The organism is Pseudomonas sp. AL10 (assembly GCF_029960685.1).
GTDB lineage: Bacteria > Pseudomonadota > Gammaproteobacteria > Pseudomonadales > Pseudomonadaceae > Aquipseudomonas > Aquipseudomonas lactis.
In genome coordinates this window covers 113,164-168,531 of sequence record NZ_JASBQZ010000008.1, presented here as the reverse complement: position 1 = coordinate 168,531, position 55,368 = coordinate 113,164, and the positions used below count along the sequence as shown (strand labels likewise).

At 60.3% G+C, this 55,368-nt stretch carries 57 protein-coding genes, 5 tRNA genes and 1 pseudogene (2 of these 63 cut by a window edge); 15 read left to right on the top strand and 48 right to left on the bottom strand.

Annotated elements, in window-relative coordinates; translation table 11 throughout:
* Positions 1–330 carry the 3' portion of a hypothetical protein gene (locus QK296_RS11700; protein ID WP_282390934.1) on the top strand. It extends 123 nt beyond the left edge of the window, so only the last 330 of its 453 coding nucleotides appear in the window; its start codon lies off the left edge, out of view; its stop codon occupies positions 328–330.
* Positions 299–715 (top strand): annotated as a pseudogene (locus QK296_RS11695) (tyrosine-type recombinase/integrase); the annotation flags it as partial. The gene QK296_RS11700 and the pseudogene QK296_RS11695, both read left to right, overlap by 32 nt.
* A 79-nt stretch (positions 716–794) precedes the next feature.
* Here QK296_RS11695 and QK296_RS11690 read toward each other — a convergent pair.
* From QK296_RS11690 to thrS, 9 genes are all read right to left on the bottom strand, one after another.
* Positions 795–871: transfer RNA gene (locus QK296_RS11690), tRNA-Pro, on the bottom strand.
* A gap of 90 nt (positions 872–961) precedes the next feature.
* A complete protein-coding gene (locus QK296_RS11685; RefSeq protein WP_003174972.1) occupies positions 962–1,318 on the bottom strand; it encodes a MerR family transcriptional regulator in 357 nt (118 codons plus the stop codon).
* Positions 1,299–1,601 carry an integration host factor subunit alpha gene (gene ihfA, locus QK296_RS11680; RefSeq protein ID WP_002553164.1) on the bottom strand — a complete coding sequence of 101 codons (303 nt, stop codon included), beginning with the start codon at positions 1,599–1,601 and terminating at the stop codon, positions 1,299–1,301. Before ihfA ends, QK296_RS11685 begins: the two co-directional genes overlap by 20 nt.
* A gap of 3 nt (positions 1,602–1,604) precedes the next feature.
* The gene (gene pheT, locus QK296_RS11675; RefSeq protein ID WP_282390933.1) at positions 1,605–3,983 is read right to left on the bottom strand and encodes a phenylalanine--tRNA ligase subunit beta; all 2,379 of its coding nucleotides are present in this window, start codon (positions 3,981–3,983) and stop codon (positions 1,605–1,607) included.
* 26 nt (positions 3,984–4,009) lie between these two features.
* Positions 4,010–5,026 (bottom strand): phenylalanine--tRNA ligase subunit alpha, encoded by a 1,017-nt coding sequence (gene pheS / locus QK296_RS11670; RefSeq protein ID WP_003192486.1) that lies wholly within the window; start codon positions 5,024–5,026, stop codon positions 4,010–4,012.
* Between the two features lie 109 nt (positions 5,027–5,135).
* Complete coding sequence (rplT, locus tag QK296_RS11665) at positions 5,136–5,492, bottom strand: 50S ribosomal protein L20 (RefSeq protein WP_003192488.1); 357 nt, start codon at positions 5,490–5,492, stop codon at positions 5,136–5,138.
* Positions 5,493–5,521: 29 nt separating this feature from the next.
* Positions 5,522–5,716, bottom strand: a complete 195-nt coding sequence (rpmI, locus tag QK296_RS11660; RefSeq protein WP_002553160.1) for a 50S ribosomal protein L35 — start codon at positions 5,714–5,716, stop codon at positions 5,522–5,524.
* 59 nt (positions 5,717–5,775) lie between these two features.
* Positions 5,776–6,327, bottom strand: coding sequence for a translation initiation factor IF-3 (infC, locus tag QK296_RS11655; RefSeq protein ID WP_015884933.1), 552 nt, complete (start codon positions 6,325–6,327; stop codon positions 5,776–5,778).
* Positions 6,327–8,249, bottom strand: coding sequence for a threonine--tRNA ligase (gene thrS / locus QK296_RS11650; RefSeq protein WP_282390932.1), 1,923 nt, complete (start codon positions 8,247–8,249; stop codon positions 6,327–6,329). The genes infC and thrS overlap by 1 nt, the downstream gene beginning before the upstream one ends.
* A gap of 365 nt (positions 8,250–8,614) precedes the next feature.
* On the opposite strand from thrS, the gene QK296_RS11645 reads away from it, so the two are divergent.
* Together QK296_RS11645 and QK296_RS11640 are read left to right on the top strand one after the other, a co-directional pair.
* On the top strand, positions 8,615–8,929 hold the full coding sequence (locus tag QK296_RS11645; RefSeq protein ID WP_019820908.1) for a hypothetical protein: 315 nt from the start codon (positions 8,615–8,617) through the stop codon (positions 8,927–8,929).
* Positions 8,930–9,218: 289 nt separating this feature from the next.
* Positions 9,219–9,431, top strand: coding sequence for a cold-shock protein (locus tag QK296_RS11640; protein ID WP_003192493.1), 213 nt, complete (start codon positions 9,219–9,221; stop codon positions 9,429–9,431).
* A 68-nt stretch (positions 9,432–9,499) separates the two neighbouring features.
* Here the strand turns inward: QK296_RS11640 and QK296_RS11635 are convergent, their stop codons facing one another.
* The gene (locus QK296_RS11635; RefSeq protein ID WP_003192494.1) at positions 9,500–9,820 is read right to left on the bottom strand and encodes an I78 family peptidase inhibitor; all 321 of its coding nucleotides are present in this window, start codon (positions 9,818–9,820) and stop codon (positions 9,500–9,502) included.
* 144 nt (positions 9,821–9,964) lie between these two features.
* Positions 9,965–10,270, bottom strand: a complete 306-nt coding sequence (locus QK296_RS11630) for a hypothetical protein (RefSeq protein ID WP_003192495.1) — start codon at positions 10,268–10,270, stop codon at positions 9,965–9,967.
* A 156-nt stretch (positions 10,271–10,426) separates the two neighbouring features.
* Between QK296_RS11630 and QK296_RS11625 the strand changes: the two genes are divergently transcribed.
* A complete protein-coding gene (locus tag QK296_RS11625; protein WP_003192496.1) occupies positions 10,427–10,633 on the top strand; it encodes a hypothetical protein in 207 nt (68 codons plus the stop codon).
* Positions 10,634–10,666: 33 nt separating this feature from the next.
* On the opposite strand, the gene QK296_RS11620 is transcribed toward QK296_RS11625, so the two are convergent.
* From QK296_RS11620 to QK296_RS11590, 7 genes are read right to left on the bottom strand one after another with little or no spacing between them, the layout of a single operon-like run.
* On the bottom strand, positions 10,667–11,695 hold the full coding sequence (locus tag QK296_RS11620; protein ID WP_032896207.1) for a nucleoside hydrolase: 1,029 nt from the start codon (positions 11,693–11,695) through the stop codon (positions 10,667–10,669).
* A gap of 30 nt (positions 11,696–11,725) precedes the next feature.
* On the bottom strand, positions 11,726–12,130 hold the full coding sequence (gene rbsD / locus QK296_RS11615; protein WP_003192498.1) for a D-ribose pyranase: 405 nt from the start codon (positions 12,128–12,130) through the stop codon (positions 11,726–11,728).
* Entirely contained in the window at positions 12,127–13,044 is a 918-nt protein-coding gene (rbsK, locus tag QK296_RS11610) for a ribokinase (protein ID WP_282390930.1), read from the bottom strand. The genes rbsD and rbsK overlap by 4 nt, the downstream gene beginning before the upstream one ends.
* Before the next feature lie 23 nt (positions 13,045–13,067).
* Entirely contained in the window at positions 13,068–14,090 is a 1,023-nt protein-coding gene (locus QK296_RS11605) for a LacI family DNA-binding transcriptional regulator (protein WP_003192500.1), read from the bottom strand.
* Between the two features lie 3 nt (positions 14,091–14,093).
* Positions 14,094–15,071: an ABC transporter permease gene (locus tag QK296_RS11600; protein WP_057711695.1), complete on the bottom strand. Its 978-nt coding sequence runs from the start codon at positions 15,069–15,071 to the stop codon at positions 14,094–14,096.
* On the bottom strand, positions 15,068–16,621 hold the full coding sequence (locus QK296_RS11595; protein ID WP_003192503.1) for a sugar ABC transporter ATP-binding protein: 1,554 nt from the start codon (positions 16,619–16,621) through the stop codon (positions 15,068–15,070). Before QK296_RS11595 ends, QK296_RS11600 begins: the two co-directional genes overlap by 4 nt.
* A gap of 57 nt (positions 16,622–16,678) precedes the next feature.
* A complete protein-coding gene (locus tag QK296_RS11590) occupies positions 16,679–17,638 on the bottom strand; it encodes a sugar ABC transporter substrate-binding protein (protein ID WP_003192504.1) in 960 nt (319 codons plus the stop codon).
* A 566-nt stretch (positions 17,639–18,204) separates the two neighbouring features.
* Between QK296_RS11590 and QK296_RS11585 the strand changes: the two genes are divergently transcribed.
* From QK296_RS11585 to QK296_RS11575, 3 genes are all read left to right on the top strand, one after another.
* On the top strand, positions 18,205–19,293 hold the full coding sequence (locus QK296_RS11585; RefSeq protein ID WP_003192505.1) for an asparaginase: 1,089 nt from the start codon (positions 18,205–18,207) through the stop codon (positions 19,291–19,293).
* Positions 19,294–19,536: 243 nt separating this feature from the next.
* A complete protein-coding gene (locus tag QK296_RS11580) occupies positions 19,537–19,788 on the top strand; it encodes a DUF1654 domain-containing protein (RefSeq protein ID WP_003192507.1) in 252 nt (83 codons plus the stop codon).
* A gap of 4 nt (positions 19,789–19,792) precedes the next feature.
* On the top strand, positions 19,793–20,482 hold the full coding sequence (locus tag QK296_RS11575; RefSeq protein WP_003192508.1) for an endonuclease I family protein: 690 nt from the start codon (positions 19,793–19,795) through the stop codon (positions 20,480–20,482).
* A gap of 31 nt (positions 20,483–20,513) precedes the next feature.
* On the opposite strand, the gene QK296_RS11570 is transcribed toward QK296_RS11575, so the two are convergent.
* On the bottom strand, positions 20,514–20,894 hold the full coding sequence (locus QK296_RS11570) for an SPOR domain-containing protein (RefSeq protein ID WP_212614513.1): 381 nt from the start codon (positions 20,892–20,894) through the stop codon (positions 20,514–20,516).
* A 249-nt stretch (positions 20,895–21,143) separates the two neighbouring features.
* Here QK296_RS11570 and csrA point away from each other — a divergent pair, with 249 nt between their 5' ends.
* The 3 genes from csrA (at position 21,144) to QK296_RS11555 (ending at position 22,204) form a co-directional block, all read left to right on the top strand.
* Entirely contained in the window at positions 21,144–21,338 is a 195-nt protein-coding gene (gene csrA, locus QK296_RS11565) for a carbon storage regulator CsrA (RefSeq protein WP_003192511.1), read from the top strand.
* A 210-nt stretch (positions 21,339–21,548) separates the two neighbouring features.
* Positions 21,549–21,809 carry a hypothetical protein gene (locus tag QK296_RS11560; RefSeq protein WP_003192512.1) on the top strand — a complete coding sequence of 87 codons (261 nt, stop codon included), beginning with the start codon at positions 21,549–21,551 and terminating at the stop codon, positions 21,807–21,809.
* 98 nt (positions 21,810–21,907) lie between these two features.
* A complete protein-coding gene (locus tag QK296_RS11555) occupies positions 21,908–22,204 on the top strand; it encodes a hypothetical protein (RefSeq protein ID WP_034135975.1) in 297 nt (98 codons plus the stop codon).
* Positions 22,205–22,224: 20 nt separating this feature from the next.
* Here QK296_RS11555 and QK296_RS11550 read toward each other — a convergent pair whose 3' ends face one another.
* Positions 22,225–22,902, bottom strand: a complete 678-nt coding sequence (locus QK296_RS11550; protein ID WP_003192514.1) for an HAD family hydrolase — start codon at positions 22,900–22,902, stop codon at positions 22,225–22,227.
* A 196-nt stretch (positions 22,903–23,098) separates the two neighbouring features.
* Here QK296_RS11550 and QK296_RS11545 point away from each other — a divergent pair, with 196 nt between their 5' ends.
* The 3 genes from QK296_RS11545 to QK296_RS11535 are packed head-to-tail and all read left to right on the top strand — an operon-like array spanning position 23,099 to position 25,470.
* Positions 23,099–23,359, top strand: coding sequence for a DUF2790 domain-containing protein (locus tag QK296_RS11545; RefSeq protein WP_003192515.1), 261 nt, complete (start codon positions 23,099–23,101; stop codon positions 23,357–23,359).
* Positions 23,360–23,401: 42 nt separating this feature from the next.
* On the top strand, positions 23,402–24,073 hold the full coding sequence (locus QK296_RS11540; protein ID WP_003192516.1) for a heavy metal response regulator transcription factor: 672 nt from the start codon (positions 23,402–23,404) through the stop codon (positions 24,071–24,073).
* Positions 24,070–25,470, top strand: coding sequence for a heavy metal sensor histidine kinase (locus tag QK296_RS11535; RefSeq protein ID WP_034135977.1), 1,401 nt, complete (start codon positions 24,070–24,072; stop codon positions 25,468–25,470). The genes QK296_RS11540 and QK296_RS11535 overlap by 4 nt, the downstream gene beginning before the upstream one ends.
* Before the next feature lie 12 nt (positions 25,471–25,482).
* Here the strand turns inward: QK296_RS11535 and QK296_RS11530 are convergent, their stop codons facing one another.
* From QK296_RS11530 to QK296_RS11510, 5 genes are all read right to left on the bottom strand, one after another.
* The gene (locus QK296_RS11530) at positions 25,483–25,974 is read right to left on the bottom strand and encodes an anti-virulence regulator CigR family protein (RefSeq protein ID WP_120248914.1); all 492 of its coding nucleotides are present in this window, start codon (positions 25,972–25,974) and stop codon (positions 25,483–25,485) included.
* A gap of 63 nt (positions 25,975–26,037) precedes the next feature.
* Positions 26,038–26,667, bottom strand: coding sequence for a pyroglutamyl-peptidase I (gene pcp, locus QK296_RS11525; RefSeq protein ID WP_137204292.1), 630 nt, complete (start codon positions 26,665–26,667; stop codon positions 26,038–26,040).
* A 7-nt stretch (positions 26,668–26,674) separates the two neighbouring features.
* On the bottom strand, positions 26,675–27,625 hold the full coding sequence (locus QK296_RS11520; protein ID WP_094773830.1) for a DUF979 domain-containing protein: 951 nt from the start codon (positions 27,623–27,625) through the stop codon (positions 26,675–26,677).
* Positions 27,622–28,338 carry a DUF969 domain-containing protein gene (locus QK296_RS11515; protein ID WP_057711706.1) on the bottom strand — a complete coding sequence of 239 codons (717 nt, stop codon included), beginning with the start codon at positions 28,336–28,338 and terminating at the stop codon, positions 27,622–27,624. The genes QK296_RS11520 and QK296_RS11515 overlap by 4 nt, the downstream gene beginning before the upstream one ends.
* Before the next feature lie 626 nt (positions 28,339–28,964).
* A tRNA-Val gene (locus tag QK296_RS11510) sits at positions 28,965–29,041 on the bottom strand.
* Positions 29,042–29,224: 183 nt separating this feature from the next.
* Between QK296_RS11510 and QK296_RS11505 the strand changes: the two genes are divergently transcribed.
* A complete protein-coding gene (locus QK296_RS11505; RefSeq protein ID WP_282390929.1) occupies positions 29,225–30,508 on the top strand; it encodes an FAD-binding oxidoreductase in 1,284 nt (427 codons plus the stop codon).
* Between the two features lie 136 nt (positions 30,509–30,644).
* Here QK296_RS11505 and QK296_RS11500 read toward each other — a convergent pair whose 3' ends face one another.
* The 23 genes from QK296_RS11500 to leuC all read right to left on the bottom strand — a co-directional run.
* Complete coding sequence (locus QK296_RS11500; protein ID WP_282390928.1) at positions 30,645–31,616, bottom strand: XdhC family protein; 972 nt, start codon at positions 31,614–31,616, stop codon at positions 30,645–30,647.
* 1 nt (position 31,617) lies between these two features.
* Positions 31,618–32,853 carry a cytochrome c gene (locus QK296_RS11495; RefSeq protein ID WP_094773828.1) on the bottom strand — a complete coding sequence of 412 codons (1,236 nt, stop codon included), beginning with the start codon at positions 32,851–32,853 and terminating at the stop codon, positions 31,618–31,620.
* A 2-nt stretch (positions 32,854–32,855) separates the two neighbouring features.
* The gene (locus tag QK296_RS11490) at positions 32,856–33,395 is read right to left on the bottom strand and encodes a (2Fe-2S)-binding protein (RefSeq protein ID WP_003192529.1); all 540 of its coding nucleotides are present in this window, start codon (positions 33,393–33,395) and stop codon (positions 32,856–32,858) included.
* On the bottom strand, positions 33,388–36,219 hold the full coding sequence (locus QK296_RS11485; RefSeq protein WP_282390927.1) for a xanthine dehydrogenase family protein molybdopterin-binding subunit: 2,832 nt from the start codon (positions 36,217–36,219) through the stop codon (positions 33,388–33,390). Before QK296_RS11485 ends, QK296_RS11490 begins: the two co-directional genes overlap by 8 nt.
* Before the next feature lie 388 nt (positions 36,220–36,607).
* Positions 36,608–36,684, bottom strand: a tRNA-Asp gene (locus QK296_RS11480).
* Between the two features lie 105 nt (positions 36,685–36,789).
* Positions 36,790–36,866 (bottom strand) — tRNA-Asp (locus QK296_RS11475).
* A gap of 55 nt (positions 36,867–36,921) precedes the next feature.
* Positions 36,922–36,997: transfer RNA gene (locus QK296_RS11470), tRNA-Val, on the bottom strand.
* A gap of 108 nt (positions 36,998–37,105) precedes the next feature.
* Entirely contained in the window at positions 37,106–37,870 is a 765-nt protein-coding gene (locus QK296_RS11465) for an SDR family oxidoreductase (protein ID WP_003192533.1), read from the bottom strand.
* Positions 37,871–37,881: 11 nt separating this feature from the next.
* The gene (locus tag QK296_RS11460; RefSeq protein WP_003192536.1) at positions 37,882–39,093 is read right to left on the bottom strand and encodes an O-succinylhomoserine sulfhydrylase; all 1,212 of its coding nucleotides are present in this window, start codon (positions 39,091–39,093) and stop codon (positions 37,882–37,884) included.
* A gap of 65 nt (positions 39,094–39,158) precedes the next feature.
* Positions 39,159–40,664 (bottom strand): amidophosphoribosyltransferase, encoded by a 1,506-nt coding sequence (purF, locus tag QK296_RS11455; protein WP_003192537.1) that lies wholly within the window; start codon positions 40,662–40,664, stop codon positions 39,159–39,161.
* A gap of 41 nt (positions 40,665–40,705) precedes the next feature.
* Positions 40,706–41,263 carry a CvpA family protein gene (locus tag QK296_RS11450; protein ID WP_003192538.1) on the bottom strand — a complete coding sequence of 186 codons (558 nt, stop codon included), beginning with the start codon at positions 41,261–41,263 and terminating at the stop codon, positions 40,706–40,708.
* Between the two features lie 248 nt (positions 41,264–41,511).
* On the bottom strand, positions 41,512–42,168 hold the full coding sequence (locus QK296_RS11445) for an SPOR domain-containing protein (RefSeq protein ID WP_003192540.1): 657 nt from the start codon (positions 42,166–42,168) through the stop codon (positions 41,512–41,514).
* Positions 42,152–43,459, bottom strand: coding sequence for a bifunctional tetrahydrofolate synthase/dihydrofolate synthase (gene folC / locus QK296_RS11440; protein ID WP_169856059.1), 1,308 nt, complete (start codon positions 43,457–43,459; stop codon positions 42,152–42,154). The genes QK296_RS11445 and folC overlap by 17 nt, the downstream gene beginning before the upstream one ends.
* Positions 43,456–44,376, bottom strand: a complete 921-nt coding sequence (accD, locus tag QK296_RS11435) for an acetyl-CoA carboxylase, carboxyltransferase subunit beta (protein ID WP_003192545.1) — start codon at positions 44,374–44,376, stop codon at positions 43,456–43,458. The genes folC and accD overlap by 4 nt, the downstream gene beginning before the upstream one ends.
* Positions 44,377–44,621: 245 nt before the next feature.
* Positions 44,622–45,254, bottom strand: a complete 633-nt coding sequence (locus QK296_RS11430; protein WP_169856058.1) for a phosphoribosylanthranilate isomerase — start codon at positions 45,252–45,254, stop codon at positions 44,622–44,624.
* 63 nt (positions 45,255–45,317) lie between these two features.
* Entirely contained in the window at positions 45,318–46,142 is an 825-nt protein-coding gene (gene truA, locus QK296_RS11425; RefSeq protein ID WP_003192549.1) for a tRNA pseudouridine(38-40) synthase TruA, read from the bottom strand.
* A 202-nt stretch (positions 46,143–46,344) separates the two neighbouring features.
* Positions 46,345–48,879: a FimV/HubP family polar landmark protein gene (locus QK296_RS11420; protein WP_282390926.1), complete on the bottom strand. Its 2,535-nt coding sequence runs from the start codon at positions 48,877–48,879 to the stop codon at positions 46,345–46,347.
* Positions 48,880–49,040: 161 nt separating this feature from the next.
* Positions 49,041–50,051 carry an aspartate-semialdehyde dehydrogenase gene (locus tag QK296_RS11415; protein WP_094773825.1) on the bottom strand — a complete coding sequence of 337 codons (1,011 nt, stop codon included), beginning with the start codon at positions 50,049–50,051 and terminating at the stop codon, positions 49,041–49,043.
* 249 nt (positions 50,052–50,300) lie between these two features.
* A complete protein-coding gene (gene asd / locus QK296_RS11410; RefSeq protein ID WP_003192554.1) occupies positions 50,301–51,413 on the bottom strand; it encodes an aspartate-semialdehyde dehydrogenase in 1,113 nt (370 codons plus the stop codon).
* A gap of 64 nt (positions 51,414–51,477) precedes the next feature.
* The gene (leuB, locus tag QK296_RS11405; RefSeq protein WP_047711406.1) at positions 51,478–52,560 is read right to left on the bottom strand and encodes a 3-isopropylmalate dehydrogenase; all 1,083 of its coding nucleotides are present in this window, start codon (positions 52,558–52,560) and stop codon (positions 51,478–51,480) included.
* A 53-nt stretch (positions 52,561–52,613) separates the two neighbouring features.
* Positions 52,614–53,378 carry a class I SAM-dependent methyltransferase gene (locus QK296_RS11400; protein WP_120248922.1) on the bottom strand — a complete coding sequence of 255 codons (765 nt, stop codon included), beginning with the start codon at positions 53,376–53,378 and terminating at the stop codon, positions 52,614–52,616.
* 129 nt (positions 53,379–53,507) lie between these two features.
* Positions 53,508–54,152 (bottom strand): 3-isopropylmalate dehydratase small subunit, encoded by a 645-nt coding sequence (gene leuD / locus QK296_RS11395; RefSeq protein WP_003192559.1) that lies wholly within the window; start codon positions 54,150–54,152, stop codon positions 53,508–53,510.
* Positions 54,153–54,162: 10 nt separating this feature from the next.
* On the bottom strand, positions 54,163–55,368 hold the 3' portion of the coding sequence (leuC, locus tag QK296_RS11390; RefSeq protein ID WP_282390925.1) for a 3-isopropylmalate dehydratase large subunit. Its footprint extends 213 nt past the window's final position; 1,206 of the gene's 1,419 nt are visible here — the last part of the coding sequence; its start codon lies off the right edge, out of view — the gene reads right to left on this strand; its stop codon occupies positions 54,163–54,165.

The window sequence follows — 55,368 nt, the reverse complement described above, 5'->3', positions numbered from 1 at the left end:
GACGCATACCTCGCTCTCAACGGTCGGCGAAATATCGTCTGGTTGTTCGATGACTACACCGGCGCCCGCATCAACGTCACGAGGGAGGGCTCGTGGGATGGCTTCTCGCACGGCGGCCCCCTGAAGAGCCTTGTCGGGTCTATCGGTGCGTTCGTACTCACTGGAAAAACGATGCGCTACGGGTATTTCCAGCCCGTGATGGATAACGGTTTCGAGAATCCATGGGGCTATGGCGACGACATCTTGATTGTTCGCGATGAAGGCGTGCGCTTGGGCTTGATCCGAAAGCCGGAAGAGCGAGAGGCTGGTGGTGCTGAACAGCGTGGCTAGGTCGATCATCGAAAAGCAGCGCGGTATAAACAAGGAATGGGTTTTCCCATACAACGGCACCGCGATGCACCGCATGAACGACTCGGCCTGGAAGAAGGCTCGGGTGAGAGCGGCGAAACTCTGGCAGGAGGAAAACCTTCGCCCCGCTCACCCTGGGTATGCATCCATCAGGATCCATGACCTTAAACACACGTTTGGCCGCCGGCTGCGTGCGGCAGGCGTAACCGAGGAAGACCGCAAGGCCCTACTGGGATACAAAAACGGCAGCATCGCCAGTCACTACTCGGGCGCTGAGCTCGGGCATCTGGTTGAAGCTGCGAACATGGTATCAGCAACCGATTCTCGCGGACCGATACTGACAATCTTGAAGAGGAAGCAGGCGTGAAAAAACGAGAAGTCACGCAAATGTCACGCATATGAAAAAGGCCAATGCTGTGAACATTGGCCTAAGTCATTGAATAATATGGTCGGGACGGAGTGATTCGAACACTCGACCCCTAGCACCCCATGCTAGTGCGCTACCGGACTGCGCTACGCCCCGACTAGGCGTGTTACTGGGTTCACTTCTTAACGAAGCGAACCGGAATATACCGCAAGCTTTTGAAATGTGGAAGTATTTTTAAAGCTTGAATCATTTTTTCAGCACCACCAATACATCTTCCAATTCGGAGATCATCTGGCGGATCAGTTGCTTGTATTGGGTGGTGTCGTCTTTGGCTTCATCACCGGACATACGCTGGCGTGCGCCGCTGATGGTGAACCCCTGGTCGTACAGCAGCGCGCGGATCTGTCGGATCATCAGCACGTCCTGGCGCTGATAATACCGACGGTTCCCGGTGCGTTTGACGGGGTTGAGTTGAGGAAACTCCTGCTCCCAATAGCGCAGCACGTGCGGTTTTACCGCACACAGCTCGCTGACTTCACCAATGGTGAAGTAGCGTTTGCCTGGGATGACGGGTAGCTCGTCGTTATGACTTGGTTCCAGCATAAGCCTCAACTCGGGCCTTCAACTTCTGCCCTGGACGAAAGGTGACCACACGGCGAGCCGTGATCGGGATTTCTTCTCCCGTTTTTGGATTGCGGCCAGGCCGCTGGCGTTTGTCTCGCAGGTCAAAATTGCCGAAACCGGACAATTTGACCTGTTCGTTGTCTTCCAGAGCGTGTCTGATCTCTTCAAAAAACAGCTCGACCAATTCCTTGGCCTCGCGCTTGTTCAGACCCAACTCTTCGTACAGACGTTCCGCCATCTCAGCTTTCGTCAAAGCCCCCATACGTCACTTCCTTAACGTGGCGTTCAACCTTTGTTCGAGCGAGGTGAGGATATTTTGCGTCGTGGTATTCACCTCATCGTCATTAAGAGTGCGCGATGGATGCTGCCAGGTCAAGCCAACTGCGAGGCTTTTTCTATGCGGATCAATGCCTTTACCCTGATAGACGTCAAATAGCCTGAGGTCTGTCAGCCATTCCCCTGCATTTTCACGGATTACATCCAGAACTGCAGTGGCAGCGACTTCACGGTCGGCGATCAGGGCCAGGTCGCGACGCACTTCAGGGAAGCGCGACAACTCGCTGAATTTAGGCATTTTGCCCGACGCAACTTCAGCCAAGACTAGCTCAAACACGAAGACTGGACGGTCCAGACCCAGGGTTTTCGACAGTTCCGGGTGAATGGCGCCGACGAAGCCCACCAGGCGACCTTCACGCTCGATACGTGCAGTCTGGCCTGGGTGCAAGGCTGGGTGGCTGCCCGGTACAAACGTAAAGGCGTCCAGCGCACCGGCAAAACCCAGCACCGCTTCCACGTCAGCCTTGACGTCGAAGAAGTCCACGACCTCACGGCCTTGCGCCCAGCCTTCCGGCAGACGGCTGCCGCAGACAACACCCGCCAGCATTGGCTCTTGCTTCAAGCCATCGAGCTGGCCGACGAAACGCAAGCCGCTTTCGAACAGGCGCACGCGGTCTTGCTGGCGGTTCAGGTTGTGGGAAAGTGCCTTCACCAGGCCCGGCCACAACGAGGAACGCATGGCGGCCATGTCGTTGGAGATCGGGTTGGCCAGCAGCAACGGCTCAACGCCAGGGTTGAACAGTTCGAACTGTTTAGGATCAATGAAGCTATAGGTCACTGCTTCCTGGTAACCACGGGCAACCAGCAAACGACGCAGTTCGGGCAGGTGCGCACGCGCTTCGGCCTTGGGTTGCGGTGCCAGGCGTGCTTGCGGATAGCGAACCGGCAGGCGGTTGTAGCCGTACAGGCGCGCCAGCTCTTCGATCAGGTCGACTTCCAGGCTGATGTCGAAGCGATGGCTAGGTACTGCAACCTGCCACTGCCCTTCCCCACCCGCAGAAATACCCAGGCCGAGCGCAGACAGCAGTTGCTCGATTTCAGCCGGCTCGATGACCAGGCCGAGCATTTGCTCAACGCTTTTGGCACGCAAGGTGATCGGCGCAATCGACGGCAGGAACTGTTCGTTGACGGTTTCGGTGATCGGGCCGGCTTCGCCACCGGTGATTTCCAGCAGCAGGCCGGTGGCGCGCTCCATGGCTTCACGGGCGAGCTTCCAGTCCACACCACGCTCGTAGCGGTGCGACGCATCGGTGTGCAGGCCGTAGGAACGGGCCTTGCCAGCGATCGCGATCTGGTCGAAGAACGCACTTTCAAGGAATACATCACGGGTGGTCGCGGATACACCGCTGTGCTCGCCACCCATCACGCCGGCAATCGCCAGGGCGCGTGCGTGGTCGGCGATCACGAGGGTATCGCCACGCAGGCTGACTTCCTGACCATCGAGCAGCACCAGCTTCTCACCCTCTTCGGCCATACGCACGCGGATGCCGCCGTTGATTTCGGCAAGATCGAACGCGTGCAACGGCTGGCCCAGTTCAAGCATCACGTAGTTGGTGATGTCGACGGCGGCGTCGATGCTGCGCACGTCGGCACGACGCAGGCGCTCGACCATCCACAGCGGGGTTGGCTTGGACAGGTCGACGTTACGGATCACACGCCCCAGGTAACGCGGGCAAGCGTTGGGCGCCAATACTTCAATCGAGCGTACTTCGTCGTGTACCGCCGGTACGGCAGCGACCACTGGACGGGTGACAGGCGCGTTGTACAGCGCACCCACTTCACGGGCCAGGCCAGCCAGGGACAGGCAGTCGCCGCGGTTGGGGGTCAGGTCGACCTCGATGCTGGCGTCTTCCAGCTCCAGGTAAACACGGATGTCCTGACCCACTGGCGCGTCGGCCGGCAGCTCCATCAAGCCATCATTGCTCTCACCCACTTGCAGCTCAGCCTGGGAGCACAGCATGCCGTTGGATTCAACGCCACGCAGCTTGGCCTTCTTGATCTTGAAGTCGCCCGGCAACTGGGCGCCGATCATGGCGAACGGGATCTTCAGGCCCGGGCGCACGTTAGGCGCTCCGCACACGACCTGAAAGGTTTCCGAGCCGTTGCTGACCTGGCACACACGCAATTTGTCGGCATCCGGGTGCTGCTCGGTGCTCAACACCTCGCCCACCACCACGCCGCTGAAAACTCCGGCGGCCGGCGTAACGCTATCGACCTCAAGACCGGCCATCGACAGACGAGCAACCAGCTCGTCGCGATCTACCTGCGGGCTTACCCAGCCACGCAGCCATTGTTCACTGAATTTCATCCTGCTCTCCTAAAGATTCGTTACGACTAGCGAAATTGCGCAAGGAACCGCAAGTCGTTGTCGAAGAACAGACGCAAGTCGTTCACGCCGTAACGCAGCATGGCCAGACGCTCAACGCCCATGCCGAAGGCAAAGCCCGAGAACTCTTCCGGATCGATCCCGGACATGCGCAGCACGTTGGGGTGAACCATGCCGCAGCCCATCACTTCCAGCCAGCCGGTCTGCTTGCACACACGGCAGCCTTTACCGCTGCACATCACGCATTCCATGTCGACTTCAGCCGATGGCTCGGTGAACGGGAAGAACGAAGGACGGAAACGCACCGCCAACTCTTTTTCGAAGAACACCCGCAGGAACTCTTCGATGGTGCCTTTGAGGTCGGCGAAATTGATATCGCGATCAACCAGCAGGCCTTCGACCTGGTGGAACATCGGCGAATGGGTGATATCCGAGTCGCTACGGTACACACGGCCTGGGCAGACAATGCGGATCGGCGGCTTGTTCGCTTCCATGGTGCGGACCTGTACCGGCGAGGTATGGGTGCGCAGCAGCATGTTGGCGTTGAAATAGAAGGTGTCGTGCATCGACCGGGCCGGGTGGTGGCCTGGGATGTTGAGCGCCTCGAAGTTGTGGTAGTCGTCTTCGACCTCAGGGCCTTCGGCAATGCCGTAGCCGATGTGGGTGAAGAACTGTTCGATACGTTCCAGAGTCCGGGTGATCGGATGCAGACCGCCCGAAGCCTGGCCACGACCAGGCAAGGTCACGTCAATGGACTCGGCGGCGAGCTTGGCCGCAAGATCGGCCTCCTCGAGCGACGCCTTGCGCGCATTGAGAACCTCTGTGACACGCTCCTTGGCGACGTTGATCAGCGCACCGACTTGCGGACGCTCTTCAGCGGGCAGATTTCCCAGGGTCTTCATCACCTGAGTCAATTCACCTTTCTTGCCAAGGTAGTGAACCCGGATTTGCTCCAGGGCATTTACATCTTCAGCGCTTTGCACAGCCTCAAGGGCTTGGGCGACGAGCGCGTCCAGGTTTTCCATGTACAGACTCCAGATACAAAATAGGGGAAGAGCTTGAAGGCTCTTCCCCTATTTATGACGTTTACCACCTTGAGCCACAGGAGTAGCCCAGGGTGACTGTCGGGGGTACTTAAGCCAAGGAGGCTTTAGCTTTCTCGACAATCGCAGCAAACACCGCTTTTTCGTTCACGGCCAGTTCAGCCAGAACCTTACGGTCGATTTCGATGGACGCTTTTTTCAGGCCAGCGATGAAACGGCTGTAGGACAGACCGTTAACACGTGCACCAGCGTTGATACGAGCGATCCACAGAGCGCGGAACTGACGTTTTTTCTGACGACGGTCGCGGTAGGCGTATTGGCCTGCCTTGATTACCGCTTGCTTGGCAACACGGAATACGCGTGAACGCGCGCCGTAGTAGCCTTTAGCAAGTTTCAGAATTTTTTTGTGACGCTTACGGGCCATGACGCCACGCTTTACACGAGCCATGAGTTACTTCCTCTATTCTTGAACCAAAATTAACGAAGGCGCAGCATGCGCTCGACTTTTGCCACGTCAGACGGATGCAGCAAGCTGCTACCGCGCAGTTGACGCTTACGCTTGGTCGACATTTTGGTCAGGATGTGGCTCTTGAAAGCGTGCTTGTGCTTGATGCCGTTAGCAGTTTTCAGAAACCGCTTAGCAGCACCACTTTTAGTTTTCATCTTTGGCATGTTCGGTACTCCGCATTCAGTTGATAAACATAATCAGAAGGCCTGCCGTGCCCTGTTGATTACTTCTTCTTTTTCGGGGCGATGACCATAATAAGCTGGCGTCCTTCCATCTTAGGATGCTGTTCGACCGAACCGTACTCGAGCAGGTCAGCTTCAACCCGCTTGAGGAGTTCCATCCCCAGCTCCTGGTGGGCCATCTCACGGCCGCGGAATCGCAAGGATACCTTGGCCCTGTCCCCATCACTCAGGAAACGTACCAGGTTGCGCAGTTTTACCTGGTAATCCCCTTCCTCCGTCCCTGGACGAAACTTGATTTCTTTTACTTGAATCTGCTTCTGGTTCTTCTTCGCTGCGGCAACCTGCTTCTTCTTTTCGAAGATCGATTTGCCGTAGTCCATCACCCGACAAACAGGTGGGATTGCATCGGCGGAGATTTCCACCAGGTCCAGCTTGGACTCTTCTGCAATACGAAGCGCTTCATCAATCGAGACGATGCCAATCTGCTCGCCATCAGCGCCAATTAACCGAACCTCGCGTGCCGAGATATTCTCGTTGATCGGGGCTTTCGGTGCAGCTCGTTTATCTTGTCTCATTTCACGCTTAATAATAATTACTCCGAATCTGGGCGACCACGCCGGGAAACCGCTTGCGCGAGGAACTCAGCGAACTGGGCGACGGGCATCGAGCCCAGGTCAGCACCTTCACGAGTACGCACAGCGACAGTCTGCATCTCGACTTCCCGATCTCCGATAACCAAGAGATAGGGAACCTTGAGCAAGGTATGCTCGCGGATTTTAAAGCCGATCTTTTCATTTCTCAAGTCGGACTTGGCACGAAACCCGCTTTCGTTGAGAGTTTTTTCAACTTCAGCGGTAAAATCTGCCTGTTTATCAGTGATATTCATGATCACTGCCTGGGTCGGAGCCAGCCACGCAGGGAACGCGCCCTCGTAGTGCTCGATCAGGATACCGACGAACCGTTCGAACGAGCCGAGGATCGCCCGGTGCAGCATAACCGGGTGTTTACGGCTGTTGTCTTCGGAGACGTATTCGGCTCCCAGACGGATCGGCAGGTTAAAATCGAGCTGCAGGGTACCACACTGCCAGACACGGCCAAGGCAATCTTTGAGCGAGAACTCGATCTTCGGACCGTAGAAGGCGCCCTCACCCGGCTGCAGATCGTATGCAAGGCCCGCACTGTCGAGCGCTGCGGCCAGTGCCGCTTCGGCGCGATCCCACAGCTCGTCGGAACCGACGCGCTTTTCCGGACGAGTGGACAGCTTCATCTCGACGTCGGTAAAGCCGAAATCGCGATAAACGTCCATGGTCAGCTTGATAAACGCTGCGGACTCGGCCTGCATCTGCTCTTCGGTGCAGAAGATGTGGGCGTCATCCTGGGTGAAGCCGCGCACACGCATGATGCCGTGCAACGCACCCGATGGCTCGTTACGGTGGCAGGCACCAAACTCGGCCAGGCGCATCGGCAACTCGCGGTAGCTCTTCAGGCCCTGGTTGAAGACCTGCACGTGGCACGGGCAGTTCATCGGCTTGATGGCGTAGTCGCGGTTTTCCGACTGGGTGGTGAACATGTTGTCGGCATAGTTGGCCCAGTGCCCGGATTTCTCCCACAGGCTGCGATCAACCACTTGCGGGGTCTTGATCTCCAGGTAGCCGTTTTCGCGCTGCACCTTGCGCATGTACTGCTCAAGCACTTGGTACAGGGTCCAGCCATTCGGGTGCCAGAACACCATGCCCGGCGCTTCTTCCTGAAGGTGGAACAGGTTCAGGCGCTTGCCGATCTTGCGGTGGTCGCGTTTTTCGGCTTCTTCGATGCGCTGGATGTAGGCGGCCAGCTGCTTCTTGTCAGCCCAGGCCGTGCCGTAGATCCGTTGCAGTTGTTCGTTCTTCGCATCACCGCGCCAGTAGGCACCGGACAGCTTGGTCAGCTTGAACGACTTGAGAAAGCGCGTGTTCGGCACGTGCGGGCCACGGCACATGTCGACATATTCTTCGTGGTAGTACAGGCCCATGGCCTGCTCGTCCGGCATGTCTTCCACCAGACGCAGTTTGTAGTCCTCGCCACGCGCGGTAAACACGTCGATCACTTCGGCACGCGGGGTGACTTTCTTGATGACGTCGTAATCTTTTTCGATCAGCGCGTGCATGCGCTGCTCGATGGCCGCCAGGTCGTCCGGAGTAAAAGGACGCTCATAGGCGATGTCGTAATAGAAGCCTTCTTCAATGACCGGGCCGATCACCATCTTGGCGGTTGGGTACAGTTGCTTGACCGCATGGCCAATCAAGTGCGCGCAAGAGTGGCGAATGATCTCCAGCCCCTCTTGATCCTTGGGCGTGATGATTTGCAGGCTGGCGTCGCTGGTGATCAGGTCGCTGGCGTCAACCAGCTTGCCGTCGACCTTGCCGGCCACGGTGGCCTTGGCCAGGCCTGCACCAATGGATGCGGCGACCTCGGCTACGGAAACCGGATGATCGAATGAACGTTGACTGCCGTCGGGAAGAGTAATAGTTGGCATGGCGCCTCCTCTCCTAGTGGTGACCCCTACCAAAGGTCACGTGGGTTGGGATGAGCCAGTACAAGATCCAACACCAGGCCGTTCAATAATGAACGCCTGCCTTACAGCGGCAGGAGCCTTTCGGCCAACCGATAATCGAACCAGAGTGACTGGAGTGAACAAAAAGAACCTGGCAAGGCGGCAAATGGCGCGCCGGGAAATAGCCAGGCAAGGATGCTAGCACAGATGAACGGTCATCGCGTCGGCCAAGCGTTGGGTAAAGAGCAATTCATGGCTTTATAGCTGTGAAAGTGAACTTGAGCTGTACGTAGGGCCTCAAAGCCACTGAGAATCGCCGTTCGTCCTCGACCCAAAGGAGCATCCCCATGATGCGTTTTACCTCTACCCTCGCTGTCGCCGCTACCCTGAGCCTCCTTTCCCTCGGCGCGCAGGCTGCAGCCCCTTCCAACTGGCCAGCCGGCGCCCGTGACGCCTTCGTCAACGACTGCAGTGCCGCCGCCAGCCAGAACGTGGACGTCAAAACTGCCAAAGCCCACTGTGAATGTGGCGCCGACAAGATCAATGCCGAATTGAGCACTGCCGAGATCAAGGAATTGATGACCAACCAGAACGCCAGCCCGGAGCTTAAAAACAAAGCGGTCGCGGCTATTTCGTCCTGCAAAGTGGTGAAGAAAAAGTAAGATTGGCTGACGATTCGACGGCCATTTCGCTGGAAAAACAGCCTGAAAACTGCCATTTCGCACAAATTATGCAGGTTTTACGGCTTTTTTTAATAGCTGATATGTCGTCGCAAAGCCCCGTAAATAGGGGCTTTCAGCCCAATGATGGATCAAACGCAAAGCGATTGATTAGCAAACAGTGCCTTGGGGGGGCTCCCAAGCCGAACATTTCGACTATGATAGCCCGGTGTGCCCAGTTGGCCTGAGCAGCACAGCACTACTGAAAATATATGTTTCTTGGAGATACACCATGTCTAATCGCCAAACCGGCACCGTTAAATGGTTCAACGATGAAAAAGGCTTCGGCTTCATCACTCCTACAGGTGGCGGTGACGACTTGTTCGTACACTTCAAAGCTATCGAAAGCGACGGTTTCAAAAGCCTGAAAGAAGGCCAAACCGTTTCCTTCGTGGCTGAGAAAGGCCAAAAGGGTATGCAAGCTGCACAGGTTCGCGGCGAGTAATTCTCCGCTGAGCTAAAAAAAACCCCGTCCATGTGACGGGGTTTTTTATGGGTGATGCAAAAGCCGCATCAGCCGCAGTTAACCCGGTTGATCACCAGGTTGTTGTCGGTGTTCAGGTTCAAGCGGTCGGAGCGATACTCCAGCGTGATCATGTCATTGGGTTTGAGAATGCGTGCATTCTGCGCGCCGGCACGCGTGCGGGCCTGTTCCAGCAATTGAGGCGAGGCTTTCTGGCCGATGGCGAACTCTGCAGCCTTCGACTCACAGCGGCTATGACCGGCATCGGTCGCAGTGGCAGCTTTGCCTGGCTCAGAGGCACCCGGGGTGCTGCAACCCGCCAACGCGAGCGCAGCCAACAAAGTACCGAATGATGCGAGCTTCCAAGGCATGAAGCCTCCTATGATAAAAAGTGGACAGAGATCGTGCGACAGCAGTCAAAGCGATTGGTTTCAAGACGTTAACCGCTGGTGGGCAAGTCTGCCTGACTCACTGCTGGCAAGCGCCCTGTCAATCGTGACTAGATATGAACGTCCTTAGTAGATGTCGATATAGTCTGACGTCGCTGTAGGCCAATTCTGCTTCAGTGCGTTAAAAATCTGCATGACCCAAACTTCGTCACTGGCCGCCACGAGACCGACATAACCGGAACCCTTGGCCCAGGTCTCCAGGCGAAACAGCAGGCCATCGATATCAGCCCCCCCGACTACGCCGGAAGAAATGTAGGCGACGCCTTTTTTGGTCACCCGCAGCTGGGTATGTTCGTCGTCACTGGCGCTGCCAAGCATTTGGCGCACAGCCTCCAGCGTCAGGTTGTCGAGCTTGCTCAAATCGATTTGCACGCGGTGTTTCCCGGCCATTTAACAGGCCGACAGTGTCGCACAGCCTCTGCGTCATGCCTAAGTAGCAGTGCCAAACGCCGTACAAAATGCTTAACTGCGCCCCTCTGGAACGGCGTTCCAGTGCATTACCACGCATTTTCAGCCCGTGAGATTTCCATGACCACCGTAACGCTTCAAGCCGACATCAAAGCCAAGTGGCCCCAAGGGCAAAGTTCCTACAGCCCCGGAAGCCCGGAGGAACTGGCGATCATTGGTATCGACCTGTTGGTCAAGGAACTGGGCACCCAGGCGGCGCAAGCGTTCATTGGCCAGATATTCGAGAAATACCCGGCCGACTACATGGGCGCCCAAGAGCGCGAATAGAACCGGGCGACGAGCGCCGCCCGGTAAAACACCTTACTTCAGACGTGCCAGTCGCTCGGTCAGCAAATCGAAGAAGCCCTGCGCGTCGCCATTCTCAACCCAGAACACATTCTTGGGCTGCTTTAGGCCGTCGTACCAATCGACGATGGTCTGGCCGAAGGTCGGGCCTTCGCGGCTGTCGACCACCATGTTGGCCTCACGGCCGCTGAACAGCGAAGGCTTGAGCAGGTACGCCACCACGGTAGCGTCATGGACCGGGCCACCCGGAATGCCGTAGTGCTCCATATCGCCTTTGACGTACTCATTCAGAATACTGCTGACCACCTTGCTCGCGTTGTTGTTCAGGTCCGCAATCTTCTTCAGGCGGGCGTCGCTGGTGAGGACTTTATGGGTCACGTCCAACGGCAGGTAGGTCAACTTCACCCCGCTTTTGAGCACGATCTCAGCCGCCACCGGATCGGCGAACAGGTTGAACTCAGCCACAGGGGTGATATTGCCACCATTGAAGTGCGCGCCGCCCATCACGACCACTTCCTTGATGCCCTGGGTGATTTCGGGCGCCTGGGTCAGTGCCAGTGCCAGGTTGGTCTGTGGGCCGAGCATGGCGATGGTGATGCTGTGCGGCTTGGCGCTGCTCAGGGTTTTGATCAGGTAGTCGACCGCATTGCCTTCGGCCAGGCCTTTTTTCGGTTCATGCACCGTGACGCCCGAAATGCCTTCCTTGCCATGGATGTTTTCGGCGTAGATCGGTTTGCGCAGCAGCGGCGCTGGCGCACCGGCGTACACCGGGATGTCCTCGCGCCCTGCCCACTCGCGCGCCAGGCGCGCGTTGCGGGAAGTCTTGTCCAGGCGCACATTGCCGGCCACGGTGGTCAGCGCACGAATGCTCAGTTCCTGCGGCGAAGCCATGGCGAACAGCAAGGCCACCACATCGTCGGCACCCGGGTCGGTATCGATGATCAGGTCGATTTTTTCCGCCGCTTGGGCGCTTGCAGCAGTGAGCGCGGACAAAAGCAGAACACTCCGGAACAGGTTTTTCAGGGTAGGTAGACCACGTTGCATAAAGCACTCCTTGTCATTGGGGGTGGGACGCTAGAACGTTACGCCGGACACCAGCGCGATATTGCAGTACGGCTGGCACTCGCCAGTGCGCACCACGGCGCGGGCATTGCGGCTCAATTGCTTGAATTGGTCATGGCTGAGCAGGCGTCGTTCGCCCAGTTCAGCCTGCTCTGTGAGCGCATTTAGCGCGGTCAGCGCGGGCGGTTGTTTCAGCAGGATCTCTTCTGCCAGAACATGGCTTTCCACCTGCATTTCGCTAAGCACGATGCGCAAGGTGCTGATGAAGTCCGGGATGCCTTGGGTCAGGGCCAGGTCGATCAGTTCGACGCCGGGAGGCACCGGCAGGCCGGCATCGCCGATGACCAGGATGTCGCCATGGCCCAGGGACGCGATCACGCGCGACAGGGCGATATTCAGCAAAGGGGTCTTTTTCATGCGGGCACAAAACCTTGTACGTCGTGCAGCGTAGGAATGGAAGGCTGAGCGCCGGCGCGGGTCACTGACAACGCCGCCGCCACCTGGCCAAAACGGATCGCCCGGGCTTCGCTCTGGCCCGCGGCCAGCGCGGCGGCAAAGCCACCGACAAAGGTATCGCCAGCAGCGGTGGTATCCACCGCCTTGACCTTCGGCGCCACCAGGTGCTCAAAGCTCTTGCCGTCGGCAAACAGCGCGCCCTGGGCGCCCAGTGTGATGATGACCTTACCGGCGCCCGCTTTGATCAGCGCGGTCGCGGCGACCTTGGCGCTGTCGAGGGAGTCGACCGTCACGCCGCTCAGGGCGCTGGCCTCGCTTTCATTGGGGATCAGATAATCGATCGAGGCATACCAATCAGCGGGCAACGGCCCGCTTGCCGGGGCCGGGTTGAGAATGACCGTCTTGCCCAGTTCGCGCCCCCGCTGGAGCGCATACCCAACGGTCTCCATTGGCACCTCAAGCTGACAGATGATCACATCTGCCGCCTGCAGCACAGCGTCGCACGTTCGCAGCGACGCAGGCGTCAGCTCACCGTTGCTGCCGGCCACAATGACGATGGCGTTCTGGCTGCTGTCATCGACCACGATCAACGCCACACCGCTGGAGCCGTCCACCGTGCTGACAGCCTGGCAATCGATCCCTTCCACCAACAGCGCATCGCGCAATTGGCTGCCATAGGCGTCGGTACCGATGCACCCCATCATGGCGACACTCGCCCCCAGGCGTGCCGAGGCGACGGCCTGGTTGGCGCCCTTGCCACCGGGCACAGTGGAAAATGTCTGGCCGATCAGGGTTTCACCGGCACGCGGCAAGCGACTGGCGCGGGTGACCAGATCCATGTTCAAGCTGCCTATTACCACTACTTTTGCTGGCATACATCAGTACTCATCAATTCGGTTCAGCGGTATTGGGCGAACACATCAGCCAATGGCGCGGTCGACTCACGCAAAACAATACTGGGCGTCACGATACGTTGATCGATCGGCAGTTGGGGTGTTGCTATTCGTTGCAGTAATAATTCGGCTGCCGTCTCACCCAATTGCAGGATCGACTGGCCGACCGTCGTCAGCGCCGGGTAGACGTAGCGCCCCATCTGAATGTCATCGAAACCGATGACCGACAGCTCGCCCGGCACCCGCACATTGCGCTCGGCAGCGGCGCGCAGCACGCCAAACCCGATCATATCGTTGCTGGCGAAAATCGCGCTGGGCGGGTGTTGCGATAATAACTGTACGGCTGCGGCATAACCGCCCGTGCTGGTGAAATCGCTTTCCAGGGTACGACTGGCCAACACCTCGATGCCCGCCTCGCGCAATGCACGCTGGTAACCCGCCAGGCGCATCTGCGCCACGCGGGTATGCCCCGGGCCGCCGATACAGGCGATGTCCCGGTGCCCCAATTCCAGCAAGTGCCGGGTCGCCAGGTAAGCGCCCTCCTCGTGATCGATGCGCACTAGGTCCACATCAATCCCATCCAGCGCCCGGTCGACAATCACCATGGGCGTGCGCACTGCACTCAAGCCTGCGGCAAGGCCACTGTCATCGCCACCTACGGAGGTCACGATCAAGCCGTCGACGCGCTTTTCCAGCAACACGCGCAAATAACTGCGCTGTTTCTCTGCGTCGTCATCCGAGTTGCAGAGGATCACGCAATAGCCATTACGCTCGCAGTAATCCTCGATACCCCGAGCCAGCTCGGCAAAATACGGGTTGAGGCTGTTGGGCACCAGCAGCCCAATGGTGGCCGTGGTCTTGGCCTTGAGCGAGCGTGCGACGGCACTGGGCACGTAGTCCAACTGCTTGATCGCCGCCTCGACCTTGATGCGTACCGGCTCGCTGACTGGGCGCGTCTTGTTCACCACATGGGACACGGTGGTGTAGGAAATACCTGCAAGCGCTGCCACATCCTTGATCGTTGCCATGGCTCAGCCCCGCCGACTGGCGCGCTGGCTGCGGTAAGTGTCGAGGACCACGGCGATCACGATCACAGCACCGGTAATGATGCGTTTAGTCGGTTCCGTCGCGCCGATCTGCGCCAGCCCGGCGGCCAAGACCGAAATGATCAACACGCCGAAGAACGTACTGATGACCGAGCCACGCCCGCCCATCAGGCTGGTGCCACCGATCACCACGGCGGCGATCACTTGCAGCTCCAGGCCCGAACCGGCATTCGGGTCCGCCGCTTCCAGACGCGAAATCTGAAACAACGCCGCCACACCGGCCAACAGCCCCATCAGGCTGAACACCAGGATCTTGTAAGGCTTGGGATTGATGCCCGCCAGGCGCACCGCTTCTTCGTTGGTGCCGATGCCGATCAGGTAACGACCGAAGACCGTACGGGTCAGTACCAACTGGGCCGCGATGATCACCAGCAAGGCGATGATGAACGACGGGGAAATACCGAAGGCAATCGGGTTGGACAGCCAGGCAAACGAATCACCGATATAAGCGGTGCGCGAGCCCGTCATCTGGTAGGCCACGCCGCGGGCCATCTCCAGCACGCCGAGGGATACGATAAATGACGGAATGCGCCAGGCCACCGTGATGGAACCTGTGATAGTGCCGGCCAACGCCGCGCAGCCCATGCCCAACAGGGCGGCGGGCAACACGCTCCAGCCCCAGCCCAGGATCGCCACGCTTACTGCCGAGGCCGCCAATGCCAATACCGATCCCACAGACAGGTCGATGCCGCCAATGATCAGGATGAAGGTCATGCCCACCGCCAGCACCATCAGGTCCGGAATCTGGTTGGCCAGGGTGCTGAAGGTGTCATAGGACAGGAAGTGATCGCTGAGCAGCGAGAACAGCGCAATCATCGCCAGCAACGCACCCGCCAGCCCCAGGTAGGTACCCAGGCCATAGAAGTTGCCGCCAGTTTTACCGGGGGAAATGCTTGTTTTCATGGGGTATTCCTAGGCGCGGCTTCGTTGAGCAGCGCATCACGTTTCTGATAGCCGGCAAAGGCGGCGGCGAGCAATTCGTCCTGGGTCCAGCTGTCACGCTCGAAGGTCTCGATCAGGCGCCCGGCAGACAACACGCCGATGCGGTCACAGATCAGCATCAGCTCACGCAGGTCACTGGACACCACCACCAGCGCTTTGCCCTGGCGGGTCAGTTCACCGAGCAAGGCATAGATGTCGAACTTGGCACCGACGTCGATACCGCGGGTGGGCTCATCGAACAGCATCACCGCGCAATCGCGCTCCAACCAGCGGCCAATTACCACCTTTTGCTGGTTACCACCCGACAGCTCGGACACCAGCTGCGTCGGGCTGGAACTGCGGATACGCATGGCGTCGATCTGGCGCTTGGCCAGAGCGGTTTCGTTGCGGCTGTTGACGACGCCACCGCCGGAAATTTCCGGCATGTTGCCCAGGGCGATGTTGGCGCTGATGGACTGGGTCAGCAGCAGGCCCTCGCCCTTGCGGTCTTCGGTGATCAGGGCAATACCATGACCGACCGCGTCCACCGGCGAGCGAATGCTCACCACCTTGGCCGGCGAACCCAAGGCCACGGTGCCGCTGTCGGCCGGGTCGGCGCCGAAGATCAGGCGCAGCAATTCGGTGCGGCCGGCGCCAATCAGGCCGGAAATGCCATAGATTTCACCGGCGCGCACTTCAAAGGACACATCACGAACCTTGTCCGAACGGGTCAGGCCCGTCACCGTCAAGGCCGGGCCACCGATGGTGCGCGGGCCCAGGTCAATGTGTTCGCCCAGTTCGCGACCGACCATCAAGGTCACCAGTTGCTCACTGTTGTAGTTGGCCATCGGTTCGACGCAGACCAGTTTGCCGTCGCGCAATACCGCAATGCGCTGGGCGACACGGGCCAACTCTTCGAGCCGGTGCGAAATATAAATGATCGCCACGCCTCGAGCCTGCAGGCGCGTGATTTGTTCGAACAGCATCTCGACTTCACGAGCAGTAAGCATCGCCGTGGGCTCGTCAAGGATCAGTACATGGCAGTCGCCGATCAGGTTACGAGCGATCTCGACCATTTGCTGGTGACCAATGCCCAGGCTGCCCACCAGCGTGTCCGGGTCGATCGCGTCCAGGCCGACTTGGGCCATGGCTTCGATCGCGGCCTTGCGCAGCTGTTTGCGGCTGATCCAGCCACAGCGGCTTGGCAGGTTATCCAGGAACAGGTTTTCAGCCACGGTCAGCGTCGGCAGCAGGTTGAGTTCCTGCATAACCATGCGCACGCCCAAGGCTTCGGCCTGGGTGCGGCTGGCAGGGCAGTAATCCTGACCATTGAATTGCATGTGCCCGGTGGTGGGCGTGACCAGGCCGCCGATGATCTTCGACAAGGTACTTTTGCCTGCGCCGTTTTCACCGGTCAGCGCCAGCACTTCCCCGCGATTAAGCGTCAGGGTGATGTCGGACAGAACCGGTTGGGCATAGGTCTTACCGATACCGCTGACCGAGAGGACAGCGTTCGGGGCGGAAGATGACATAGGAAAATCTCCAGGCGCCCGCTCAGGACGAGCGGGCGCTGTTGGGTACTGCCAGGATTACTGCTTGATGACGAGTTCGACCGGGGTTTCGATCACGCCATCTTTGGCATCGACTTTCTCACCCTTGACCAGCTTCAGCGCGTTCTGGATACCGAACACGGCTTGCTGGGCAGCGGCCTGGTCAGCGGTGGCCAACACGCGGCCGTCCTTGAGCATTGGTTTGATCGCGTCAATGTTGTCGTAACCCACCACCAACACCTTGCCGGCCTTGCCTGCCGCACGCACGGCGGAGACGGCGCCCAGGGCCATGTTGTCGTTACCGGCCAGCAGCGCCTTGATATCTGGCGTTTCGCTCAGCATCGCTGCGGCGATCTTGTTGCCTTGGTCGATTTCCCAGTTACCGGATTGGGTGGAAACAATCTTCATGCCTGCCGCGTCCATCGCATCCTTGAAACCTGCGGTACGCTGCTGGGCATTGGTGGTAGTGGGTACGCCCTCGATGATGCCGACCTTGTCACCGGCAGCCAGCTGCTTGGCCAGGTAGTCACCCACCAGCTTGGAGCCTTTGCGGTTATCCGGGCCTACAAACGGGATATCGAGGTTTTTGCTTTTGAGTACTTCCGGGTCCAGGCGGTTGTCGATGTTGACCACCTTGATACCGGCATCGGAAGCTTTCTTCAGCACACTGGCGAGTGCCTTGGAGTCGGCGGGAGCGATGACAAGCGCATCGACCTTGGCGTTGATCATTTCGTTGACGATGGCGATCTGAGCGCTGGTATCGGTCTCGTTCTTGATGCCGTTGGAGATCAACTTGAATTCTGTAGGATGCGCTTTCTGGTAGTCCTTCGCACCGTCGGTCATGGTGACGAAAAACTCATTGGCAAGGGACTTCATCACCAAACCCACGGTAGGCGTTTTGGCAGCGTCATCGGCAAATGCAGAAGAGAGAGGCAAAGCGGCGGATGCGGCAGCAAGCACAGCAACAGCAAGAAGACGTCCAGCAAATGGCAGCTTCATGGGTTCACTCCGATCTTATGATTATTGTGAGCAACGCTTGCACCGAAGACCCCTTCGGCAGCCCTCCCACCTGGGCGGCTGATACGAGCTGTGACGATGTGCCTAAGGGCCCAGTGAAACATCTCGCAAACGTTTGCGTTGAGCAAACTATGAGAACCTTGTCGAGATTTGTCAACGATGGCAGCGAGCCTTTCATGGGCGCCCTCCAAGCTTATCCTTCAGCTACTGACAGCTGATACGTTTAAGCAAAATCGCCCTCTGTGACCGTTCTCTGAAACGACAGGCTGTGTGGCGAATGATCACACAGGGTGCCCGGACAAATCGTGAACGCTTTCGGACAACCGAACACCACAGCCCTTCTCGTTCGGAAAGCCGGACAGCGCCCAACCCCATCAAACCGAAACCTCACTTTAAATTGTTTTAAATCAATAAGTTAATTTAAAAATACCAACATGCTCAGCCTGGTACAAATCCTGCTCTTTCTCAGCACCTCGCGGCGTTCAGAACCGCCCGGGTGTTCTAGATGAACCTGCTACAGCACTCATCAAAAACCAGAGAGAAAAATAATGAAATCTGCATTGAAGAACGTTATTCCGGGCGCCCTGGCCCTTCTGCTGCTATTCCCCGTCGCCGCCCAGGCAAAGGAAGTTGAAAGCAAGACCAAACTGTCCAACGTGGTCATCCTCGCCACCGGCGGTACCATCGCTGGCGCCGGCGCCAGTGCGGCCAACAGTGCCACCTACCAGGCAGCCAAAGTCGGCATCGAACAACTGATCGCCGGCGTTCCTGAGCTTAGCCAGATCGCCAATGTTCGCGGCGAACAAGTGATGCAAATTGCGTCGGAAAGCATCAACAACGAAAACCTGCTGCAACTGGGTCGCCGTGTCGCCGAACTGGCCGACAACAAGGACGTGGATGGCATCGTGATCACCCACGGCACCGACACCCTTGAAGAAACCGCCTACTTCCTGAACCTGGTAGAAAAAACCGACAAGCCTATCGTGGTGGTCGGCTCCATGCGCCCAGGCACCGCGATGTCGGCAGACGGCATGCTCAACCTGTACAACGCGGTTGCGGTCGCAGGTAGCAAGGAAGCCCGCGGCAAAGGCGTGCTGGTGACCATGAACGACGAGATCCAATCGGGTCGCGACGTCAGCAAGATGATCAACATCAAAACCGAAGCCTTCAAGAGCCCATGGGGCCCAATGGGCATGGTCGTTGAAGGCAAATCCTACTGGTTCCGCCTGCCGGCCAAGCGTCACACCATGGATTCTGAGTTCGACATCAAAACCATCAAAAGCCTGCCTGACGTTGAAATTGCCTACGGCTACGGCAACGTGAGCGACACCGCCTACAAAGCACTGGCCCAAGCGGGTGCCAAAGCGATCATTCACGCCGGTACCGGCAATGGCTCGGTATCGTCCAAGGTCGTTCCAGCGCTGCTGGAACTGCGTAAACAAGGCGTGCAGATCATTCGCTCTTCCCACGTCAACGCCGGTGGCATGGTTCTGCGTAACGCCGAACAGCCAGACGACAAATACGACTGGGTCGCCGCCCTTGACCTGAACCCGCAGAAAGCCCGCATCCTGGCCATGGTCGCCCTGACCAAGACCCAGGACAGCAAAGAATTGCAACGGATCTTCTGGGAGTACTGATCCCTGCTGATTCACCCGTAGGAGCGAGCTTGCTCGCGAAAAACTTGATAGCGCCGCGTTAAGTCAGGCTTTACGCGTTATCGTTAACGTTCTTCGCGAGCAAGCTCGCTCCTACAGTTCCTGCCTTCCCTTCTCAACAAACTTCCTGATTCGCTGTCAGACGAACTTCTTGAAATTTAAGCAGTTGCGAAATTGCCTACAGTTAAATACTGTATGTGCGTACAGCCAATTAAGGAATGCTCTGTGGCAAAGCCCTCTTCCGCAGCACCTGCATCGCCTGACGCCTATCAGCGCCTGGCCATTCGCGTGCAAAAAATCATCAATTCGACCAACGCGCAGAAAGCCAAGGCAGCGTTGATCTTCCGTTTACCCGATGAGCCGGAGAACGATTGGCAACGTTTACTGGAAGAGATTGCGGAAAACGACAACGTCACCCTCGCCTATCGAGATGACGGTGGCGTGCAGATTTTCTGGGTTGTGCCGAAGGAAGATTGATTCAATGAGTGCCCGTTTTATTGCTGTGTGCTGTCTGTTTTTCACCGTCACCGCCAACGCCCAGGCCCCTCGAACCTTCAGCGAAGCCAAGAAAATCGCCTGGAAGCTCTACGCGCCGCAATCCACTGAATTCTATTGCGGCTGCAAATACACCGGTAACCGGGTGAACCTGAAAGCCTGCGGTTACATACCGCGTAAAAACGCCAACCGCGCCGCACGCATTGAGTGGGAACACATCGTGCCGGCCTGGCAAATCGGGCATCTGCGCCAATGCTGGCAAAACGGCGGGCGAAAAAACTGCACGCGCCATGATGAGGTGTTCAAGCGCGCCGAGGCAGACCTGCACAACCTGGTGCCGAGCATCGGCGAAGTGAATGGCGACCGTAACAACTTCAGCTTTGGCTGGCTGCCGGTGCAAAGCGGGCAGTACGGCTCATGCCTGACCCAGGTGGACTTCAAGGCGAAGAAGGTCATGCCGCGCCCGTCCATTCGCGGAATGATCGCGCGCACGTATTTTTATATGAGCAAGCAATACGGCCTGCGCCTGTCGAAGCAGGACCGGCAATTGTATGAAGCCTGGAACAAGACCTACCCGGTGCAAACCTGGGAGCGCCAGCGCAACCAGACCGTGGCGTGCGTGATGGGGCGTGGTAATGAGTTCGTCGGCCCGGTCAACCTGAAGGCCTGCGGCTGAACGTGGGCGGGGTGCCCGCCCACTTGGCCTGCTACTGCGCGACGTTGTGCTCGATAATCTCCGACACGGTGTCGGTTTTCTTGGCCCGCGCCATTTTTTCGTTCAGCAGCGCCTGCTTGGCCTCGGCCTCGGCTTTGGTCGCGAACGGGCCCAATAGCACCTCATCCTTGCCGTCGACTTTCACGATGTAGAAATTGAATCCGTGTTCCAGCAACCAGGCGGTCAGGTCGGTGATCGCCTGCAGCTTATGGTCCGGCGGGCCGACCCGTATATCCCATTCCTGAGCGGCAATCGCACCGGTTTGCGGCAGGCTTTCGGTCACGGCAGGCTTGGCCTTGGGGGCGTCGACCGACTTACCTTCACCGCATCCGGCCAACGCCAACACCACAATTGCCATCGCTACTTTACGCACTGCCCTGCTCCTTTGAGGATCAAAGAGGCAACTTTACCATTCACTGTCTATTCTGGCCGTCATAAACGTTGGCTTAAACAATGCGAATCATGTATCGCGACCTGTATGATACCGCCATGGGAATTAATGTCGCCTCTATGCGTCCTAGAAAGAGGCAGTCACAGGGAAGCGCTTCGCAGTAAGCTACACACATCCGACACCTACCCTGTCTGAAACATGTGTCCTTAAAAGTAATTCAAGGAGAAGTCCATGCTTATACTCACCCGCAAAGTCGGTGAAAGCATAAACATCGGTGATGACATTACGATCACCATCCTGGGCGTTAGCGGCCAGCAAGTACGAATCGGCATCAACGCCCCTAAGGATGTTGCCGTGCATCGCGAGGAGATTTACCAGCGTATCCAGGCCGGCCTGACTGCACCCGATAAAAACCAGACGCCTTGAAACGCCTCCAGTAGCCAGCCTTTTCGTTCACTGTAACGGCTGGCGAAAACCCAATTGGCCTGCTCGCGTTTCCCCGCGTGACCAGCGCGCCTTGAACATTCCCTTCGCTGCAAGATGAAACTGTCAGGGCATCCGGAACTTGTCGCGCTATTGGCAGCCCAATTTCTGACACTTTATCCTGCCATCCGAGTGCATTTCAGGAACACGTCGATGAGGCCAGCCGCGTCGCAACCCCTTGTTTCAAGATCCTGGATGATTGCCCTGCTGATAGGGCTGGTCTTCGTGGCACTCGGGTGTGGGTTGAGAATGGAAGTTGAAGGGGCCGATCCCGACACCCATTCCTGGGTGGATCTGGCGCTTCTGCTCTGCGGCTACCTGCTTGTGTTCTGCCTCAAGCCGATCCAGAAGATGATCTTGCGCAAGTTGCGCCAGCGCGCCGCCCATCGCACCCACGAGAAAGCCGCACGCTGAGCGCTGCTGCCTGCTTTCGGATCGCCGGTATTTACAGCGCCACCGCACCACCTATCATTGGGCTTGCCCTGCGTAGCCAATCAAAGGTGCAAATACGGATGGACACCCTCAACAAATCCCAAATCGAAAAAGCCTTGGCTGACCGCCTGCCCAGCTACAGGGTCGAGTGCACGCTGCATGCCGACGGCACCCTGTCCGCCGTGCTGACTGGCCCAGAGACCGATCACTTCGCGATTACCGGCATCGTGCGTGCGCACTATCACGGCACAGAAGCCATTAACCGGCTGGCCACCGAGATCCTCAGGGAAATGGTGTTGTCGCGTCAGGGTATGAAAAACAGCCGGCTGCAGGCATTGTCCGATCCCATCGATTGCCTGGAAGGCCGAGACCGATAACAGGCTCGGCCTTCCACGTATCACGGCGCCAACTGACTCAGGGACAGCAAGCCATCAGCCCCACGCTGGGCTTTCAACGCACCATATTGCTCGATGCAAGCATGGGCAGTCGCCATCGGCGCCAAATGTGTCGAGGTCACCACCATGATATCCGCTCCCGCCGCTTCCCCTGCCTGAATACCCACTGTGGCGTCCTCGAACACCAGGCAGTCTTGCACCGGCACACCCAGGCGCTGGGCTCCCAGCACATAACACGCCGGATCAGGCTTACCCGTCTTCACGTCTTCGGCTGTCACCAGTACCGCCGGCACAGGGATGCCCGCCGCTTGCAGCCGGCGCACGGCCAACGCTTTTGGCGCAGAGGTGACCAACGCCCATTGATCGGCGGGCAGGCTCGCCAAAAACGCCACCGCACCGGGAATCGCCACGATGCCTTCGACATCATGCAGCTCAGCCTCGGTGATCCATTGGGCTTCTACCTGTGGATCGACACCCGGCAACGCCTGGCGGGTGATCGTATCAATCGCGCGGGCCCCATGAATGGTGTGCAGGAACGCTTCCACATCCAAGCCGTGCCGTGCAGCCCAGATGCCCCAGACGCGCTCCGCAGCGGCAATGGAGTTGAGCAGAGTCCCGTCCATGTCGAACAGGAAGGCACGGTAACGCCGGCTAAATACACTTGGATTTGGACTGGACACTGCGCGGTTTCCTCATGGGCTGGGCCCCTGCAATCTACGGATCACTTAGGCGCTTGTAAACGCCGAGACCTGGCCCGTCAGTTCCGAGGCAAAAATGACGAACTTGTCATGCTCCTGTTGGTTGGCTGTTGGGGTCGCCTGGTTACCGTGAACTCACTGCCAACCCGGTAGCCAACCCGAAACGTGAGACACCACCATGAAACTGATTGCCCTGGGCTTCACCGCTTTGCTCGTCACTGGCTCGGTATTCGCTGCCGACGCCGCCCCTGCCGCCAACGTGATCCACGACAAAACCGGCTTCTTCGTCCACCTGGATGTCGCCAAGGTGCTGTCGAGCACCGACACCTACGGCCAATGCGGGGTTGTGCCGGCGCAACTGCGCTACCTGGACCACCAAGACCGCGTACACGTGCTGGATTATCAAGTCCAGGGCACCGGTTGCACCAATGACAATTGATCGGGCTACACTGGCGCAACTTATTGAAGCAGAGCACTTCTCATGAACATCCTTGTAGTCGAAGACGAACCCAAGGCCGGCAATTATCTGCTCAATGGCCTGCAGGAGCTGGGGCATTGCGTAAGCCTGGCCCGCGATGGCGTGGACGGTTTGCACCAGGCCCTGGAGACGCCGTTCGACGTGATCGTACTCGACGTGATGATGCCGAAAATGGATGGCTGGGAAGTGCTGCGCCGCCTGCGCAAAGAGGCCGATACCCCGGTGTTGTTCCTCACCGCCCGCGATGACATCGCCGACCGCATCAAAGGCCTTGAACTGGGTGCCGATGACTACCTGATCAAGCCCTTTTCGTTCGCCGAACTGGTGGCGCGCCTGCGCACCCTCAACCGTCGCGGCCCGAGCCGGGATGAAGAGCAACTGCACATCGCCGACCTGCACATTGACGTACTCAAGCGCCGGGTGACCCGCGCCGGCACGCGCATTACCCTGACCAACAAAGAGTTCGCCCTGCTGCATCTGTTCGCAACGCACCAGGACCAGGTGCTGTCCCGCTCGCTGATTGCTTCGCGGGTGTGGGACATGAACTTCGACAGCGACACCAACGTGGTGGACGTCGCCGTGCGGCGCCTGCGCCTGAAAATCGACGACCCGTTCCAGCTCAAGCTGATCCACAGCGTGCGGGGCATTGGCTACCGCTTCGATACCCAGCCATGAGCCGCCAGCGCCCTTACTCCCTGACCCTGCGCCTGGCGTTGATCTTCGCCCTGCTCGCCTTCGCCCTGTTGGCAACCCTGGGCGTGGCGCTGTACCAGGAACTGGAGCGCGAACTGGTCCGCCGCGATGACGCCGCGCTGATATCCCGAGTGGATCAATTACGCAACCTACTCAACGACAGCAATACCTTGGACCTGATCAAGACCAAGCCAGAGCTGTTCCAGAACATGTTGGGCAACCGTGAATCGGTGCTGAGTATCGCCGCACCCGGCCAGCAGCCGCTGCTGCTGGTGAACCCGGGGAACATTGCGCTGCCGTCGATCCAGCCGCTGCCCAAGGATCACCGGCTCATGTTGAGCGACGTGCAACATTTGCCCGGCCTGAACGGTATTCCCTTCTCGATGGTGGCCGTGGCCATCGACTCCGGCGACCTGGGCAGCCTGCAAATCACCAGCGGCCGCCTGATGACCGAGCGCACCGCGGTACTCGCCAGTTATCGTCTGAGCGTATACATCCTGGCGAGTATCGCCGCGATCACCCTGGCGCTGGTCGGTTACCTACTGGTCCATCGCGGCTTGCTGCCCTTGCGCCGTCTGGCCCGACACGCCCAAGGGATCGGCGTCAGCAACCTGGCCGAACGCCTCGACAGCCACGGCGCACCGAAAGAATTGCTGCCCATGATCGACTCGTTCAACACCATGCTTGAGCGCCTGGCCAAAGGTTTTGTACAACTGGGCCAAGTGTCCACCGACATGGCCCATGAACTGCGCACCCCGATCAACAACCTGCTCGGCGAAACCCAGGTGGCCCTGCAACAGCACCGCAGCATCGAGAGCTATCAGCAACTGCTGGCCTCCAATGTCGAAGAGCTGGAGCGCCTGGCGCGGATGCTCGACAACATGCTGTTCCTGGCTCGCACCGACCCCGCCAGCGCACTGCGCCAACGCCAGGCGCTGGACGCCGCGGATGAAGTGGAACGTATCGCAGATTATTTCGAAGGGCTGGCGGGTGATGTGGACATGCACATCACCGCCTTGGGCGAAGGGGTGATCTGGGCTGAACCGATGTTGCTGCGCCGGGCCTTGGCCAACCTGTGTGCCAACGCCATCAAGTATGGCGCGCCGGGCTCGGAGCTGAGTATCCAGGCAGTGCCGGATGGCGCGGGCATCAACCTGAGGGTCAGCAACCACGGCCAGACGATCCCGGCCGAGCACCTGCCGCGGCTGTTCGAACGGTTTTACCGGGTGGATGAATCCCGCGAGCGGTCGTCCCAGTCCAACGGCCTGGGGCTCTCGATCGTGGCGACCATCATGCAGTTGCATAACGGGCGGTACCGCGTCAGCAGTGAAGACGGCGTGACCTGCTTTGAGTTGTTCTTCCCTGGGCGTGAAGCCTGAGGGCGCTGCAACTCAATCAAACGCACCGTTCAGAACTTCGTAGATGATACCGGTCGCAATGGCCACCAATATCAAGTCGGTTCCCGCTTGCTGCCATTCGTAACCATCATAACGAGGCAACTGCCCCAGCAAGCGGCCGTCGAGTTTCTTGGCAATACCCGGCGGAAGTGGCTTTCCGCGTGCCAGGTTTTTCTGAATGCCAGGCGGTAAGGCCGGGCCCGGACGCCAATAATCGCGGTGGCCGCCCAACACATTCAGCACACGACCTCGATCAACGCTGAAGTCATTGCTGGATGGGCCGCCCTTGTCTTTGCCCTTACCTTGCCCACCCTGGGCATTACCTTTGTTATTACCGTGACCTTTGCCGGTGTCCTGCCCACCATAGGCATCACCTTTGTTGTTGCCTTGGCCTTTGCCATTACCTGGATCTGCAAGGGCAAGGCCACTGGTCACGGACAGTGCTAGCGACAACGCAACCGACACGAACTTCGTACGCTTTAACATGGCAACTTTCCAAGGCGAGGGTGTGCTGGAACTGTAGTTGAAATTGCAACACAGCGTATAGCGTCAGCTGATCTGGCCACCGGTAAGAACGATATCCGCCTGGGTTTGCCAGGCGGCCAACGCCGCCGCACGCACCCCTTCCACGGTCGTCGATAACGCCATCGACGGCTCGCCCGATCCAGGCAAGCCGGGAACGTGAATAAACCCACTGCGCACCCCAGTCCCCGCCAACGCATGCTGCAAGCGGTAAAACACCTGGTTACACACAAACGTCCCCGCCGTCTGCGACACCGAGGCCGCAATACCCGCCTCACGCACCGCCTTGACCATGCCCTTGATCGGCAACGTCGAGAAGTACGCCGCCGGGCCGCCCTCCACCACTGCGGTATCAATTGGCTGAGCGCCCAGATTGTCGGGAATACGCGCATCGTTAACGTTGATCGCAACGCGCTCGATGGAAATATCACTGCGCCCAGGCCCCAAGCCCGTGGCGATGACCATTGCCGGCTGCAGTTCGTTGATCAATTGCAGTAAGGTCTCGGCAGCGGAGGCAAATGCGCAGGGCAAACAACGCGCAACAATTTGCACACCTTCGCTCAACTGCACGCCATCCAACCGACGCACAGCCTCCCACGAGGGGTTAATCGGGGCGTTATCAAAGGGCTCGAAGCCCGTCAGCAATACGCTTTGCACAATGACCTCACATCAACAGGTAAAGCAGCACGATATTGACCACCAGCATCATCAACGCCGTGGGTATCTGGGCCTTGATCACTGCATTTTTGTCCGGCAGTTCCAGTAGCGCCGCCGGTACGATATTGAAGTTGGCCGCCATGGGCGTCATCAACGTACCGCAATAGCCCGAGAACATACCAATGGCCGCCATCACCGCAGGGTTGCCGCCGTAAATCCCCACCAGCACCGGCACGCCGACGCCACCGGTCATCACCGGAAAGGCCGCAAAACCATTGCCCATGATCACGGTAAACAAGGCCATGCCCAGCACATAGACCATCACCGCCACCAACTTGTAGTCCAGGTTGATGTAAGTGGTGGTGACATGAGCGACCGCCGTACCCACCCCGGCCTCATTGAACAACAGCCCGAGCATCGCCAGCATTTGCGGGAGCACCATGGCCCAGCCCAGGGCTTCGGTCAGGCGACGGGATTCGCGTAACGCTTGTACCGGCGTATCCCGGGTCAGCCAGCAGGCCAGGCCAAGAGCGATCAGGCAACCGATGCCCAGGGAGACGAAGGTGGTGTTCTTCGGGTCCAGCAGCGGTACGCCGCCGATTTCGGTGTGTTTGAGCAACACCGAGCCAATCACCGTGGTCAGCGGAATCGCCAACGCCGGGATGAACAATTTGTGGCCCAGGCGCCCGGCACTGGCGCGGGACGCCTTGTCGTGCAATTGGGCATGCTGGCCACGACCAACGCCGCCCAAGCCCGCAATCAATGCCATCACCACCACACCCACTCCGATGAGCACCGAAGGCAGGCGCTCGCCTATAAGGAACGGTACGGCGAACAACAACCAGAACAGCGCACTCGACCAACGCTTGGGGTGGGAACGGTCGAGCAGGATCATGCCGGCGGTAATCAGCAGCAGCACGCCCGCCAGCCAGTACAGGTATTGAATGGAAATAATCATTGAGCAGCCTCCACCGGGGTAGTGGCCGAGCTCATTTCGCGGGTCAGGCGCCGGTCGAAACGATGCAACCGGATAGCGTGAATAACGAAGGCACAGATCGCCGTCGGGATGCCCCACACCGCAATGTGCAGCGGCTCCACATCAATCCCCGAGCCGAGCAGGAAGGTATGCATCAACGCAATCGCACCAAAGGCCACGAAGATGTCCTCACCAAAAAACAACCCGACATTATCGGTGGCAGCGCACATGGCCAGTACCTTGTGACGCAGCTTGTCCGGCAGCTTGCCATAGCGCTTTTCCGCCGCGCCCTCGGCCATCGGCGCCAGCAGCGGCCGCACCATCTGCGGATGCCCACCCAGGCTCGTCAACCCCATGGCCGCCGTGGACTCACGCACAAACAGATAAATGATCAGCAAGCGCCCGACCGTGGCGCGTTCGAAGCGGGCGATCCAGTTCTGCGCATGCAGGCGCAGGCCATGGCGTTCCAGCAGGCCAATCACCGCCAGCGGCAATAACAGAATCAGTTGCAGGGCACGGGTCTGAAGGAAGCCATCGCCCATGGTGGCGAGGATTTTTTCCAGGGGGAACTGGGCGGCAAGCCCGGTGGCGATGGCGGCCGCGGTGACCACCAACAGCGGATTGAAGCGCAATACAAAGCCGACCACGATGACAAGTACGCCGATCAACGGCCATAAGTTCACAACAGTTTGCATGGCGGGAAGGTCCTTTAGTGCGCGCTGCGGCGCCATTACAGCAGGATGTGAGCAAAGGGCTCACAGCTTGAAAGTGGCGTGCAGTCGGCTCGGTTTTTTTATTGTTGACCTGGAAGGTCGAGCGTCAGTGGCGGCAACTTTGCTGCCTGGGGCCGGGGGTGTCCAACAAGAAAAATTGTTGCTGCAAACCAATAATTTTTGTGGGGGGATGACACTGTGCGGTACGGTGCCTGGAAGAAATTGAGCCCAGTTTTTTTGGACAAATCGTGTGGGTGAGCTCGCTATAGCGTCGGAAGTGAAAATTCCTGATCAGCACCTATACTCCACGATGCAGCTGTGTGTACTTGCAGTTCATTCACGGCGTCACGCCGACAATGAGGGGTTCCCGCTATGTATGCCGGACAAATGAGTAATATGGCGACCACGCTTGGCGAAATACGCTGCCAACTGTTCGCCCAGGTAATTTGCCTGCTGGCGGTGGCGACGCTGTTCGCCTGATTGGACTTTCAAGCCCTGAAAGGACACCGCCAGGCGTCTTGGCTTTGCTGTGCCCAAATTGCAGACAACAAAAAAGGGCCCACCTTTCGGTGAGCCCTTCTAGACCGCCCAGCAGAGCGGATTTTGTTTGGTAGGCGCGATTGGACTCGAACCAACGACCCCCACCATGTCAAGGTGGTGCTCTAACCAACTGAGCTACGTGCCTGCTGTGAGGCGGCATTCTACGGAATTCCGAAGGGGTGTCAACATCTTTTTTTCAGCTAACCCTATGAATATGCGAATTTTTATTTGCGTCGGGTACACCCGTGATTTCCGGGTGGCTGGCAGGCAATTTTCAACTCAGGTAGGATCGGCGCACTCGTAAAAAATATAAAACAGAGGTTCCAGGATGGCGAACACCCCCTACCCCCAGTCGTATTACGCCGCTTCTGCGAATGAAGTCCCGCCCCGTCCTGTGCTGCAAGGTGAAGTCGAGACCGATGTGTGCGTGATCGGGGCTGGCTATACCGGGCTTTCCAGTGCGCTGTTTTTGCTGGAGAACGGCTTTCGCGTCACGGTGCTGGAAGCCGCCAAGGTGGGTTTTGGTGCTTCGGGCCGCAACGGTGGGCAGATCGTCAACAGTTACAGCCGCGATATCGATGTGATCGAGCGCAGTGTCGGGCCTCAGCAGGCGCAGTTGTTGGGGCAGATGGCGTTTGAAGGCGGCAGGATCATCCGTGAGCGCGTGGCCAAGTATCAGATCCAGTGCGACTTGAAGGACGGCGGCGTGTTCGCCGCCCTCAATAGCAAGCACATGGGCCACTTGGAGTCGCAGAAGCGCCTGTGGGAGCGCTACGGCCATACGCAACTGGAGTTGTTGGACGAGCACCGCATCCGCGAAGTGGTGGCCTGTGACAACTATGTGGGCGGCCTGCTGGACATGAGCGGCGGTCATATCCACCCGCTCAACCTGGCGCTCGGTGAAGCCGCGGCCGTGGAATCCCTGGGCGGCACGATCTATGAGCAATCGGCAGCGGTGCGCATTGAGCGCGGTGCCAATCCGGTGGTGCACACCGCTGAAGGCAGGGTCAGGGCCAAGTTCATTATCGTCGCGGGCAACGCTTACCTGGGCAATCTGGTGCCGGAGCTGGCGGCCAAGTCGATGCCGTGCGGCACCCAAGTGATCACCACGGCGCCACTGGGCGATGAAGTGGCCAAGACGCTGTTGCCCCAGGATTATTGTGTCGAGGACTGCAACTACCTGCTCGACTACTACCGCCTCACCAGCGACAAGCGCCTGATCTTCGGCGGCGGCGTGGTGTATGGCGCACGAGACCCGGCGAATATCGAAGCGATCATCCGGCCGAAAATGCTCAAGGCATTTCCGCAACTGAAGAACGTGAAGATCGACTACGCCTGGACTGGCAATTTCCTGCTGACCCTGTCGCGTTTGCCGCAGGTCGGTCGCCTGGGTGACAACATCTATTACTCCCAGGGCTGTAGCGGCCATGGCGTGACGTACACGCACCTGGCAGGCAAAGTACTGGCAGAGGCCTTGCGGGGTCAGGCAGAGCGTTTTGATGCGTTTGCGGGTTTGCCGCATTACCCGTTCCCGGGTGGGCAAATGTTGCGCACGCCGTTTGCGGCACTGGGGGCTTGGTACTACGGGTTGCGAGATAAATTCGGGATGTAAACACAGGCAACCTGTGGCGAGGGAGCTTGCTCCCGCTGGGCTGCGAAGCGGCCCCAAAAGCCTGGGAGTGCTACGCACTCCAGCGGGAACAAGCTCCCTCGCCACATTACAACGCGCCTTTAAGCAAAGATGCACTTCAGAGCTGGTCGCGAGCAATCCCGCTGCGAATCCGCACGATATCGGCCAATACTGCCAGCGCGATTTCCGATGGCGTCCTGCTGCCCAGGTTAAGCCCGATGGGTGCGTGTATCCGCGCCAATTCAGCCTCCCCTAACCCACCGATACGGCGCAGTCGCTCAAAGCGCTTCTGCGAGGTCTGCAACGACCCCATCACGCCAATGTAGAACGCGTCGGTACGCACCGCTTCCATCATCGCCAGATCGTCGATACGCGGGTCATGGGTCAGCGCCACCACCGCCGTATCACGGTGACAGCCACCGTCGGCAATAAACACCGACGGCAACTGGCGACGAATCTCCACGCCATTGAGCACCACGCCTTCGAGCACTTCATCGCAGGGGTCGCAGAGAATCACTTCGAACCCTAGGCCAACTGCAAACTCGGCACATGCCTGCGCCACGCTGGAGTACCCGGCCAGCAACAAACGCTGAGCCGCACCAACACGGATGCGCACCCGGTCACTGTCACGCTCGATGCGCGCGCCCTGCTCGCGGTCAGCAAACAGGCTGTGCGCCCCGCTGGCCAGGTACACCTCGCGAATCAAGCGGCGCTGCCCGAGCAGCGCCGACTCCACTTCACGCAGGTGCGCCTGCACCTCGCAGTCAGGCTCGAGCTTCTCAACCAAGACATCGAGAATACCGCCACAGGGCAGGCTGACCCGCGAGCGCGGATCGTCCCCTGCGCCATAGCGCACCACGTTGACCGCATCGAGAAACGCACCTTCGGCGACGCGCTCGAGAAAGTCTTCCTCGACGCAACCACCCGACAACGACCCAATCCACTGCCCAGCGGCGTTCACCGCCAGCAGCGAACCCGGCGCCCGCGGCGCCGAGCCGTAGGTGGCCAGCACCGTACAGAGCCAGATGCGCTGCCCGGCCACCGACCACTCCAGCGCCCGTCGTATCACCTGCAGATCCAGATGCTGCATGTCAGTGCGCCTTGTGCTCGATGGACGGCGCCTCAGCCTGCAGCTTCTGCACGTCGCTTACCGCCAGCTCCGCCGATTGCCCGCCCCAGCCTTGGCGCAGGTAATTGATCAGATCGGTGAGTTGCTCCGAGCTGAGTTTTCCAGCGAAGCCCGGCATCGGTTGCATGTGTTCGAACCCGGAGAACTTCTGCTCGCCGATCCCGTCCTCAATCACCCGTACCAGGTTGCGCGGGTCTTCCAGCCGCAGCGTGGTGTTGCCGCGCATCGCCACCGCGATGTGCGGCTTGCCTTCGCCACCTGCCGCATGGCAACCGGCACAGACGTTCAGGTATTCCTGGCGGCCGCGCTGAGCGCTCGGGCCAAGTTGCTCCACCGGCACTTCGACCAACGCCTTGGCTGCCGGCGGTTTATCGCCGAGCAGGAAGGTCGCCATCGCGGCCAGGTCCGCATCGCTCAGGCCCTGGGTGCTGTTGTGAAACACCGGGAACATCTCGTTGAACATCGAGCCTTGAGCGCTCATGCCGTGCTTGAGGAAGGTGCTCAGGTCCTGTTCATTCCAGCCGCGTGCGGCCAGGTCCGTGGCGAGCAGGCTGGGCGCCAGATAGCCATTGAGGATGCCGCCGGTCAGGCGCTTGTCCAGCTCCATCGCGCCGGGCAGGCCGCGTGGCGTGTGGCATTCGCCGCAGTGACCGAGCACTTCGACCATGTATTGGCCGCGCTTCCAGGCTTCGCTCTTGCCTTGCGCCGGTTCCAGTTTCAGCGCTTTGCCGTACAACACGTTCCAGCCCATCAGGCCCAGGCGCACGTTGAACGGAAAGCTCAGGCTCGTCACCGGCGCTGCGCGCTCGATCGGCTCGATGGTCTTGAGGTACGCATGAATCGCGTCCGAGTCTTCACGCGGCATCAGGTGGTACGAGGTGTAGGGCATCGCCGGGTACAAGTACGCGCCGTCGCGACGCTTGCCTTCAGTCAACGCGGCGAAGAACTCATCATCGTTGTACAAGCCGATGCCGTGTTCCTTGCTTGGCGTGATGTTGGTGCCGTAGATGGTGCCGAACGGCGAGACAATCGGCAGGCCGCCCGCAAACGGCGCGCCGCCCGGTGCCGTGTGGCAGGCCATGCAGTCGGCGGCGCGGGCGAGGTATTCGCCGCGCTTGGCTTGATCATCAGCGTGGGCAAACAATACCGGCGCGGCCAGGCCAACCGCCAAGGCCAGGCGGGTCAGAAAAAGCTTCATGCTTAACCCTCCTTGACCAGGCCGAGATCGGTCAGCACGTTGCGGGTGGCGTTGTAATAACGCACGTACCCGGTACAACGGCAGACGTGATGACCGAGGCTGTCCTCGATGACTTGTTCCAGCTTGCTGTGCACGGTCGGCTGGCGTTGCAGTTTCTCCACCAACACCGTGGCCGCGTTGACGAAGCCTGGTGCGCAATAGCTGCACTGAAAGGCGAACTCATCCACGAAGCGCTGCTGGATCGGGTTCAGCTCAGTGACCTGGCCCGCCTCGTCGCGCTTGGCATGGCCTTCGATGGTGCGTACTTTTTTGCCTTCAAAGTAGTGCGCGCCGGTGATGCAGGTGCGCACTTCTTCGCTGGTGCCGTCCGGGTTATCGACGATCACCACGCAGGCGTGGCAAATGCCTTGGCCGCAGCCCAACCGCGAGCCGGTGAGGTTCTTGTACTCGTGCAGGTAGTCGATCATCGGCAGGTCATCAGGGATGTCCACCGGGCCGACGGATTGACCATTGAGGGTCAGTTGAAGCGGACGGTTAGCCATTGAGGGCCTCCTTGATGCGGGCAGCCGTGATTGGCAGGTCGCGAACACGTTTACCGATGGCGTGCGCCACCGCATTACCGATGGCCCCGACAATCGGGATCATCACCACCTCAGCGATACCTTTGGACGGGTCGCTCGGCGACAGCGCCGGCAGAATCTCCGAGGTCTGTTTCCACACGGCAACGTGACGCGCCATTGGCAGGCGGTAGCGGTTGAAGTTCCAGTCACCCTCCCCCGGCCCGCCTTCGTACAGCGGCATTTCTTCCATCAAGGCGTGACCGATGCCCATGGCCACACCGCCTTCGAGCTGGCCCTTGACCAATTCTTCAACCAGCACCCGACCACACTCGATCCACGAATGGTGATTGAGCACTTCGACCTGTGCCGAACCCTTGTTGACCTTCAACTCGACCAACGTGGCGACGGGGCTGTAGTACGTCACCGCAGCGTTGTTCAACTGGGTGGCGGGATAGCTGACGTTCTGACGATCGAGCAGGTGGAAACCGGCAGTGTTCATCAGCGCCTGCTTGGCTTTCGGTGCGCCGTCGCCGTATTTCACCGCCAGACCGTCGAGCGGCAGGCGCTCGCGCACGCCGTCGATGCTGTACTCAGCCTCGGCCCAGCTCCAGCGGTTAAACCCGTGGACCGTGGCAGCGGTGACCAGGCCGCGCTCGTGAGCACGCTTGGCCAGCTCTTCAAAGCTCAACGGCTGCATGCCGTTGGCGGTGAGCTTGCCGTCGACCCAATGCGCGTCTTCGCGGCGCACCACATAGGGGTTGGCCTGGCCGCCAAACGGGCCCTGGCGCCAGATCTCCAGCGCCGCTGGCCACAGGCCGTGGTTGAACAGCACACGCGCCGCTTCACGGGTGGCATGGCTGAAGTAGTACGCCGAGTTGGTCGCCGAAGACGCCGAAGCGAGCTTGCCCACCCAACGCGGGTTGCGCAGCAGGGTGTCCTGCTCGGCCTGGCTCATGGTGTAGGGGTTGCCGCCGGTGACCAGCTGCATTTCCTGCCACTCTGTTTCGCCAGTTTTTACTTCGTGGGCCGGGCTGCCGAGGAAATCGGCGACCACCAGCGATTGCGAAGTGGACATGCCGGTGCCGATTTCGATGCCGATGTGGCGCAGGCTGATGCGGCCGTCAGCGCTGAATTCAACACTGGCCATCGGCGCTTCGGAACCGGTGCCGAAGTCTTTCTGGCAGATGGCAAAACCGACGCCATACCAGTTATCCGGGTCTGCGGCTTCGCGCTGTTGCTTGATCGCGTCGCGGTTTTTCCACACGTCGTGCACAGCGGCCTTGTCGAGAATTTCGTGCAGGCGCAACGCACCGGCAGGGATCGCGCCCTGGGTGTTCTTCATGCCCGAACGCAGTGCGTTCTTGCGCCGCAGCTCAATGGCATCCACACCCAGGCGCCCGGCGATTTCGTCGACCATCATTTCGGTCGCCGCCATGCTTTGCAGGGTGCCGTAGCCACGCATCGAACCGGCTTCAACGCCACGGGAGTGGTACGCGGTCACTTGCAGGTCGTTCTGCGGCATGTAGTAGATCGACTGCGCCGCCGTGGCGCCGACCGCAGCCACCGATGGGCTGTAGTTGATCCGGCCACCGCCGTCGACGCTCATGTCGGCGAGGAAAATTTTGAAACTGTGGTCGTTTTTGTCGACCGCCAATTGATAGCGAATATCGAACGGGTGACGCTTGATGCCGCTCTGGAATTGCTCGTAACGGTCGTTGGCCAGACGCACCGGCACGCCAGCGCCATACAACGCAGCAAGGGCGGCGTAGTAGACGAAGATATTGTGGTCTTTGGAGCCGTACCCCACGGTGTAACCCGGGTGCATGTTCAAGTGGGCCAGGCCGAAGCGCGACGGCGAGATCATCTTGGCGGTCTCGGTCGCCACTTCCAATGGGCACTGGGTGGCCACCACAAAGTGCAGGGTCTTGGTCGCCGGATCGTACCAACCGTTGCCGTTGTCCGGCTCCATGGCGGCCGGTTCGATCGATGGGGTTTTGTAGCGCTCGTCAAACACCAGCCAGTTGTCCGGCGGCGTGCTGATCTGGCTCTTCATGCGCTCGGCGTAGAACAACCCGCGCTCGGTCAGGTTGCCGTGCAGGTTTGGCTGGGAATTCCACACCGGGCGACGGTTTTTCAGCATCGGGAACAGGATCGAATCCTTGAGACTGGCGAATTCGTCTTCATCGGCCGAGGTCGCGCCACCCACGCGCACATAGCGGAAGCTGCCGTAGGGGTCGCCTTCGTAATACGGCACTTTGGCGCCGTAACGAATCGCCTTGTCATTGAACTTGAGCTTGTTCTTGGCCTGACGGAAACGCTCGAAGTCGTTCCAGATCAGGATCGCCACCGGGTGACCGATGAACATCGGCACTTTACCCTCGGGCAGCAACGGGTCCGGCGCATGCTCTTCCGGGAAGACGATACCGTCCTTGTCCAGGTCGGCAGCGGTGACAATACGGTCCGGCTGCAGATCGGCGCCAAGCCACGACAGGTCGTAGCCCGCGTAGATGTGGTCGGCCTTGATGGTTTTAAGCAACATGGCGTGACCTTGCTGCTGGGGCCAGCCCGGCATGTCCTTGGAACGGATGTCGCGGGCAAACACCTTGCTGCCGCAGACTTTCGACAAGGCATCGTTACGCTGGCGCGCCTTGCCGTTGTGGCCGAGCCACTTTTCAGACGGCACGGTCACGCTGTTTTCCATCAAGGCAGCCAGCGCCTGGGTGCTGAGCGGCGTGAGCGTGACACTCACACCCGCCACCAGCCCGCCCTGGAGGAACGAGCGCCGGGTTATTTCACGGTTGGACATGGATCATCCTCTGAGCGGTTATAAATCCGCCCTTATGGTTAAGTACACCGAATCTGGAGACTTGCAGAAGCCTTTCTCGACGAATCAAAAGGCCATGATGACAGTGCAAAGTTGACCGAAGGGTTAACTTTAAAGGTTTCTGCGCCTGCGGCAAATAACCACATTGAAATTTTTTGACACAAGAACGCAAAACGGCCGACAGAATCGAAATGATCTGTCGGCCGTTTGCCGATAATGAGCGCTGGTGGTAGCGAAGAAGATGAGGTTTTTTTCAAACCCCCAGACACAAAAAACCCCGGTCTTTCGACCAGGGTCTTTGCTATCGGATCAAGGTGAGCCAGTGGCTTTCCTTGTGCTTCAAGGCGTTCAGTGGGCCTTGAGGCAGATATGGCGCAGCGGACGGGACTCGAACCCGCGACCCCCGGCGTGACAGGCCGGTATTCTAACCGACTGAACTACCGCTGCGTATCGCTTGGCTGATTGAGCATGAACCCTCAACCACCTTTAAACATCTGACTGATCAGCCTTGGCTGTTCAATCTCAAGCCCGACACATCGAACCTGGAAAATATGGCGCAGCGGACGGGACTCGAACCCGCGACCCCCGGCGTGACAGGCCGGTATTCTAACCGACTGAACTACCGCTGCGCGTCGGTGCAACCTTTAACGTTGCGTCTTGCCCGAGGGCAAAACTCTCAAGAAGTGGTGGGTGATGACGGGATCGAACCGCCGACCCTCTGCTTGTAAGGCAGATGCTCTCCCAGCTGAGCTAATCACCCTTTGCTTCGTTGAGGCCGCGAAATTTACGCAGGTAGCGGACCTAAGTCAATAGCCTGCTTGAAGTTTTTCTGAAAAAGACAAAAATGACTTCAAGACGGCTACCGGCCCTACTCGCTGTAAATCATCTTCTTGCTCATGCCGCCGTCCACCACGAACTCTTGCCCGGTGACGAACCCGGCCTGGCGTGACAGCAACCAGGCCACCATCGCCGCCACGTCCTCCACCGTCCCCACCCTGCCCGCCGGATGCTGGGCATGATCGGCGTCGGTGAGCGGTTCTGCACGCCGTGCAGCCGGGTCACGTGCGTCGATCCAGCCAGGGCTGACCGCATTGACCCGCACTTCCGGCCCAAGGCTCATGGCCAGGGCGTGGGTCAGGGCCAACAGCCCACCTTTGCTGGCCGCATAGGCTTCGGTGTCAGGCTCGGATTGACGCGCCCGGGTCGAGGCCAGGTTGACGATGGCACCGCCATGGGCACGCAGGTAAGGCGCGCAGTGCTTGGCCAACAGCATCGGCCCGCTGAGGTTGACCGCCAGCACGCGATTCCAGTACGCCAGGTCGAGGCTTTCCAGGGTGATATTGCGCGGGTCGGCCACCGCCGCATTGCAAACCAGCGCGTCCAGGCGCCCGAACTGCCCCAGCACCTCGGCGACACCCTGGGCCACTTGCTTCTCGTCGGCCACGTCCATGGTGATAAACCAGGCATTGTCGCCCAGCACCTTGGACACCTTGGCACCGCGCTCGCGGTCCAGGTCGGTCAGCACCACCTGCCAGCCTTCACTGATCAGCCACGCGGCAATCCCGAGGCCAATGCCCCGCGCCGCGCCCGTCACCAACGCCACGCGCCCGTTACTGGCCGCTGCGGCCTCCATGGACCACTCGATCACAAGGCCGCCAGCCCGCGGGCCAGGTCTGCCTGCAAGTCGGCAATGTCTTCCAGACCCACCGCAATGCGGATCAGGCTGTCACGGATGCCGGCCGCTTCACGCTCCTGCGGCGCCAGGCGCCCGTGGGAGGTGGTGCTCGGGTGGGTGATGGTGGTCTTGCTGTCACCCAGGTTGGCGGTAATGGAGATCAAGCGCGTCGCGTCGATAAAGCGCCAGGCGCCGTCTTTGCCGCCCTTCACTTCGAAACTCACCACCGCACCGAAACCACGCTGCTGGCGCTGGGCCAAGGCGTGTTGCGGGTGGCTCTTGAGGCCGGCGTAATGCACCTTCTCGATACCGTCCTGTTGTTCCAGCCACTCGGCCAGGGCTTGGGCGTTGGCGCAATGGGCTTTCATGCGCAGGCTGAGGGTTTCCAGGCCTTTGAGGAAGATCCAGGCGTTGAACGGGCTCAGGGTCGGGCCAGCGGTGCGCAGAAAGCCCACCACTTCCTTCATCTGCTCGCTGCGACCAGCCACCACGCCGCCCATGCAACGGCCCTGGCCGTCGATGAACTTGGTTGCCGAGTGCACCACGATGTCCGCACCCAGCTTCAGCGGCTGCTGCAAGGCCGGGGTGCAGAAGCAGTTGTCCACCACCAGCATCGCGCCTTTGGCATGCGCGACTTCGGACAGCGCAGCGATGTCCACCAGCTCAGCGAGCGGGTTGGACGGCGATTCGACGAACAACAGCTTGGTATTGGCCTTGATGGCCGCCTCCCAACCGGACAGGTCCGCCAGGGGTACGTAGTCCACTTCAATACCGAAACGCTTGAAGTACTTTTCGAACAGGCTGATGGTCGAGCCGAACACGCTGCGCGATACCAGCACATGGTCGCCGGCGCTGCACAGGCTCATCACCACCGCCAGGATGGCCGCCATGCCGGTGGCAGTCGCCACGGCCTGCTCGGCACCTTCCAGGGCCGCGATACGCTCTTCGAACGCGCGCACGGTCGGGTTGGTGTAGCGCGAATACACGTTGCCCGGCACTTCGCCGGCAAAGCGCGCAGCGGCATCGGCGGCAGTACGGAACACGTAGCTGGAGGTGAAGAACATCGGGTCGCCGTGTTCACCTTCCGGGGTACGGTGCTGGCCGGCGCGCACAGCCAGGGTATCGAAAGCTACGCCATCGAGGTCGCTGTCCAACCGACCGGCATCCCATTCCTGACTCATGCTGCGACTCCTTATTCAATTCTTTATTTAAGATACAAAACCGGCCCCTCAGGGCCGGTGTTTACTCAGTTGTTATACAGATCGATGATCGCGCTGACCGCCTGGGTCTTGATCTTCGACGAGTCGTTGCGCGCCTGTTCGATCTTGTTCAGGTAGGCCTCGTCGACATCACCGGTCACGTACTTGCCGTCGAACACGGCGCAGTCGAACTGCTCGATCTTGATCTTGCCACCGCCAACCGCTTCGATCAGGTCCGGCAGGTCCTGGTAGATCAGCCAGTCGGCGCCGATCAGGTCGGCCACATCCTGGGTCGAACGGTTATGCGCGATCAACTCATGGGCGCTCGGCATGTCGATACCGTACACGTTCGGGTAACGCACCGCAGGCGCGGCGGAACAGAAGTACACGTTCTTCGCCCCGGCTTCGCGGGCCATCTGGATGATCTGCTTGCAGGTGGTGCCGCGCACGATGGAGTCATCCACCAGCATCACGTTCTTGCCGCGGAACTCGAGCTCAATGGCGTTGAGCTTCTGGCGTACCGACTTCTTGCGCGCCGCCTGGCCGGGCATGATGAAGGTACGGCCGATGTAGCGGTTCTTCACGAAGCCTTCGCGGAACTTGACGCCCAAATGGTTGGCCAGCTCCAGCGCAGCGGTACGGCTGGTGTCCGGGATCGGGATGACCACGTCGATATCGTGCTCGGGGCGCTCGCGCAGGATCTTCTCGGCCAGCTTCTCGCCCATGCGCAGGCGCGCCTTGTAGACCGAGACGCCGTCGATGATCGAATCCGGGCGCGCCAGGTAGACGTGTTCGAAGATGCACGGGGTGAGTTTCGGCGCTACGGCGCACTGACGGGTGTGCAGCTTGCCGTCCTCAGTGATGTAGACAGCTTCGCCCGGCGCCAGGTCGCGGATCAGGGTGAAGCCCAGCACGTCCAGGGACACGCTTTCAGAAGCGATCATGTACTCGACGCCTTCGTCGGTGTGACGCTGGCCGAACACGATCGGGCGAATGCCGTGGGGGTCGCGGAAACCGACGATGCCGTAACCGGTGATCATCGCCACCACCGCATAACCACCGACGCAACGGTTGTGCACATCGATCACGGCGGCGAACACGTCTTCTTCGGTCGGCTGCAGCTTGCCGCGCTGGGCCAGCTCGTGGGCGAACACGTTGAGCAGCACTTCCGAATCGGAGCTGGTGTTGACGTGGCGCAGGTCAGATTCGTAGATCTCCTTGGCCAGTTGTTCAACGTTGGTCAGGTTACCGTTGTGCGCCAAGGTAATGCCGTAAGGCGAGTTGACGTAGAACGGTTGAGCTTCGGCCGAGGTCGAGCTACCGGCAGTCGGGTAACGCACATGACCAATGCCCATGTGCCCGACGAGGCGCTGCATGTGACGCTGATGGAACACGTCACGCACCAGGCCATTGTCCTTGCGCAGGAATAACCGGCCGTCGTGGCTGGTCACAATACCGGCAGCGTCCTGGCCGCGGTGCTGGAGGACGGTTAGCGCGTCATACAGCGCCTGATTGACGTTCGACTTACCGACGATACCGACGATGCCACACATGCGACGCAACCCCTACTTAATGAATCTTGACTGAACACAGCTTACTGAGGCGTTTTGGCCGGCAAGAGGTGTTCCTTGAACGGAAGATCAGCGGGTACGCTGATTCCGCTGGCCAGCCACTGACTGCTCCACCCCAATATGAGGTTTTTGGACCAGTCTGCAACCAATAGAAATTTTGGCACGAGTACCGACTCCTGCCACCACGAATCCTGCTGTACCGGCCCCAGGCTCAACAGCCCGACCGCCACGACCACCAGCAGCGCGCCACGCGCAGCCCCGAAGGCCATGCCGAGAAATCGATCGGTCCCGGAAAGGCCGGTGACACGTATCAACTCGCCAATAAGATAATTGACCATTGCCCCCACCAACAGCGTGGCGATGAACATGATGGCGCAGCCCGCGATGACGCGAGCCGAAGGTGTCTCTATGTACCCGGCCAGGTAGACCGACAGCGAACCACCGAACATCCAGGCTACGACTCCTGCGATGATCCAGGTCAGCAACGACAGTGCTTCTTTTACGAAGCCGCGGCTTAGACTGATCAAAGCGGAGATGGCGACGATTGCAACGATCGCCCAATCAACCCAGGTAAATGGCACAGTGCAGCCTACGTACGGATAAGGCGGCGCATTTTAGCAGAGCGCCGGGCTATCGGTAAGCGGTGATTGCGGGTGCTTTGCAAATCAATAGATTGGGCGGTGTGAACGCCATTTCAAGCCCACCATAAATCAATGTGGGAGCTGGCTTGCCTGCGATGAGGGCGGCACATTCGACATCGTTGTCGATTGAACCACCGCCATCGCAGGCAAGCCAGCTCCCACATTTACCAGCCAAAGCCGGCGGTTGTTCAGCCGCGCTCGGGCTGGAAACGCACCACGAAACCGTTGAGGTTCTGCTGGCGACCCAGCAGATCGCGCAGGCGATCTGCCTCGGCACGCTCGATCAGCGGCCCGACAAACACACGGTTCTTGCCGTCGGCGCTGCGGATATAAGCGTTATAGCCCTGGGCTCGCAGCTTTTTCTGCAGGGCGTCAGCACTTTCACGGTTGGCAAGGCTGGCCAGTTGGATCGACCAACTGATCGGCAGGCCATTAGGGTCGATGCGGCTCTGGCCCACATCTGGCTTGCCCGGTGCCGCAGGCTGCGGCGCTACCGGTTTGGGCACTGGCGCAGGGGCGGCCGGCTTGGCAGCAACGGCCGGTGCCGGGGTCGGCTTGACCACCGGGACACTCGGCTGCACCGGCATCGAGGGCGCCTCTTGCGCGGCAACGTCTTCATCGGTGGGCACAGGTTCTTGCGGCAACGCCTGGGGCTCAGGCACCACCACCGGCTCGACCTGAACCTGCGGCACCACCGGTGCCTGGGGCGCGGCAGGGGCTTCAACCACCACCTGGCGCTGTTCGTCCTGGCGGGAGAACAGCATCGGCAGAAAGATTACCGCCAACGCCACCAGCACCAAGGCCCCGACCATTCGCTGCTTGTATGCGCTATCCAGTAATGCCATGTGCAGCTTCCTCCGTGGAGCGCCGGGCCAGCCATTCAAGCGCCTCGGCAACACAATAAAATGATCCGAACAACAGGATTTCGTCCTCGGCCGTCGCTACCGCACACTGCGCCTCCAGGGCCGCAGTGACGCTTGCATACGACGCCACCGGCGCGCCAAGGTTCTGCAAGGCAGTTTCCAGCTCAGCGGCGGGACGGCTGCGCGGCGTATCCAGCGGCGCAACAGCCCAAGACTGGACGCTGCCCAGCAGTGGCGCAACCACGCCGTCCAGGTCCTTGTCGACCAACAACCCGAACACCGCCAGGCGACGCTCCAACGGCGGGGTACGCGCCAGACGCTGAGCCAAGTACTGCGCAGCATGGGGGTTATGGCCCACATCCAACATCAGGCTCAGGCGCTTGCCTTGCCAGTCGAAGGTTCGGCGATCCAGGCGCCCCACCACTTTGGTTGCCAGCAAGGTCGCGGCAATCTGCGCGGCATCCCACGGCAGGTCCAGCAGCAGATAGGCTTGCAGCGCGAGCGCGGCGTTTTCCATCGGCAGGTTCAGCAACGGTAAATCAAGCAGCTCTACCCGTTGGCCACGTGCATCCTGCCCACGCCATTGCCAATGGGTGTCGCCGATGTCCAGAGTGAATTCGCGACCGCGCAGGTAGAACGGGCAATCCAGTTCGCGCGCCTTGTCCAGCAAGGGTTGCGGCGGATCCAGGTCACCGCACAGCGCCGGACGGCCCTGGCGGAAGATCCCGGCCTTTTCAAAAGACACCGATTCGCGGGTATCGCCCAGGTAGTCAGCATGATCGACACCAATGCTGGTCACCAGGGCCAGGTCGGCATCCACCACATTGACCGTATCCAGGCGCCCGCCGAGGCCGACTTCCAGCACGACCACATCCAGTTGCGCACGCTCGAACAGCCAGAACGCCGCCAGGGTGCCCATCTCGAAATAGGTCAGGGAGATGTCGCCACGCCCGGCCTCCAGCGCAGCAAAGGCTTCGCACAGCTGGGCATCAGTGGCCTCTACGCCATTGAGCTGCACCCGCTCGTTGTAGCGCAGCAGGTGCGGCGAGCTGTACACGCCGACCTTGAGGCCCTGGGCCTGCAACAGCGCGGCGACAAAGGCACAGGTGGAGCCTTTGCCGTTGGTGCCGGTCACCGTGATCACACGCGGTGCCGGCTGGCCCAACCCGAGGCGGGCCGCTACCTGTTGCGAGCGCTCCAGGCCCATGTCGATGGCGGACGGATGCAACTGCTCAAGGTAGGCGAGCCATTCGCCCAGGGTTCGTTGGGTCATAGGTTTGCAGGCACCGGCGGCACGACGATCGGCTCGACCTTAGGCGCGATGTACACAGGCGTCGGCAGGCCCATCATTTGCGCAAGCAGGCTGCCCAGGCGCGGGCGCAATTCGCCACGCGGGATGATCAGGTCGATCGCACCGTGCTCCAGCAGGAACTCGCTGCGCTGGAAGCCTTCCGGCAGTTTTTCCCGCACGGTCTGCTCGATCACACGTGGGCCGGCAAAGCCGATCAGCGCTTTAGGCTCGCCAACGATCACATCGCCCAACATCGCCAGGCTGGCGGACACGCCGCCGTAGACCGGGTCGGTCAGCACGGAGATGAACGGGATGCCTTCTTCACGCAGACGCGCCAGTACCGCCGAGGTCTTGGCCATTTGCATCAGGGAAATCAGGGCTTCCTGCATACGCGCACCACCAGAGGCGGCGAAGCAGATCATCGGGCAACGGTTTTCCAGGGCATAGTTGGCAGCGCGAACAAAGCGCTCACCGACGATGGCACCCATGGAGCCGCCCATGAAGGAGAATTCGAAGGCCGAGACCACCACTGGCATGCCCAGCAGCTTGCCGCTGACCGAAATCAGCGCGTCTTTCTCGCCGGTCTGCTTCTGCGCGCCGACCAGACGGTCCTTGTACTTCTTGCTGTCGCGGAACTTGAGACGGTCAACCGGCTCCAGGTCGGCGCCCAGCTCATTACGGCCGTCGGCATCCAGGAAGATGTCGATACGGGCGCGTGCGCCAATACGCATGTGGTGGTTGCACTTGGGGCAAACGTCCAGGGTCTTTTCCAGCTCCGGGCGATACAGCACCGCGTCGCAGGATGGGCATTTGTGCCACAGACCTTCAGGAACCGAGCTTTTCTTCACCTCGGAACGCATGATCGAAGGGATCAGTTTGTCTACTAACCAGTTGCTCATGCTTTCTTTTCTCCAGTACCGGTGGCTTGAACACAGCCCCGCGTATGCCCTTGAGCTAAATTCATATGTGGCGATGACACAGGCGGGACGGGGTCAGACGTTGGACCTGCCATTTCCCGCCCGTATCCTCAGCCTTCCAGACAACCTGCCAGCGCAGGGTTGCCACTTCGTTTCCGGGCCACCCACAGGCGGCGCCGGGCTGTTTTACACAGTGGTAGTTATGGACGGCGGCAGACTGCCAGCCGTCACATCCCACCCCTGCTGTTGCGCACGGCCTGCATGAACGCGCGAATCTTGCTCGGGTCCTTGATCCCCTTGCCCTGTTCCACCCCACCGCTGACGTCCACGGCATACGGCCGGACCTGTTCGATGGCCGCCTGGACGTTCTCAGGGGTGAGCCCACCCGCGAGGATAACTGGCTTGCTCAAACCCTCGGGAATCAGCGACCAGTCAAACGCCTCGCCCGTACCACCGGGTACGCCTTCGACGTAGGTGTCCAGCAGAATCCCGCGAGCGCCGGCATACGCGGCGCAGGCTGCGGCGATATCATCCCCGGCCTTGACCCGCAACGCCTTGATGTACGGGCGCTGATAGCTTTCGCATTCCACTGGCGATTCGTCGCCGTGGAACTGCAACATATCCAGCGGCACCGCATCCAGGGTTTCGTTGAGCTCACAGCGGCTGGCGTTGACGAACAGCCCCACGGTGGTCACGAAGGGCGGCAACGCAGCGATGATCGCCCGCGCCTGCAGCACATTCACCGCCCGTGGGCTCTTGGCATAAAACACCAGGCCAATGGCATCCGCCCCCGCTTCGACTGCCGCCAGCGCGTCTTCTATGCGGGTAATCCCGCAAATCTTGCTGCGAACGGCTGACATGTCGTAGGAACCTCAGGGTTGGACCGAGAAAGTCCCGGATGGTAACAAAAGCTTTTCCGGGCGTCAGCCGCCAAGTTCGCTGAAACCGGTGAGGAAGTGCGGCCCGATAAAGCGTTCCGGCAGTTCGAACTCGTCGCGGTACTCCACATCCACCAGATACAGGCCGAACGGATGCGCCGTGACCCCGCCCGTGCGGCGAATGCGGCTTTCCAGCACTTCCTTGGCCCACTCCACCGGGCGCTCACCGGTGCCGATGGTCATCAGCACCCCAGCGATATTGCGCACCATATGATGCAGGAAGGCCCCGGCACGGATATCCAGCACGATCATCTTGCCGTGCCGCGTCACCCGCAGGTGGTGGACTTCCTTGATCGGCGACTTGGCCTGGCACTGGCCGGCACGGAAGGCGCTGAAGTCATGCACCCCGACCAGATGCTGCGCGGCTTCGGCCATGCGCTCGGCATCCAGCGGGCGGTGGTTCCAGGTAATCTCTTCATTGAGGTGCGCCGGGCGGATCTGATCGTTGTAGATCACGTAGCGGTAACGCCGGGCGATGGCCTTGAAACGCGCGTGGAAATGCGCCGGCATGACCTTGGCCCAGCTGACGCTGACGTCATGGGGCAAATTGATATTAGCCCCCATCACCCACGCCTTCATCGAACGCTCGGCCTGGGTGTCGAAGTGCACCACTTGGCCACACGCGTGTACACCAGCGTCGGTACGCCCGGCACACATCAGCGACACCGGCGAGTTGGCGACTTTGGACAGGGCATTTTCCAGGGTTTCCTGCACCGTCAGCACCCCGGAGGCCTGACGCTGCCAGCCGCGATAGCGCGAGCCTTTGTATTCCACGCCCAGGGCGATGCGGTAAAAGCCTGCGGCCGCCATTTCGGCAGCCGCGTTATCTATATTTGCCAAGAACTGTGAGCCTGATGAGTTGCGCAAAGGCGGGCATTATAGGGCGTCAGGGTGCATGAGTGGACTTTAAATGTGGGAGCGGGCTTGCTCGCGAATGCGCCGTATCATCCAGCACATCAGCAGTTGAACCACCGCATTCGCGAGCAAGCCCCACATTTTTCTGCGTCGGCCGTTAGATTCGGCCGAGCATTTCCTTGGCTTCGCTACGCTGACCTTCGTCGCCTTCGGTCAGCACTTCAGACAGGATGTCTTTCGCGCCTTCGGCATCGCCCATGTCGATGTACGCCTGGGCCAGGTCAAGCTTGGTGGCCACTTCATTGGTGCCGGAGAGGAAATCGAACTCTGGCTCATCCTCAGCGCCCAGCGCGGCATCTTCAGCCGTGAAGGAAGGCCCGATCGGCGGATGTTCCAGGCTCTGGGACAAACGATCCAGCTCAGCATTGACGTCGTCCAGCTCCGAAGCGAAGGCATCGGACTTGGCCGCAGGCGCGCTCGGCTCATCCGCCAGCGACAGGTCAAAGTCTTCCGGGAGGTCGAATTCGTCCAGCGCAGCCGGCGTCAGGGTCGGCGGCTCTACCGGCGGTACATCCTTGATCTGCCCTTCCAGGCCCGACAGGAAGTCGTCATCGGATTGCGACGCGGGCGGGTCCAACTGCAGGTCCAGGTCAAAGTCCGACAGGTCCGGCGCATCGGCCTTGGGCTCGGTCTGTTGTTTGAGCAGCGATTCAAAGGTTTGCTGGTCTTGCGCGATCTCGGCCGGCGAGGCAGCTTCCAGGTCATCCAGGCTCAGGTCGAAATCGGTGTCGAAGGTATCTGCCTGCGGGGCTGGGGTCGGCTTGTCGTCGAGCAGGTCCTTGACGTACTGCGCATCCAGGGCTGCGGCGGCCACTGCGGCACTGACACCCGCGGCCAACACGGCCATGGCCGGGAAACGCGCCTTGAGCTGCTCGACCTGGGCATGGTTCTCACCGTTGGCCACCAACTGGCGCTCTTGGGTAACGAACCCGTCCTTGTTGTTCTGCAGGCCATAGACTTCCATCAGCTTCAAACGCAGGTCGCTGCGCTTGGGCTCGCGCTTGATGGCTTGTTCAAGCACATCCGCCGCCTGGTTCAGATGGCCACGGTCGATATGGGATTGGGCCTGGGCCAGGGCGTCACTGGCGTTTTCCTGAGCCACGGCAACCGCCAACGGCGCCAGCACAGAGGCGACCGTCGGTGCCACAACCGTCTCAACCACCGATGCAGGCGCGGGTGCTGGCGGCGTTGCGGTGTCGAGCTTGACGCTCGGCGGCGGTACTTCAAGACCCTCGAAGCTGTCAGGCGGCAGGTCTTGATCGATATTGGAAACGAACTCAGGCTCTTCGGCCAACGCCCGCGCCATGCGCAGATGCTTCTCTTCTTCGCGACGAGCATTGCGATGGCGTGCCCACAGCAGCAGAAGCAGCAACACCACCAACAGGGCCGCACCGCCAAGGATGCCGAGCACAATCGGGTTGGTCAGCAGGTCGTTGAACTTGCCTTCGGTGCTGGCCGGCGCAGCAGCCGGCTTGGCCGGTTCAGGCACTGGCGCTGGTGTTGCAACGGGGGCCGCCGGCTCAGCTGCAGGTTCACCCGGCAACTGCGCGGGCATCGCGGCGGTCTGTGGTTCACCCGTTTGCGCCTGCAAACGAGCCAACTGGTCATTCTTGAGCTGGATCAGCTTTTGCAGCTTGTCCAACTGGCTTTGCAAGTCGGCGGCACGGCTTTTCAGTTCTTCGTTGTCGCGCCGCGTGGTGTCGAGCTCTTCCTGGGTCATTGCCAGCTTGTCGCTCAGGGCGCGGCTGTCACCGACGGTGCCCTTTCCACCTTTCTTGGCGGCTTCGGCCGACACCAGGCTCAAATTGTCCTTGGCCTGGGTGCTCGACGGCGCATTGCCGGCCTGGGTGCGCTTGGTCGCGTCCAACTGTGGCTTGCCGGCCACTTGGCTCTGCGGGCCACGACGGCCCTGGCGCCAGGCGGCGTTCTGCGCGCTCACTTCGGCGATCGCTTGCGGCTGCGCCAGGGCGGTGCTTTGCGTAGCGTCCGGCAGGCGCAGGACCTGGCCGGTTTTCAGGCGGTTGATATTGCCGTCGACAAAGGCATCCGGGTTAAGCGCCTGGATGGCCAGCATCGTTTGCTGGACCGAGGCGCCATTGCGATTCTTTGCGGCAATTTCCCACAAGGTGTCGCGGGACGTGGTGGTGTGCTGGGCAGGCGTGCTGGCGGCAGGTGCGGTACTGGCTGGCGCGGTACTGGCCGGCGCGCTCGCCGTCGGGGCCGGCTGGTCGAACTTGGCCGGGTCGAGCAGCACGCTGTAATCACGCATCAAACGGCCATTGGGCCATTGCACCTGCATGAGGAAGCGCACATAGGAATCGGGCAGCGGCTTGCTGGAGGTCACGCGCACCACGCTGCGACCTTCGGGGTTGATCACCGGGGTGAACGTCAGGTCATCGAGGAACGCCTGGCGATCGACACCCGCGTCCACGAAGGCCTGGGCAGACGCCAGGCTGGGGGTGATCTCGGACGCGGTGAGGCCGCCCACATCGCGCAATTCGATTTCCACGGACAGCGGCTGGTTCAACTTCGACTTGAGGGTCATCTCCCCAAGTTGCAGCGCCTGCGCCATACCGGAGGACAGCGCCGAGGCGGCCGCTATTGCTAACACCAGTTTGCGAACTTGAACCATAGCCTCATCCTTTGTTTGAACGCTTCCCGCCCTGCGAGAAGGTTGGTAACCGCTGCCATTAGGCATGGCGAGCCGATAGGTCACCGACGCGCTTGTGTTTCACTTGGGACCAAGCATAGCGCCTGGTTAGAATCAATCTACAAATTGCCGCCAAGTATCTTTTACACAAGGCCTTTTATCAACAACTGCGCCAGCTCCACGGCGTTCAGGGCCGAGCCTTTGCGTACGTTATCTGACGTCAGCCAAAGATTTAGTTCCGCCGGGTCGTCGATACCGGCGCGAACTCGCCCTACGTACACCACGTCCTGGCCAACGGCATCGCCTACAGCCGTGGGGTAATCGCCCTCCTCGACCAGCTCGATACCCGGCGCAGCCTCGAGGGCGCGGTTCACCGCGGCCAGGTCGACCGGCGCGGCCAGTTGCAGCGACACAGTCAGGCTATCGCCGAAAAACACCGGGGCTTGAACGCAGGTGGCGGAAATCTTTAGTAAAGGTGTTTCCAGCACGGCGCGCAGTTCGTGGACGAGACGTTTCTCCAGGGCGGTATGACCTTGGGCATCCGGCGTGCCGACTTGCGCCAGCAGGTTGAACGCCACTTGCCGATCGAAGAACGCCGGCTCCAGGGGGCGTACGTTCAGCAGCTCGGCGGTCTGGCGCGCCAACTCGCTGACGGCCTCGCGGCCCTGGGCAGAGATGGCCAGGTTGGCGGTGACGCTGACGCGCTGGATGTCCACCACACCGCGCAAGGGCGCCAGCACCACCGCGAGGTACGTGGCACAGGGGCTCGGGCTGCCGAGTTGAAAAGGCTTTTTCAACGCGTTCAGCACATGGGCGTTGGCCTGCGGTACCACTTGCGGCGCCTGCTCGGCGGGCAATGCGCCGGACAAGTCGATCACCGCGCAGCCAGCGGCGGTGGCACGCGGGGCGAAACTCAGGGTCACCGCTGGGCCTGCGGCGAAGAACGCCAACTGCACCTTGCTGAAGTCAAACGTGTCGACTTCTTTGACCCGCACGTTCTTGCCCCGAAACGGCACCGAAGCCCCCGCCGAGTTGCTGCCCGCCAGCAGGTGCAAGGTGCCCACCGGGAACTCCAGCTCTTCGAGAATCTGCACCAGGGTTTCGCCAACGGTACCGGTGGCGCCGATCACGGCGATTTCAAAGGTCTGGGTCATGGGATTGCCTCGGGCATTACGGGGGAGCGGCACTTTACCGGGTGGTAGAGGGTGAGGCAATTACAGCCCCCCTGATCGTTCCCACGCTCTGCGTGGAAACGCCTCCTGTGACGCTCCGCGTCACGCCTCTAAAGCAGACGCAGAGCGTCCAGAGCTGCATTCCCACGCAGAGCGTGGGAATGATCACAAAGGCAACAAAAAACCCGCGCCTGTCACCAGAACGCGGGTTTCTGTTATTGCTTCAAGCGATCAACGCTCCAGCAAAATCCGCAACATGCGACGCAACGGCTCAGCCGCGCCCCACAGCAGTTGGTCGCCGACGGTGAACGCGCCGAGGAACTGACTGCCCATGTTCAGCTTGCGCAGGCGGCCCACCGGTACATTCAGGGTGCCGGTGACCTTGGTCGGGCTCAGCTCCTGCATGCTGATATCGCGGTTGTTCGGCACCAGCTTGACCCATGGGTTGTGCTGGCTGATCAACCCTTCGATATCGGCGATTGGCACGTCTTTGTTCAGCTTGATGGTCAGTGCCTGGCTGTGGCAACGCATGGCGCCAATGCGCACGCAGATACCATCCACCGGGATCGGGTTCTTGAAGCGACCCAGGATCTTGTTGGTTTCGGCCTGGGCCTTCCACTCTTCGCGGCTCTGGCCGTTAGGCAGTTCCTTGTCGATCCACGGGATCAAGCTACCGGCCAATGGCACGCCAAAATTCTCGGTCGGGTAAGCGTCGCTGCGCATGGCCTCGGCCACACGGCGGTCGATATCGAGGATCGCACTGGCCGGGTCAGCCAGTTGATCGGCGACAGCGGCGTGGGTCGCGCCCATCTGCTTGATCAGTTCACGCATGTTCTGCGCGCCGGCGCCGGAGGCCGCCTGATAGGTCATGGCGCTCATCCACTCCACCAGGCCCGCTTCGAACAGGCCACCCAGGCCCATCAGCATCAGGCTCACGGTGCAGTTGCCGCCCACGTAGTTCTTGGTGCCGGCGTCCAGTTGCTGATCGATGACCTTGCGGTTGACCGGATCGAGGATGATCACCGCGTCATCCTGCATGCGCAGGCTCGAAGCGGCGTCGATCCAGTAACCCTGCCAGCCGGCTTCGCGCAGCTTGGGGAAGACTTCGCTGGTGTAGTCGCCACCCTGGCAGGTCAGGATCACGTCGAGGCTCTTCAACTCTTCAATGCTGTAGGCATCCTTGAGCGGGGCAATATCCTTGCCCACGGACGGCCCTTGGCCACCTACGTTCGAAGTGGTGAAAAACACCGGCTCAATAAGATCGAAATCCTGCTCTTCCAGCATCCGCTGCATGAGCACGGAACCGACCATACCGCGCCAACCGATCAGACCTACACGTTTCATCGCAACTACACCTTGTTAAAAAGTGGGCCGCCTTGCAGCAACAACTGCAAGCGGGCCCGAGAGATTACAGATTCCGCAGCGCGGCGACTACTGCGTCGCCCATTTCTTGCGTCCCGACCTTGGTGCAACCCTGGGACCAGATATCGCCCGTGCGCAAGCCCTGATCCAGCACCAGGCTGACGGCCTTCTCGATGGCGTCCGCCGCATCGCCCAGGTTGAAGCTGTAACGCAGCATCATCGACACCGACAAAATCGTCGCCAACGGGTTGGCAATGCCCTGCCCCGCGATGTCTGGCGCCGAACCGTGGCACGGCTCGTACATGCCTTTGTTGTTGGTGTCCAGGGATGCCGACGGCAGCATGCCGATAGAACCGGTGAGCATCGACGCCTGGTCGGACAGAATGTCGCCGAACAGGTTGTCGGTGACGATCACGTCGAACTGCTTGGGTGCACGCACCAGCTGCATGGCGGCGTTGTCGACGTACATGTGGCTCAGTTCGACGTCCGGGTAATCCTTGGCGACTTCTTCGACGATTTCACGCCACAGCTGGCTGGAAGCCAACACGTTGGCTTTATCCACCGAGCAGACTTTTTTGCCGCGCACGCGCGCCATGTCGAAACCGACACGGGCGATACGGCGGATTTCGCTCTCGCTGTACGGCAGCGTGTCGTAGGCCTGGCGTTCGCCATTGTCCAACTCGCGCACGCCCCGTGGCGAGCCGAAGTAGATACCGCCGGTCAGCTCGCGCACGATGAGGATATCCAGGCCCGCCACCACTTCCGGCTTGAGGCTCGACGCGTCGGCCAGTTGCGGGTAGAGGATGGCCGGGCGCAGGTTGCCGAACAGGCCCAGTTGCGCACGGATTTTCAGCAGGCCGCGCTCAGGGCGGATGTCACGTTCGATCTTGTCCCATTTCGGCCCGCCCACGGCGCCGAGCAGCACGGCATCGGCAGCCCGGGCGCGGTCGAGGGTCTCGTCGGCCAGGGGCACGCCGTGCTTGTCGATGGCGGCGCCGCCGATCACATCGTGGCTCAGCTCGAAGCCCAGGCTGTACTTGCTGTTGGCAAGCTCAAGGACCTTGACCGCTTCGGCCATGATTTCCGGACCAATACCGTCGCCAGGGAGAATCAGAATCTGCTTGCTCATGCTTTCCTCATTTCATCGGGCGACCCGCCCACAGGCAGGTCGGGAACCATCAATCAGCGTTCGGCGAAGACCACCAGCACATCGGTGCTGAAGGTGCCGTCGGCTTGAATTTCGTAATAGTCGCGTACTTCCTGGCCCATCGCCTTTTGCAGCTCCAGGATTGCTGCCCGCAGTACCTCGGGCGTGCGCATGCGCTCGACCCACGAGGTGTATTCCAGGCGCAAGCGTTGGCGGCTGCTGTTGCGTACGTGCAGGCCGGCCTCACTCAACTGGCGCATCCACTCGGCGCCGGAGTAATCACGCACGTGGCTGGTGTCGCGCAGCACTTCGACGGTTTGCAGGTAAGTGTCCAACAGTGGGCTGCCCGGTGACAAGACATCCACAAATGCCGCCACGCCGCCCGGCTTGAGCACCCGGCGCACTTCACGCAGGGCCAGGCCGAGGTCGCTCCAGTGATGGGCCGAGTAACGGCTGAACACGAAGTCGAACTCGCCATCGGCGAAGGGCAGACGCTCGGCGGCGCCGTGCACGGTGCGGATGTTGGCCAGGTTGCGGTCTTTGGCGGCGGCGGCCACCACGTCGAGCATAGGCTGGGACAGGTCGTAGGCCACCACCTCTTTAACCAGAGGCGCCACGTGGAAGCTGACATGACCGGCACCGCAGCCCAGGTCCAGCAGTCGCGCAGCGCCCTGCCCGGCCAGTTCGGCTTGCAGCACAGCGAATTCGGTGCCCTGGGCGTGTACGGCGCTGCTCAGGTAGGCCGAGGCTTGCTCGCCGAATTGTTTTTGCACGACTTGGGTGTGGGCGGGGGTGGTCATGGAGGCTTTCCTTGGGTTTGTGGTGGTTGCACTGGCGCTATCGCAGGCAAGCCAGCTCCCACAGTTGGAATGCACTCCAATGTGGGAGTCGGGCTTGCCCGCGATGAGGCCCGCACGGTTTACCGCAAATCAGGCATCGCGAAACAACCAGGGCTGGCTCGCCCGGTGCTTGGCTTCAAACGCAGCAATCGCATCGCCGTCCTGCAAGGTCAGGCCGATGTCGTCCAGGCCGTTGATCAGACAGTGCTTGCGGAAGGCATCCACTTCAAAGTGATACACCTTGCCGTCCGGGCGGGTCACGGTTTGCGCGGCCAGGTCCACCGTCAACTGGTAGCCGACATTGGCTTCCACTTGCTGGAACAACTCGTCCACTTCAGCGTCGCTCAAGATGATCGGCAACAGGCCGTTCTTGAAGCTGTTGTTGAAGAAGATATCGGCGTAGCTCGGCGCGATGATGCTGCGAAAGCCGTACTCTTCCAGGGCCCACGGGGCGTGCTCGCGGCTGGAGCCGCAGCCGAAGTTTTCCCGGGCCAGCAACACGCTGGCGCCCTGGTAGCGCTCGGCGTTAAGCACGAAGTCCTTGTTCAGCGGGCGCTTGGAGTTGTCCTGGTAGGCGTAGCCCACGTCCAGGTAGCGCCACTCGTCGAACAGGTTAGGGCCGAAACCGGTGCGCTTGATCGACTTCAAGAATTGCTTGGGGATGATCTGGTCGGTATCTACGTTGGCACGGTCCAACGGCGCTACAAGGCCCGTGTGTTGGGTAAAAGCTCTCATCGGGTTTTCCTCAGATCAATTCGCGAACGTCGATGAAACGACCGTTGACGGCAGCGGCGGCGGCCATGGCCGGGCTCACCAGGTGAGTACGCCCACCCGCGCCTTGGCGCCCTTCGAAGTTACGGTTGGAGGTCGACGCGCAATGCTCGCCCGACTCCAGGCGGTCCGGGTTCATCGCCAGGCACATCGAGCAGCCCGGCTCACGCCATTCAAAACCGGCTTCAAGGAAGATCTTGTCCAGGCCTTCGGCTTCCGCCTGGGCTTTAACCAGCCCGGAACCTGGTACCACAATGGCTTGCTTGATGGTCGAGGCCACCTTGCGGCCCTTGGCGATCACCGCCGCGGCGCGCAGGTCTTCGATCCGCGAGTTGGTGCAGGAGCCGATAAATACGCGGTCCAACTGGATGTCGGTGATCGCCTGGTTGGCGGTCAACCCCATGTATTTCAAGGCGCGCTCGATGGAGCCGCGCTTGACCAGGTCGGCCTCTTTGGCCGGGTCCGGCACGTTCTGGTCAACGGCCAATACCATTTCCGGCGAAGTGCCCCAGCTGACTTGCGGCTTGATCTGCGCAGCGTCGAGTTCGACCACGGTGTCGAACACCGCATCGGCGTCGGAGACCAGGTCTTTCCAGGCTTCGACGGCAGCAAACCAATCGGCGCCTTGCGGCGCGAACGGGCGACCCTTGACGTATTCGACGGTCTTTTCGTCCGCCGCCACCATGCCCACGCGGGCACCGGCTTCGATGGACATGTTGCAGATGGTCATGCGGCCTTCGATGGACAGGTCGCGGATTGCACTGCCGGCGAACTCGATGGCATGGCCGTTACCACCGGCAGTGCCGATCTTGCCGATCACGGCCAGTACGATGTCCTTGGCGGTCACGCCAAACGGCAATTGGCCTTCGACGCGTACCAACATGTTCTTCATTTTCTTGGCCACCAGACACTGGGTGGCGAACACATGTTCCACCTCGGAAGTGCCGATGCCATGGGCCAGGGCGCCGAACGCACCATGGGTGGAGGTATGGGAGTCACCGCAGACCACGGTCATGCCCGGCAAGGTTGCACCCTGCTCCGGGCCGATGACATGGACGATGCCTTGGCGCACGTCGTTCATCTTGAATTCGGTGATGCCGTACTCGTCGCAATAGTCGTCGAGGGTCTGCACCTGCAACCGCGAGACCTGGTCGGCAATGGCTTCGATGCCGCCCTTGCG

What these genes read in the sequence shown, in the direction of transcription:
- QK296_RS11685 (WP_003174972.1), bottom strand. Translation starts at nt 1,318, where the DNA reads ATGCTGGAACCAAGTCATAACGACGAGCTACCCGTCATCCCAGGCAAA.
- ihfA (WP_002553164.1), bottom strand. Translation starts at nt 1,601, where the DNA reads ATGGGGGCTTTGACGAAAGCTGAGATGGCGGAACGTCTGTACGAAGAG.
- pheT (WP_282390933.1), bottom strand. Translation starts at nt 3,983, where the DNA reads ATGAAATTCAGTGAACAATGGCTGCGTGGCTGGGTAAGCCCGCAGGTA.
- pheS (WP_003192486.1), bottom strand. Translation starts at nt 5,026, where the DNA reads ATGGAAAACCTGGACGCGCTCGTCGCCCAAGCCCTTGAGGCTGTGCAA.
- rplT (WP_003192488.1), bottom strand. Translation starts at nt 5,492, where the DNA reads ATGGCTCGTGTAAAGCGTGGCGTCATGGCCCGTAAGCGTCACAAAAAA.
- rpmI (WP_002553160.1), bottom strand. Translation starts at nt 5,716, where the DNA reads ATGCCAAAGATGAAAACTAAAAGTGGTGCTGCTAAGCGGTTTCTGAAA.
- thrS (WP_282390932.1), bottom strand. Translation starts at nt 8,249, where the DNA reads ATGCCAACTATTACTCTTCCCGACGGCAGTCAACGTTCATTCGATCAT.
- QK296_RS11645 (WP_019820908.1), top strand. Translation starts at nt 8,615, where the DNA reads ATGATGCGTTTTACCTCTACCCTCGCTGTCGCCGCTACCCTGAGCCTC.
- QK296_RS11640 (WP_003192493.1), top strand. Translation starts at nt 9,219, where the DNA reads ATGTCTAATCGCCAAACCGGCACCGTTAAATGGTTCAACGATGAAAAA.
- QK296_RS11635 (WP_003192494.1), bottom strand. Translation starts at nt 9,820, where the DNA reads ATGCCTTGGAAGCTCGCATCATTCGGTACTTTGTTGGCTGCGCTCGCG.
- QK296_RS11625 (WP_003192496.1), top strand. Translation starts at nt 10,427, where the DNA reads ATGACCACCGTAACGCTTCAAGCCGACATCAAAGCCAAGTGGCCCCAA.
- QK296_RS11620 (WP_032896207.1), bottom strand. Translation starts at nt 11,695, where the DNA reads ATGCAACGTGGTCTACCTACCCTGAAAAACCTGTTCCGGAGTGTTCTG.
- rbsD (WP_003192498.1), bottom strand. Translation starts at nt 12,130, where the DNA reads ATGAAAAAGACCCCTTTGCTGAATATCGCCCTGTCGCGCGTGATCGCG.
- rbsK (WP_282390930.1), bottom strand. Translation starts at nt 13,044, where the DNA reads ATGCCAGCAAAAGTAGTGGTAATAGGCAGCTTGAACATGGATCTGGTC.
- QK296_RS11605 (WP_003192500.1), bottom strand. Translation starts at nt 14,090, where the DNA reads ATGGCAACGATCAAGGATGTGGCAGCGCTTGCAGGTATTTCCTACACC.
- QK296_RS11600 (WP_057711695.1), bottom strand. Translation starts at nt 15,071, where the DNA reads ATGAAAACAAGCATTTCCCCCGGTAAAACTGGCGGCAACTTCTATGGC.
- QK296_RS11595 (WP_003192503.1), bottom strand. Translation starts at nt 16,621, where the DNA reads ATGTCATCTTCCGCCCCGAACGCTGTCCTCTCGGTCAGCGGTATCGGT.
- QK296_RS11590 (WP_003192504.1), bottom strand. Translation starts at nt 17,638, where the DNA reads ATGAAGCTGCCATTTGCTGGACGTCTTCTTGCTGTTGCTGTGCTTGCT.
- QK296_RS11585 (WP_003192505.1), top strand. Translation starts at nt 18,205, where the DNA reads ATGAAATCTGCATTGAAGAACGTTATTCCGGGCGCCCTGGCCCTTCTG.
- QK296_RS11575 (WP_003192508.1), top strand. Translation starts at nt 19,793, where the DNA reads ATGAGTGCCCGTTTTATTGCTGTGTGCTGTCTGTTTTTCACCGTCACC.
- csrA (WP_003192511.1), top strand. Translation starts at nt 21,144, where the DNA reads ATGCTTATACTCACCCGCAAAGTCGGTGAAAGCATAAACATCGGTGAT.
- QK296_RS11560 (WP_003192512.1), top strand. Translation starts at nt 21,549, where the DNA reads ATGAGGCCAGCCGCGTCGCAACCCCTTGTTTCAAGATCCTGGATGATT.
- QK296_RS11555 (WP_034135975.1), top strand. Translation starts at nt 21,908, where the DNA reads ATGGACACCCTCAACAAATCCCAAATCGAAAAAGCCTTGGCTGACCGC.
- QK296_RS11545 (WP_003192515.1), top strand. Translation starts at nt 23,099, where the DNA reads ATGAAACTGATTGCCCTGGGCTTCACCGCTTTGCTCGTCACTGGCTCG.
- QK296_RS11540 (WP_003192516.1), top strand. Translation starts at nt 23,402, where the DNA reads ATGAACATCCTTGTAGTCGAAGACGAACCCAAGGCCGGCAATTATCTG.
- QK296_RS11535 (WP_034135977.1), top strand. Translation starts at nt 24,070, where the DNA reads ATGAGCCGCCAGCGCCCTTACTCCCTGACCCTGCGCCTGGCGTTGATC.
- QK296_RS11530 (WP_120248914.1), bottom strand. Translation starts at nt 25,974, where the DNA reads ATGTTAAAGCGTACGAAGTTCGTGTCGGTTGCGTTGTCGCTAGCACTG.
- QK296_RS11520 (WP_094773830.1), bottom strand. Translation starts at nt 27,625, where the DNA reads ATGATTATTTCCATTCAATACCTGTACTGGCTGGCGGGCGTGCTGCTG.
- QK296_RS11515 (WP_057711706.1), bottom strand. Translation starts at nt 28,338, where the DNA reads ATGCAAACTGTTGTGAACTTATGGCCGTTGATCGGCGTACTTGTCATC.
- QK296_RS11505 (WP_282390929.1), top strand. Translation starts at nt 29,225, where the DNA reads ATGGCGAACACCCCCTACCCCCAGTCGTATTACGCCGCTTCTGCGAAT.
- QK296_RS11500 (WP_282390928.1), bottom strand. Translation starts at nt 31,616, where the DNA reads ATGCAGCATCTGGATCTGCAGGTGATACGACGGGCGCTGGAGTGGTCG.
- QK296_RS11495 (WP_094773828.1), bottom strand. Translation starts at nt 32,853, where the DNA reads ATGAAGCTTTTTCTGACCCGCCTGGCCTTGGCGGTTGGCCTGGCCGCG.
- QK296_RS11490 (WP_003192529.1), bottom strand. Translation starts at nt 33,395, where the DNA reads ATGGCTAACCGTCCGCTTCAACTGACCCTCAATGGTCAATCCGTCGGC.
- QK296_RS11485 (WP_282390927.1), bottom strand. Translation starts at nt 36,219, where the DNA reads ATGTCCAACCGTGAAATAACCCGGCGCTCGTTCCTCCAGGGCGGGCTG.
- QK296_RS11465 (WP_003192533.1), bottom strand. Translation starts at nt 37,870, where the DNA reads ATGGAGGCCGCAGCGGCCAGTAACGGGCGCGTGGCGTTGGTGACGGGC.
- QK296_RS11460 (WP_003192536.1), bottom strand. Translation starts at nt 39,093, where the DNA reads ATGAGTCAGGAATGGGATGCCGGTCGGTTGGACAGCGACCTCGATGGC.
- purF (WP_003192537.1), bottom strand. Translation starts at nt 40,664, where the DNA reads ATGTGTGGCATCGTCGGTATCGTCGGTAAGTCGAACGTCAATCAGGCG.
- QK296_RS11445 (WP_003192540.1), bottom strand. Translation starts at nt 42,168, where the DNA reads ATGGCATTACTGGATAGCGCATACAAGCAGCGAATGGTCGGGGCCTTG.
- folC (WP_169856059.1), bottom strand. Translation starts at nt 43,459, where the DNA reads ATGACCCAACGAACCCTGGGCGAATGGCTCGCCTACCTTGAGCAGTTG.
- accD (WP_003192545.1), bottom strand. Translation starts at nt 44,376, where the DNA reads ATGAGCAACTGGTTAGTAGACAAACTGATCCCTTCGATCATGCGTTCC.
- QK296_RS11430 (WP_169856058.1), bottom strand. Translation starts at nt 45,254, where the DNA reads ATGTCAGCCGTTCGCAGCAAGATTTGCGGGATTACCCGCATAGAAGAC.
- truA (WP_003192549.1), bottom strand. Translation starts at nt 46,142, where the DNA reads ATGGCGGCCGCAGGCTTTTACCGCATCGCCCTGGGCGTGGAATACAAA.
- QK296_RS11420 (WP_282390926.1), bottom strand. Translation starts at nt 48,879, where the DNA reads ATGGTTCAAGTTCGCAAACTGGTGTTAGCAATAGCGGCCGCCTCGGCG.
- QK296_RS11415 (WP_094773825.1), bottom strand. Translation starts at nt 50,051, where the DNA reads ATGACCCAGACCTTTGAAATCGCCGTGATCGGCGCCACCGGTACCGTT.
- asd (WP_003192554.1), bottom strand. Translation starts at nt 51,413, where the DNA reads ATGAAACGTGTAGGTCTGATCGGTTGGCGCGGTATGGTCGGTTCCGTG.
- leuB (WP_047711406.1), bottom strand. Translation starts at nt 52,560, where the DNA reads ATGAGCAAGCAGATTCTGATTCTCCCTGGCGACGGTATTGGTCCGGAA.
- QK296_RS11400 (WP_120248922.1), bottom strand. Translation starts at nt 53,378, where the DNA reads ATGACCACCCCCGCCCACACCCAAGTCGTGCAAAAACAATTCGGCGAG.
- leuD (WP_003192559.1), bottom strand. Translation starts at nt 54,152, where the DNA reads ATGAGAGCTTTTACCCAACACACGGGCCTTGTAGCGCCGTTGGACCGT.